Origin of the sequence: Candidatus Sysuiplasma jiujiangense (assembly GCA_019721075.1) — an archaeon.
Classification (GTDB): Archaea; Thermoplasmatota; Thermoplasmata; order Sysuiplasmatales; family Sysuiplasmataceae; genus Sysuiplasma; species Sysuiplasma jiujiangense.
Genome location: JAHEAD010000001.1, coordinates 1 through 57,671, shown reverse-complemented (window position 1 = coordinate 57,671; position 57,671 = coordinate 1). Strand labels below are relative to the sequence as shown.

At 48.5% G+C, this 57,671-nt stretch carries 45 protein-coding genes, 3 tRNA genes and 1 CRISPR repeat array (1 of these 49 running past the window's edge); of the genes, 29 read left to right on the top strand and 19 right to left on the bottom strand.

The window, feature by feature from the left end:
• Together KIS29_00240 and KIS29_00235 are read left to right on the top strand one after the other, a co-directional pair.
• Positions 1-5,634, top strand: partial view of a carboxypeptidase regulatory-like domain-containing protein gene (locus KIS29_00240; protein ID MBX8638754.1) — the 3' portion only. Its footprint begins 1,014 nt before the window's first position; only the last 5,634 of its 6,648 coding nucleotides appear in the window; its start codon lies off the left edge, out of view; the stop codon is at positions 5,632-5,634.
• Positions 5,631-6,416 carry a hypothetical protein gene (locus KIS29_00235; GenBank protein MBX8638753.1) on the top strand — a complete coding sequence of 262 codons (786 nt, stop codon included), beginning with the start codon at positions 5,631-5,633 and terminating at the stop codon, positions 6,414-6,416. The genes KIS29_00240 and KIS29_00235 overlap by 4 nt, the downstream gene beginning before the upstream one ends.
• 29 nt (positions 6,417-6,445) lie before the next feature.
• Here the strand turns inward: KIS29_00235 and KIS29_00230 are convergent.
• Positions 6,446-6,516, bottom strand: a tRNA-His gene (locus KIS29_00230).
• A 321-nt stretch (positions 6,517-6,837) separates the two neighbouring features.
• Between KIS29_00230 and KIS29_00225 the strand changes: the two genes are divergently transcribed.
• Together KIS29_00225 and KIS29_00220 are read left to right on the top strand one after the other, a co-directional pair.
• Entirely contained in the window at positions 6,838-7,482 is a 645-nt protein-coding gene (locus KIS29_00225) for an orotate phosphoribosyltransferase-like protein (protein MBX8638752.1), read from the top strand.
• Between the two features lie 132 nt (positions 7,483-7,614).
• The gene (locus tag KIS29_00220) at positions 7,615-8,367 is read left to right on the top strand and encodes a hypothetical protein (protein ID MBX8638751.1); all 753 of its coding nucleotides are present in this window, start codon (positions 7,615-7,617) and stop codon (positions 8,365-8,367) included.
• Here KIS29_00220 and mvaD read toward each other — a convergent pair.
• Both mvaD and KIS29_00210 read right to left on the bottom strand, forming a co-directional pair.
• Positions 8,359-9,327, bottom strand: coding sequence for a diphosphomevalonate decarboxylase (gene mvaD, locus KIS29_00215; GenBank protein ID MBX8638750.1), 969 nt, complete (start codon positions 9,325-9,327; stop codon positions 8,359-8,361). The genes KIS29_00220 and mvaD overlap by 9 nt on opposite strands.
• A gap of 9 nt (positions 9,328-9,336) precedes the next feature.
• A complete protein-coding gene (locus tag KIS29_00210; protein ID MBX8638749.1) occupies positions 9,337-9,741 on the bottom strand; it encodes an archease in 405 nt (134 codons plus the stop codon).
• A gap of 85 nt (positions 9,742-9,826) precedes the next feature.
• On the opposite strand from KIS29_00210, the gene KIS29_00205 reads away from it, so the two are divergent.
• Together KIS29_00205 and KIS29_00200 are read left to right on the top strand one after the other, a co-directional pair.
• Positions 9,827-10,912: an aminopeptidase P family protein gene (locus KIS29_00205; protein ID MBX8638748.1), complete on the top strand. Its 1,086-nt coding sequence runs from the start codon at positions 9,827-9,829 to the stop codon at positions 10,910-10,912.
• A 73-nt stretch (positions 10,913-10,985) separates the two neighbouring features.
• Positions 10,986-11,669 (top strand): ZPR1 zinc finger domain-containing protein, encoded by a 684-nt coding sequence (locus KIS29_00200; protein MBX8638747.1) that lies wholly within the window; start codon positions 10,986-10,988, stop codon positions 11,667-11,669.
• 101 nt (positions 11,670-11,770) lie between these two features.
• Here KIS29_00200 and KIS29_00195 read toward each other — a convergent pair whose 3' ends face one another.
• Positions 11,771-14,230: a GAF domain-containing sensor histidine kinase gene (locus KIS29_00195; protein MBX8638746.1), complete on the bottom strand. Its 2,460-nt coding sequence runs from the start codon at positions 14,228-14,230 to the stop codon at positions 11,771-11,773.
• A 299-nt stretch (positions 14,231-14,529) separates the two neighbouring features.
• On the opposite strand from KIS29_00195, the gene KIS29_00190 reads away from it, so the two are divergent.
• From KIS29_00190 to nth, 4 genes are all read left to right on the top strand, one after another.
• Positions 14,530-14,615, top strand: a tRNA-Thr gene (locus KIS29_00190).
• Positions 14,616-14,722: 107 nt separating this feature from the next.
• Positions 14,723-17,518: an aconitate hydratase AcnA gene (gene acnA / locus KIS29_00185; protein ID MBX8638745.1), complete on the top strand. Its 2,796-nt coding sequence runs from the start codon at positions 14,723-14,725 to the stop codon at positions 17,516-17,518.
• Between the two features lie 44 nt (positions 17,519-17,562).
• Entirely contained in the window at positions 17,563-18,012 is a 450-nt protein-coding gene (locus tag KIS29_00180) for a PaaI family thioesterase (protein ID MBX8638744.1), read from the top strand.
• Positions 17,990-18,721 carry an endonuclease III gene (gene nth, locus KIS29_00175; GenBank protein MBX8638743.1) on the top strand — a complete coding sequence of 244 codons (732 nt, stop codon included), beginning with the start codon at positions 17,990-17,992 and terminating at the stop codon, positions 18,719-18,721. The genes KIS29_00180 and nth overlap by 23 nt, the downstream gene beginning before the upstream one ends.
• Positions 18,722-18,750: 29 nt before the next feature.
• On the opposite strand, the gene KIS29_00170 is transcribed toward nth, so the two are convergent.
• Positions 18,751-19,575, bottom strand: a complete 825-nt coding sequence (locus KIS29_00170; protein ID MBX8638742.1) for an ABC transporter permease — start codon at positions 19,573-19,575, stop codon at positions 18,751-18,753.
• A complete protein-coding gene (locus KIS29_00165; protein MBX8638741.1) occupies positions 19,576-20,538 on the bottom strand; it encodes an ABC transporter ATP-binding protein in 963 nt (320 codons plus the stop codon). It lies immediately after the preceding gene.
• 250 nt (positions 20,539-20,788) lie between these two features.
• On the opposite strand from KIS29_00165, the gene KIS29_00160 reads away from it, so the two are divergent.
• From KIS29_00160 to KIS29_00150, 3 genes are all read left to right on the top strand, one after another.
• A complete protein-coding gene (locus tag KIS29_00160; protein MBX8638740.1) occupies positions 20,789-21,472 on the top strand; it encodes a uracil-DNA glycosylase in 684 nt (227 codons plus the stop codon).
• Between the two features lie 5 nt (positions 21,473-21,477).
• Positions 21,478-22,647 (top strand): o-succinylbenzoate synthase, encoded by a 1,170-nt coding sequence (gene menC, locus KIS29_00155; GenBank protein ID MBX8638739.1) that lies wholly within the window; start codon positions 21,478-21,480, stop codon positions 22,645-22,647.
• Between the two features lie 294 nt (positions 22,648-22,941).
• Positions 22,942-23,724 carry a response regulator gene (locus KIS29_00150; GenBank protein MBX8638738.1) on the top strand — a complete coding sequence of 261 codons (783 nt, stop codon included), beginning with the start codon at positions 22,942-22,944 and terminating at the stop codon, positions 23,722-23,724.
• Positions 23,725-23,834: 110 nt separating this feature from the next.
• Here the strand turns inward: KIS29_00150 and KIS29_00145 are convergent.
• The 4 genes from KIS29_00145 to KIS29_00130 all read right to left on the bottom strand — a co-directional run bounded on the left by KIS29_00145 (position 23,835) and on the right by KIS29_00130 (position 27,095).
• Positions 23,835-23,923: transfer RNA gene (locus KIS29_00145), tRNA-Cys, on the bottom strand.
• Positions 23,924-23,982: 59 nt separating this feature from the next.
• Positions 23,983-24,975, bottom strand: a complete 993-nt coding sequence (gene meaB, locus KIS29_00140) for a methylmalonyl Co-A mutase-associated GTPase MeaB (GenBank protein ID MBX8638737.1) — start codon at positions 24,973-24,975, stop codon at positions 23,983-23,985.
• Positions 24,976-24,991: 16 nt separating this feature from the next.
• The gene (locus KIS29_00135) at positions 24,992-25,390 is read right to left on the bottom strand and encodes a cobalamin B12-binding domain-containing protein (protein ID MBX8638736.1); all 399 of its coding nucleotides are present in this window, start codon (positions 25,388-25,390) and stop codon (positions 24,992-24,994) included.
• Between the two features lie 10 nt (positions 25,391-25,400).
• Positions 25,401-27,095: a methylmalonyl-CoA mutase family protein gene (locus tag KIS29_00130; protein ID MBX8638735.1), complete on the bottom strand. Its 1,695-nt coding sequence runs from the start codon at positions 27,093-27,095 to the stop codon at positions 25,401-25,403.
• A 430-nt stretch (positions 27,096-27,525) separates the two neighbouring features.
• On the opposite strand from KIS29_00130, the gene KIS29_00125 reads away from it, so the two are divergent.
• The 7 genes from KIS29_00125 to KIS29_00095 all read left to right on the top strand — a co-directional run bounded on the left by KIS29_00125 (position 27,526) and on the right by KIS29_00095 (position 34,858).
• Entirely contained in the window at positions 27,526-28,104 is a 579-nt protein-coding gene (locus tag KIS29_00125) for a DDE-type integrase/transposase/recombinase (protein MBX8638734.1), read from the top strand.
• On the top strand, positions 28,105-28,269 hold the full coding sequence (locus tag KIS29_00120; protein MBX8638733.1) for a hypothetical protein: 165 nt from the start codon (positions 28,105-28,107) through the stop codon (positions 28,267-28,269).
• Positions 28,270-28,340: 71 nt separating this feature from the next.
• On the top strand, positions 28,341-30,740 hold the full coding sequence (locus tag KIS29_00115; GenBank protein MBX8638732.1) for a hypothetical protein: 2,400 nt from the start codon (positions 28,341-28,343) through the stop codon (positions 30,738-30,740).
• Between the two features lie 733 nt (positions 30,741-31,473).
• The gene (locus KIS29_00110) at positions 31,474-32,391 is read left to right on the top strand and encodes an ABC transporter ATP-binding protein (GenBank protein ID MBX8638731.1); all 918 of its coding nucleotides are present in this window, start codon (positions 31,474-31,476) and stop codon (positions 32,389-32,391) included.
• Entirely contained in the window at positions 32,388-33,998 is a 1,611-nt protein-coding gene (locus KIS29_00105; GenBank protein MBX8638730.1) for an ABC transporter permease, read from the top strand. Before KIS29_00110 ends, KIS29_00105 begins: the two co-directional genes overlap by 4 nt.
• 265 nt (positions 33,999-34,263) lie before the next feature.
• A complete protein-coding gene (locus tag KIS29_00100) occupies positions 34,264-34,470 on the top strand; it encodes a hypothetical protein (protein ID MBX8638729.1) in 207 nt (68 codons plus the stop codon).
• Positions 34,454-34,858 (top strand): PIN domain-containing protein, encoded by a 405-nt coding sequence (locus KIS29_00095; protein MBX8638728.1) that lies wholly within the window; start codon positions 34,454-34,456, stop codon positions 34,856-34,858. The genes KIS29_00100 and KIS29_00095 overlap by 17 nt, the downstream gene beginning before the upstream one ends.
• A 226-nt stretch (positions 34,859-35,084) precedes the next feature.
• Here the strand turns inward: KIS29_00095 and KIS29_00090 are convergent, their stop codons facing one another.
• From KIS29_00090 to KIS29_00080, 3 genes are all read right to left on the bottom strand, one after another.
• Positions 35,085-35,534 (bottom strand): type II toxin-antitoxin system VapC family toxin, encoded by a 450-nt coding sequence (locus KIS29_00090; GenBank protein ID MBX8638727.1) that lies wholly within the window; start codon positions 35,532-35,534, stop codon positions 35,085-35,087.
• Between the two features lie 539 nt (positions 35,535-36,073).
• Complete coding sequence (locus KIS29_00085; GenBank protein MBX8638726.1) at positions 36,074-36,994, bottom strand: ABC transporter ATP-binding protein; 921 nt, start codon at positions 36,992-36,994, stop codon at positions 36,074-36,076.
• A gap of 16 nt (positions 36,995-37,010) precedes the next feature.
• Positions 37,011-37,892: an ABC transporter permease gene (locus KIS29_00080; GenBank protein ID MBX8638725.1), complete on the bottom strand. Its 882-nt coding sequence runs from the start codon at positions 37,890-37,892 to the stop codon at positions 37,011-37,013.
• A 7-nt stretch (positions 37,893-37,899) separates the two neighbouring features.
• On the opposite strand from KIS29_00080, the gene KIS29_00075 reads away from it, so the two are divergent.
• The 6 genes from KIS29_00075 (at position 37,900) to cas5u6u (ending at position 45,607) form a co-directional block, all read left to right on the top strand.
• Positions 37,900-38,721: a hypothetical protein gene (locus tag KIS29_00075; protein ID MBX8638724.1), complete on the top strand. Its 822-nt coding sequence runs from the start codon at positions 37,900-37,902 to the stop codon at positions 38,719-38,721.
• Entirely contained in the window at positions 38,708-39,118 is a 411-nt protein-coding gene (locus KIS29_00070) for a transcriptional regulator (protein MBX8638723.1), read from the top strand. Before KIS29_00075 ends, KIS29_00070 begins: the two co-directional genes overlap by 14 nt.
• Before the next feature lie 231 nt (positions 39,119-39,349).
• On the top strand, positions 39,350-42,076 hold the full coding sequence (gene cas3u, locus KIS29_00065; protein MBX8638722.1) for a type I-U CRISPR-associated helicase/endonuclease Cas3: 2,727 nt from the start codon (positions 39,350-39,352) through the stop codon (positions 42,074-42,076).
• Positions 42,073-42,993 carry a type I-U CRISPR-associated protein Cas8c gene (gene cas8c, locus KIS29_00060; protein ID MBX8638721.1) on the top strand — a complete coding sequence of 307 codons (921 nt, stop codon included), beginning with the start codon at positions 42,073-42,075 and terminating at the stop codon, positions 42,991-42,993. Before cas3u ends, cas8c begins: the two co-directional genes overlap by 4 nt.
• A gap of 71 nt (positions 42,994-43,064) precedes the next feature.
• Positions 43,065-44,168 carry a type I-U CRISPR-associated protein Cas7 gene (cas7u, locus tag KIS29_00055; protein ID MBX8638720.1) on the top strand — a complete coding sequence of 368 codons (1,104 nt, stop codon included), beginning with the start codon at positions 43,065-43,067 and terminating at the stop codon, positions 44,166-44,168.
• A 2-nt stretch (positions 44,169-44,170) separates the two neighbouring features.
• Entirely contained in the window at positions 44,171-45,607 is a 1,437-nt protein-coding gene (gene cas5u6u / locus KIS29_00050; protein MBX8638719.1) for a type I-U CRISPR-associated protein Cas5/Cas6, read from the top strand.
• 32 nt (positions 45,608-45,639) lie between these two features.
• Positions 45,640-46,780: a CRISPR direct-repeat array (repeat unit 36 nt; unit sequence GCTTCAATGGGGCCACAACTTTTCAGTTGTGGAGAT).
• A 250-nt stretch (positions 46,781-47,030) separates the two neighbouring features.
• On the opposite strand, the gene cas2 is transcribed toward cas5u6u, so the two are convergent.
• Both cas2 and cas1 read right to left on the bottom strand, forming a co-directional pair.
• A complete protein-coding gene (gene cas2 / locus KIS29_00045; GenBank protein MBX8638718.1) occupies positions 47,031-47,321 on the bottom strand; it encodes a CRISPR-associated endonuclease Cas2 in 291 nt (96 codons plus the stop codon).
• Positions 47,322-47,329: 8 nt separating this feature from the next.
• Positions 47,330-48,970 (bottom strand): CRISPR-associated endonuclease Cas1, encoded by a 1,641-nt coding sequence (gene cas1, locus KIS29_00040; protein MBX8638717.1) that lies wholly within the window; start codon positions 48,968-48,970, stop codon positions 47,330-47,332.
• Positions 48,971-49,830: 860 nt separating this feature from the next.
• Between cas1 and KIS29_00035 the strand changes: the two genes are divergently transcribed.
• Positions 49,831-50,232, top strand: a complete 402-nt coding sequence (locus KIS29_00035) for a VOC family protein (GenBank protein MBX8638716.1) — start codon at positions 49,831-49,833, stop codon at positions 50,230-50,232.
• 408 nt (positions 50,233-50,640) lie between these two features.
• Here KIS29_00035 and KIS29_00030 read toward each other — a convergent pair whose 3' ends face one another.
• Genes KIS29_00030 through KIS29_00020 form a run of 3 tightly spaced genes read right to left on the bottom strand, consistent with a single transcriptional unit; the run spans position 50,641 to position 54,473 of the window.
• Complete coding sequence (locus tag KIS29_00030; GenBank protein ID MBX8638715.1) at positions 50,641-51,438, bottom strand: PIG-L family deacetylase; 798 nt, start codon at positions 51,436-51,438, stop codon at positions 50,641-50,643.
• Between the two features lie 6 nt (positions 51,439-51,444).
• Positions 51,445-52,977: an aminotransferase class V-fold PLP-dependent enzyme gene (locus KIS29_00025; GenBank protein MBX8638714.1), complete on the bottom strand. Its 1,533-nt coding sequence runs from the start codon at positions 52,975-52,977 to the stop codon at positions 51,445-51,447.
• Positions 52,978-53,015: 38 nt separating this feature from the next.
• The gene (locus KIS29_00020; protein ID MBX8638713.1) at positions 53,016-54,473 is read right to left on the bottom strand and encodes an APC family permease; all 1,458 of its coding nucleotides are present in this window, start codon (positions 54,471-54,473) and stop codon (positions 53,016-53,018) included.
• Positions 54,474-54,985: 512 nt separating this feature from the next.
• Between KIS29_00020 and KIS29_00015 the strand changes: the two genes are divergently transcribed.
• Positions 54,986-55,963: a DUF4392 domain-containing protein gene (locus KIS29_00015; protein MBX8638712.1), complete on the top strand. Its 978-nt coding sequence runs from the start codon at positions 54,986-54,988 to the stop codon at positions 55,961-55,963.
• 10 nt (positions 55,964-55,973) lie between these two features.
• Here KIS29_00015 and KIS29_00010 read toward each other — a convergent pair whose 3' ends face one another.
• Positions 55,974-56,675: a helix-turn-helix domain-containing protein gene (locus tag KIS29_00010; GenBank protein MBX8638711.1), complete on the bottom strand. Its 702-nt coding sequence runs from the start codon at positions 56,673-56,675 to the stop codon at positions 55,974-55,976.
• A gap of 188 nt (positions 56,676-56,863) precedes the next feature.
• On the opposite strand from KIS29_00010, the gene KIS29_00005 reads away from it, so the two are divergent.
• Positions 56,864-57,671, top strand: an 808-nt coding sequence (locus KIS29_00005) for a hypothetical protein (protein ID MBX8638710.1), incomplete at its 3' end; no start/stop codon positions are given.

Here is a 57,671-nt window from a genome sequence, read left to right as displayed (position 1 = left end):
GTTGCTGTCGCATTCTTCTTCGGAACTCTTGTTTTTGGTGCTATTTACACGGTTGCGAGAGACGTGCCATGGCTGTCACTACTCACGGGTCTTGTCATATCCGTCCTGGTTGTTGTCGCGGCTGCGGAACTTCTGGACAAGCCTCTGATACACACCCTCGTAGGGGACATACTTCTCGCACAGAGCTATTTCATAAAAACGACCGTCTACACAACAATTGCTGAAGCGCTCGCTCCGCCTTTCAGCCTTCTTGCGCTTTCCCTTGGCGGTTCAATTTTCTTCATTGCTTTTGCCGAACTGGCGTATATATTCTACCTTTCAAGGAGAAAAATCTCAGATTCAATGACGCTGTTTGTGGTGTGGTCGATAATCGCTGTCTTCATGGCTGTTTCCACGGTACGTTTCGTACTCGATGCTACAACAGTATTCGTTGTTCTGGGCGGCAGGGGACTTGTTTCCCTGATCAGATGGGCCGATTTCGGAGAGGTGAAGAAAGGATACCAGACCTACGGCTTTTCGGTCAGCGGCACGAGAAAAAGTGTCAAAATGAAGCATGTCATTGTTTTGTTCCTGGTGGTAAGTATTGTCATACTTCCACTCATCTGGTCCGGCATCGATGCAGGGACACCGGAGACAATGAAGCAACAGCTGAACACGGAAGTTTACAATATAGTCCCAGGCTTCCTGAGACCATCGGGTTACACAAACAACGGCAGTTCAGTCTACTACTTCGGTGCATTCGGCTACAGCCTTTCCACACTCAATGATTACTTCCCTGCCGCATGGGAATGGCTCTATCAGCATAATGAAAATATCACTCCAGCGTCCCAGCGCCCTGCATATCTGAGCTGGTGGGATTATGGAAGCGCATCTATTACCAAAGCTGGCCTGCCGGCTGTTGCAGACGACTTCCAGCAGGGATATCATTTTGCGTCCGCAGTCCTGTTCAGCCAGAATGAAACCCAGCTTATTGCTCTGCTTTCCGCAAGGGTGGCGTACGGCTACTACGTGAAATACGGCTATCTTCCGCAGAATATCACCACTGTGCTGAGCAGCTACGGATTGAACAGCAGCTTCATTCTCTCAGTTTACAGGAATCCCGGCCAGTTCACAAGTACGGTCCTGGCGAATCCCACTGTATACGGCCCCTTCGCATCCAATGCCGCCCCGCAGAATATAATGTGGGCGGTTCTGATGGCGACAATTTCAAAGATCGGTCTGAACAATACCGTTACCCTTTACCAGCAGCTTTCAAGTATAACCCATTATTACATTGGCTATTTCTCTGTCGACACCAGGCTCTTCCCCTTCAGCGCAACCGACACGGGTGTTTTCTATGCACCTGCACTTCTCGGTGGAAGGCCGATGGCAGGACCGACCGTTTACAATATACCTTACAACTACTACACTTTGAATGCAACTTCGACCACAGGTGTAAACTACCCGCTGCAGAGCATTCCGCCGAATACACAGATTGTCAATTATTCAATCAATTATCAGCCGATGTTCTATAACATGACACTGTACAGGTTTTTCATGGGATACAGTGCGTACGATCTGACGCATCAGAATCTTCAGGGAATCCCCGCTCTGTCAGGCAGTTTCCTGTCTGTTCCGTCTCTCCAGAATCTGCAGCCGCTTCCCGGATGGATGATGTCGCATTTCTTCATGGCGTACAGGACGGCGTATTACAACCCGTATCCGATACAGTATGTCAAGGACCATCCAAATGCCTGGCAGGCAATCGACGTTGCCACCGCACTCAAGCTTTTCAAGCAGGATCCGAACAACCAGAACTATACTGTTGACCTGAGTCCCCAGAGCGACTACGGCAACGGTATAGTTATAATGCAATATTACCCAGGCGCTTTCATAAACGGCACCGTGCTGTTTAGAGACGGCCAGCCGGCATCAGGTGTCCGCGCCACGGTGCTGGACCAGTGGGGAATACCACACGATATAGCTTACACCAATAAGAGAGGCCAGTATTCCCTCATTGCACCCCCGGGGAACGATACTGTGGTCTTTTCAACCGGTCCGCTGAGTTCCCCGCAATCGGTTGTTGCAGGCATCGGGCAGGTCATCGGGGAGCAGACATACAACGTCAGCAACTCAGAAGCCATGCGCTATAATGTCATCAATGCCACAACAGGCCTCCCTGCATTCAACATACAAGCCAGTCCAATGCAGCTGAATGCCACTTCAGTAAGCGGCTACGTGTTCTTCGACAGCAGCAGGTCAGGAACTTATGTCCCCGGCCAGAGCTCTCTTCTCGGCAACGTAACAGTCAGGATTGTAAATACTACGACCGGCCAGTCGTATAACACAAGTGCTGCAGATGGCCACTACGAGTTCAATTCAATCCTTCCCGGCGAATATCAGTTCTACCTGGTGAAGGGAAACTCCGTTATTCAAACACAGAATGTCACCACAATTTCTTATTCCACGAATACCACACAGAACATTCCAGTTTACCCTGGAACAGTTTCCGGTCAGGTGATGTTCCCTGACGGCTCTCCGCTGACGGGTGCTTATGTGACGCTGGCAGGCGTCCACAACGGCATTTCCTCCGTGGTCGAATCCGCATCGAATGGCAGTTTCTCATTTGAGCGGGTTCTCCCCGGGAATTACACTCTGACGCTTTCCGGCGGAAGCACATCCGCCGTATACGGTGCATTCGTGCGTTCCTTCAATACAACATCTGTAAACATAATTGCCCAGACGCCTTCCAGCATTTACGGTAGGGCTTTTGCAGCCGGCTCGTCCGCCTCCTTTGCAACGATATACTTTTACAGCAACGAACAGGGCATAAGGCCTTACATCATCAGAACGGGTGCAGGCGGATATTACAACTCAACCATCGGGTCAGGCAACTATACAGTCTACTCTATTTATTATCTGAATTCTGTAAAGTACGTTCTCATGGAATCGCTGCAAGTGCTGCCCGGTGTGCATTCACTGCTCAATTTCACTTTCTCCCGGGCGATTCCCCTGTCCGGGACTGTCTATATGGCCAGTGGGGTTCCAGCCTCGTTTGCCAGAATTTACCTGCAGAACGGTAATGCATCGCTGTCTGTCTATTCAGACAGCAAAGGAAATTACTCTGCTCTTCTTCCGGCCGGTACCTATTCGGTATGGATTTCAGCGAAGATCGGGTCGGCGCTCGGCCAGGTGACAATTTCCGGTAGCGGAATGGCTATGGATTTTACCCTTCAAAATTCGAGACTTTACCAGGGCGATGTCAATTTCAACAGCGGCGGCTCAGCTCATTACATTGCCGGCTCGCACATGGTTATCGACTACAACGGCCTCAAGTATTCATACTACTCGGGGATTCTCGGTAACTATTCATTCTACCTTCCTGATGGTTTCTCATTCGGACTCAACCTTTCAGCATTTGGAATGCATCAGGTCAATTACACGCTTCTTCCCTCAACTCCGCTTACCAGCGATATTTCGATGATACCCGTTGCAGTTACAGTTACAGGCAGTGTACATGCATCGCAGGCGCTTCCGGCGGGTTCCGAAATAACCTTTGCTTCGGTGTCCAATTCCTCAATCAATCAGAGTTTTCCTGTTTCGCAGGGGCGCTACACGGCAACGTTGAATCCCGGCGTATACGATGCGACTATTACCAATTACAGCAGCAGCACGGTGGAATTTACAGTGGGCGGTGCATCAACGCTGAACGTGGGCATCGGCAGCGGTCTGACGACCTTTAACATTTCAGTAAATACCTTATATAATCTTACGGTCAGTTTTGCGTACCCGTCAGGCTCCGGAATCAGCAGCAGTCAGGCTCTGACCAGACTCGATTTGTTCAGTTCGTCGCTGCCTCAGCCTATTGCAATCGACGGTTACAGTTCTGGGAGGGCAGTGTATGTGCCGTCAGGTGTCTATACCATATACGCTTATTCTGCAGTTTCAGGCAGCATTTTTGCCTATCTTTCCAGATTCAATGTCTCATCGCCTGTAGCTCTTTCTTTCCAGCTGTCTTATGCATACAACCTCAGTGGAAAGGCAACCTATGGCGGCAGCACACTTTCATCCTCTGAATCGGTCACAGTAACGATGCTCAACACAGGAGCATCTGTTACTGCGGCCGTACAGTCGAACGGCACGTTCAGTGTTTCGCTCCCGCCGTCAACCTACTCTGTAAATGTCACTTTTCCGACAACGATGCAGCTCAACGGCACTACGGTATACGTGGTGTACTACGGTAACAAAACCATTTCACTTGCCTCTTCCGTCTTTACTTCAATAAACACGCTCAGATTTGACGACAACGCCTCCGTAAGCGGCACAGTTTCATGGTATTATGGAAGCGCCGCGAAAGCGTCTGTGACATTCACGGCCATAAACGGTATGGGTCGGAATCAAACAGCTGTGACGACGTCGCAGGGCAGCTATTTTGTGTCTCTGCAGCCTGGAAAGTATCTTGTTTCAGCTGTATCAGGCAGTCCTCTTGGCTCAAACTATACAACAATCTCGGTTACGGTGGGCCAGTCTGCTAACCTGAATCTGACTCTTGCAGAATCTTACAATATTACGGGCCCTGTGACAGTCGCGGGTGCGCGGAGCGTTAATCCTGTAATCGTTTTCAGCAGAGGGGGAACGAGCATCAGCGTGCCGTCTTTTAGCGGCTCCTATTCGGTGGTACTCCCTGCAGGAAACTATTCTGTTACATCGAATTACAGTTTCAGTTCCCAGGGCACTGTATACCGCTATGCGTATGAGGGCAATATGACCGTTTCATCTTCCCTGTACAACCCTGTAACACTCAACATCCAGCCATACCACTCGCTTAAGCTGAAGCTGCTGTCGGTCAGCAGGACGCCTGACACGACAGGTTTTTCTCAGGTAACTCTGCAGCTGAAAAATGACGGTGATGTTCCGTCATCATTTGCGATGAGGATTGCCTCCAACGGCTGGGCAGGAACTTTCAGCCCGCTCGCGGGAACGCTTGGCACAGGCAATAATTCCACAGCGATAGTTACCGCTTCTCTTTATCCCACGAGCGGGGTCGGAGGGGGAAACTCAACCGTATACCTGCAGGCATATTCCACCGCAACGGATACGATATCGACGGCTTCAGTGCAGATATCGGTACCCTCTGTCTACACATTCTACAGCAAATTCGATTTTTACCAGTATGAACAGCAGGGAAGGGTTTTTGCAGTCAACCTTCTGGTCTTCAACACTGGAAATGCAGCCGCCAACTTCACGGCGAGCATCAGCAACTTTGCCGAACTCAGTCAGGAAGGCTGGACAGGAGGCATATCAACCGCCGAATCCGGGCCGTTTAATTCCGGCTCCGTCACATTCTCCGTTCCGGCCGGGCAGAACCAGTCCATTACCATCTCGCTTACCGCCAGCAGCTCAACGACCCCCGATATGGTCCCTATATCATTCACCGTAACAAATTCGAACACGAATAAGTCAGCTTCCATGGCGGTCCCGATAAGCCTGCCAAGCCCTGTGGTGACGCTAAGCGGGATTAAGGTCAGCGGGCATGGCGCCTCCCCGACACCTCTGCCTCTGTTCACTGAAAGGAGAGGTGTAATAATCTTCCTGTTTGCAGCGTTCGTCATCTTTGACGTTTATCTTGCAAAGAAAAAGAGGCTGATCAGGTGAGCGGCCGTATATTTTCCATCTCGTTAATTGTCCTTATTGTGCTGTCGGCATTCATCGCCCCGATGGGCCGGAGTCCATCGGCCGTGGCCTCTGCATCCTATGCACCGCTTGATGTATATTTCTCAGGGCCGGACATCGTTGCCAACGGCTCCACGAATTCTTACTACCTCAATATAACCGGAGGGCCGGCAGTTTCGGCAGGCTCCAATTACAGCTATTCCGCGAGCATCCAGGCAAGGAACACCACCGGCTCAAGCATACAGCCCTCGACGGGCAAGAGCCCTTCAGGATCATTTCAGGTCAACATCACTTCAATGTCGCCTTCCGGCATAATGACTGTCGTTATTAACGCTTCATTTACTTCGTCAGGGATCACAGTCAACAAGACGGAGTCATTTCTCATCAATGTCGTCCATCCTGTTGTAATAACAATACCAATTTACAACGAAGGCGCTTCAGGCATACGCAACGCGCCGGTATCCCTGTATGTGGACGGACACTTTATCCAGACCCAGACAGTTTCAGTCGGTGCCCACCAGACCGTGAACGTCACATTCGACTGGATCTCTTATTCTTATGCACCTGGCTCGCATACATTGACTGTGGTCATTGATGCAAACAACACGCTCCTTTTCTCAAACGGTGCAAGGACGACAAGCATTACAATATACCTGCCCGGAAATACGTTCACTGAAATCGATGATGTGCTGATATCCGGCATAATCGTGGCAGCAGCGTTCTCCGTTCTGATATTTTTCAGAAGACCGAAACCCAGAAAATGAGAAGCACGGCAACACACCGCTTCCGAATGGGCCGGGACCGGGAGTTGAACCCGGGTCTAGGGATCCACAGTCCCACAGGATGCCGCTACCCCACCCCGGCCATCATCTGGTGATGAATGGGGCGTATTATTTAAAACCATGATGAATCAACATGGTAATCCGGATTTCCGTTCTGTTCTCTGATATGCCCTGTGTTTGTCGAAGTTTGTAAACGGGATCTTGCCGGGTGGCGGAAACGGTCTGTGATCGGGCGCGAAGGACAACAGGTATGACTGTCACGACGGTTCGGGGCAGGCTGAAAGGCTGGAGTATCCGGAAGCGCACTCAAATCAGTTTATGCTTCCAATCAGCGGCAGCCTGAGGTTGAATGATCGCGCTACAGTTAAATATAGTAACCAGGAATATTCAGTCGGCGTTATCCATGGTGGACGTAAAGGAACTTGCCTCAAGAGCAATTGAGCTGCACAGGAAGGGGCTCAAGCCGGTGGAAATCGGAGACGAACTGCATCTCAGCCCCGATACCGTCAGTTACCTTCTTGAAGAGGGGATGGAAGGTACCCTGCCTCCTTCGGATGTAAAGATAGGATGGCGATCCATCGGCATAAATCCCAGGCGGATAAGGCTTGTTTCCGAGGTTCTGGCAGATATAACGACCGAAGAATTGAGGAATCACGATACAAGTGCCGATGGAATAGTCGGAATTGCGATAAACGGCGTGCTCTTTGCATACTCCGTCGCTGAAATACTGGGAAAGGAGCTGATTGTATACAGACCGCCCTCGGAGAGGGGCAATTCTGCGGTTGGTGCGTTCAGTTCGAACTATGCGGGAATAAAGGGTAAGAATCTAGTCATAGTTGACGATGTTCTGTCAACGGGCCATGCGATGGAATGTTCAATAAGAGATATAAAAGACGCAGGCGGCAAACCCGTAGCCGCGGCTGTTATGGTGAATAAGAGCAGCCTCAACGAAATCGCCGGTGTCCCTCTGAGGGGCATGATCAGGGCAAGATCAATTGGAGGAACAATCCTGGGCGGAGGGGCGCTCAGGTCATATGCATATAAATAGTGAAATAGTGTGATATTCATTCATCAAAAAGAGGAGCGTGGTTCATCCCTGCCCTGAAATCCTGAATTTGAGAATTCGCTCATTCCGCTGTACTTTTCTGTTCTTTCTCCGGATCGGCGGGGTGGCCGCCAGATGATATACATTGTTTCAGACGATTTCAAATTCTCCTATGACGTTTCAAAAATTTTTCGCTCGCTGAATGTACGTTATTCCCAGCCGCTGAGCGAGAGGGAGGTTCCCCAGGGGAATACAATAGTGGTGAAAAAGGGACAGCCGAGGGTCATACTTCAGGGAAGCAGGTTCACGATTTACGGGAATGCGGAGGAGACGGCAAGAAAGGCATGGCTCATTCAGAACGGTCTTGTAGACTGGAAATCGGTTGCATATGTCGGTGTAGATCCTGGTGAAAGACCTGGAATAGCTATATACTCGGCCGGAAGGCGGATTATGGTGACGAGTGCATCCTCTCCCGAGGCTGTTTCAAAATTCACGCAGGTGTTATCTTCAATAATCGGAAAGGAGAACGTAATCGTAAGAGTCGGACACGGCGATCCAACAAACAGGGATAGAATCGTACGTTCTGTCTGGTCTTCAAGCAGTTACGTCGAAATAGTGGATGAGAGGAAAACCAGCAGGATCGCAAGATCAGACAGCGAGGCGGCAGCCATCATCTGCGTCACGCCGGGTGTGAGGATGAAGGAGAAGCCTGTCGTCAGACCATCTGACGGAGAGCTAAAGGATATACAGAGGAGGAGCAGATTGAAAAGCGGTGGTGATACAACGATTTCCAGAAGGCTGGCACAGTCTGTGGCTACCGGGAAGCGGACTATGGAAGAGGCGATACTCGCTCAACGATCTGCAGAGAAGAATGAAAATTCAGAATAAATGTTTCTTCACAATGCGGCTCGCGCCGCCAACACTGCATCTCAGCGTTTCGATTCCGAGTGAGCCTATTCTGTTTTCAACTTCCCTTATTTCATCATCCGGGCAGTTTATGTAAACTGTTGCACCCGTATCTATGGAGAAATAGGAATGCAAACCTTCTTTCCTCATCTGCCGAACTGCCTCAATAATCAGGAGTGTATCGGGCTTCCACAGAATCATGCCGCTGTTCCCTGTCATCGTTATGGCATGCAGCATCAGGGTGTCCTTCTCTGCCAGTTCGCCGATCTTCGGCACATCCCCGGACTTTATGGCCAGGGTCATGTCAGCAAGTGCCGTATGGAGATAGGACAGTCTTCCCTGGAAAAGCGGTGATGTGAGAACCTCTCTGTGAGCATCCTCCGTTTGCTTTACCGTTTTGACGATGCCGACAATGATGCCCATCTGCAGTTCTTCGGGTCCGGCAATGGAATAGGCGACGCTGTCATGGTCTCCCGCTCCGGCCTGCCATCTGGCAAAGCCGCCCACCACGGATCGTGTTGCTGAACCGGCTCCCAGTCTTGCTATTGCAGAAAGCTCCTGAACGCCGATTTTAAGGCCTGCAGCTTCACATGCAGCAGTCGCAAGCGCTGCAAAACCCGATGCCGAGGCTCCGAGCCCGATACCCGAGGTAAAATCGCTCCTGGAGACTATTCTGTATTTTCCACTGACGGACGCAATCGACATGACCCTTTCCATGACGTTTTCGACCCTTTCAAGAGGCCTGCCGGAAACCTTCCTGCCGTCGATGCTGACATCGTTTGCAGCAAAATCACCGAATTCGACAGTCGTTGTTGTCGTAAGCGGAGCCGTTGCAACTGAAATCGAATCATGATAGGGAAGGCGCAGCCTTTCATCCCTCAGACCGTGGTATTTTATCAGACCCTGCATCGGGTGTGCTACGGCTGTTGCTTTTGACGACAATTGTGCACCTCAAACATCAATTATGAATTTTGCATAACCTTTTTCAATATTTAATTCAAGCATGTGGTATGTGACAGCTTTGACGTCATCCTTAAGCAGGTGTCGTTTCCTGTCAATCTTTTCTCCCCTGACCGAGGATCTGAGGCGTGTCCCACTGACGTTTACCGAAAACGATGAGAAGAGGATTCCCATCGCACTCTCAATGAAGATGAGCTCATTCAGGTAATCAACAAGCAGGCTGTCGGCCGAACGTGCCTCGATCTCGATCTTTTCCTCACCCTTTGGCACCACGGTACTCAGATCAACAATCTGGTCAAACAGTGCATATGCCGAGTTTTCGAATATTTCGTTAAGGTCTGTACCGAATGCCTGAATTCTTATATCAGCCGTGTGGTCCAGAAGCTTGTATTTCACATTGCCGGTTATCCGCACTTTAAAGATTAAGCTATCCTATGGTTTCTTTGCAACAATTTATTACCATTAGCATATTCAACAGTATATGCAGCAGAGATACGAAAGACTTTTTAAAATACTGAACGGCTCGACAGATGCAGTTGTCATTGCCAACGGAAGCGACAACCATGTAGATCATAATTTCAGGTATTTTGTGAGGCCGAACTCGGGGATTTTTGAAGGATCTGTTGCGATAATAACAAAGCGCGGTATTCATGTCATCACTTCTCCGCTTGAGGCTCCTGCACTTGACGGCCTTGACGTTCAATTCGATGTCATCAGGACGAAGAACGACATGGGTAATCTTCTGAGGAAGAGTCTACACGGATTCAGCACAATAGGAATGAATTTTCCGGCAGTAACGCATGAATCATTCAGGAGCATAAGGAAGGCTTTCAAGGGCAAAATAGTGGACTGTTCCGGCCAGTTGGCAGACTGTAGGGCAGTAAAGGATGAAGGGGAAATATCGGACATAGCCAGATCATGCAGGATTGCATCCAGGGTTGCCGACATGATACCCGGTTTTCTGAAGGAAGGCATGACCGAAAGGAAGCTTTCCTCCCTGATATCGAAGGCTCTTTATGAGCAGGGAAGCGAATCCCCTTCCTTCGCTCCCATCGTTTCGTTCGGCAGGACAAGCGCCATACCACACTACTCTCCTGGTGATTTGAAGCTGAAAAGAGGCAATCTTGTTCTTGCAGACTTTGGCGGAACATACAAAAGGTATTGCTCGGATATCACCAGAACTTTTGTCTTCGGAAAGGCAAGCAGCAGGCAGAAGAATCTCTATGAAACGGTCCTCAGGGCCCAGTCTGCCGCCATGTCGGAGATAAGCCCTGGCGCAACGGGGAAGGACGTCGATGCGGCGGCCCGAAATGTCATCGACAGCAGTGAATTCAAGGGAACTTTCATTCACAGTCTGGGGCATGGCCTAGGCCTTCAGGTGCATGACGGGCTGCCGTCGCTTTCCCCTTCGTCAAAGGGAAAACTCGAAAGTGGAATGGTCGTGACGGTTGAGCCCGGTGCATATCTGCAGGGTTTCGGCGGTGTGCGTATAGAAGACGACGTGGTTGTGACTTCATCCTCTCCGAGGATACTCACAGATGCAGACAGGCAGCTCATCGAGTGCTGAGGGCATAATTTTTCGTGCCAGCCACTCTCAGGTTTAAGTAGTTGTTTCAGATTTGAATTCATACGGACTGTGTATGGATAAGGATAAAGAAACAGCGTCGCCGGCCTCCAACGGTGAAAGCCAGGACATCGTCGACGGTGAACCTGTAAAAGTCTTTGTCGATCTGCCGTGCATTGCGTGCACGGAAAAGAAAGTGGTTAACACTCTAATTTCACTTTCACTGCCGTTTATCGGAAAGGCGATGCAGACCACGTTCGTATGCACTTCCTGTGGTTTCAAGCACTCAGATATAATTATACTAGAAAACAGGGGACCCAGAAGATTCGAACTGCTCGTGGATTCCATCGGGGCGCTGAACTCCAGGGTCGTGCGTTCAAATTCAGGCACGATCCGTATTCCTGAAATCGGTGTGTGTGTTGAACCTGGAACGGCCTCGGAAAGTTTTGTATCAAATGTTGAGGGAGTGCTTGACCGCGTTTTGGAGGTCGTCACGATTGTGAAAAGGGACGCTGAACTTGATATATTCGAGAAATGCGAATCACTTCTTGAGAGGATGGCGCGGATGAAGGACGGTAATGAGCCGTTCCATCTTGTTGTGGAGGACCCCTACGGCAACAGCGCCATAATAGGCGACGGCGTCTCTGTAACAGAGCTGGATGAGAATCAAGCCCGCTTCCTGCAGACCGGTGAAACAACCTTTGACATCAGTTCCGGCGGTCCTGACGATTTTATGAACACCAGCCCGGAAAAACGATAAACTAATGGGCAATTTTCAACTCCCAGCTCCTCTTTCAGTACTGTCTGGCAGGCGCTGTATGCGGACTGCTCCTCTGTCACTGTGCAACATCCCTGCCTGTTTCACGTGAATGGCATGAAATACAGTATGAACGAAGTTCCGCCGTTGATATCGCCAGGGACATTCTCCACCAGTTCTATTTCCGCACTGATGCTGTCCATGATTTTCTTTACCAGCGAGAGACCAAGACCCGCTCCCCCTGTGGCAGTATGAAATCTGTTAAATACTGATGCAAAACGATTGCGTGGTATGCCTCTGCCATTGTCTGTGACCCTGACGCTTACTGTTTCTCTTCCTTTGCGACTGCATTTTTGCGCTGTGACTTCCACAATTACCTGTGCCTTGTCGCAATATTTTGCGGAGTTGGAGAACAGGTTTGAAAACACTTCACCGATCAGACTGTTTCCGACCAGAATCGTCGGGCTGGTATCAATGCTGAACATGAATCGTATGTCTCTGGAGGGAAAGTTGAGCTTTACTATTGAAGCAGATTTCTCCAGAACCTCCCGAAGGTCGAAGGATGTCAGTTCCAGCGTTCCGCTCTCTGTCTTGAAGATCTTCAGCACATTTCCAAGAAATTCAAGGGAAGCGTCTATCGAACTGTCGATATTCGCGATGTAATCCAGATCTTTGGCCGGAACACTCCTGTTGGCTGACAGATCCGAGCGAAGCAATTGAAGAAAAACGCGCATGGCTTGAAACATATTCCGCAGGTCATGCGAAACAAGTCCGGCACGCACCTCGGCAAGCTTTTTGCCCTCGTTCAGGTCAGATCTAAGGCGGTAAAAGTCAAATCCCGCTGCAATCAACATTGCAATTGTGTCTATCACTTCGGTATCCATTGAGTCAAACGAATTTTTCTGATTTGATTGGACATCGAGGACGGCAATAACCCTGTCATCCTGCATTACAGGCACTGCATATTCGCTCCGGGTGTCGGAACCGATCGGATTCACATACACCGGTTCAGCAGTTACATCATTCGCGAGCAGCGGTTTGCCGGTGCCGGCAACGGTCCCTATAATACCAACGCCGAATCGCAGAATATCGTTTGAATTCAGTTCTCTCTCTTTCCGTCCTCTCCAAACGAAATTGCGTGGCACAAGGATGTCATTTTCTTCGGCGCTCCAAAGCGAGACATTATCGAATCCCAGATCATCCGAAATAAGCCTGATTACGTTCGAGCGGAGTTCCTCCGGATCGGATGCCGAGAATATCCTCTCCACCGCGTGTGTGATTGACAGGAGCTGCATTATCATTTTTGCGCGCTTTGCCGACGTTTCACGCTGATAGGCTGCGAGTCCCAGTGCAAGGACAATCGATTTGAGCATTATGATTTCATATCTTTCCCACCACTGCCGTCCTGCTTCTCTGATACCTAAAAAATGGAATCTGCCGTTTGGCGCTCTGAAGACGGCCCCGCCACACGGAACTACCGATACTTCCTTCAATCTTCTGCCTGTCTCCGTGATGTCAGAAGAACTGATGAAAACGTCTGGCTCATCCAGCATCAGTTCCCTTGTTCTGAAATTGAGTCTCGGAGGCATGGATCCGGCCTCTGTGCCGGACGGCACAACCTCATCTTCAAGCTCCCAGTCATTTCCATCCGTTGATGTGTAGCTGAAACTTCCTGCGCCCTTGAGTTCAGAGGAAATGGTATTGACAATGCCTGTCGAGAGTCTCGCAGGCGTCTCTCTCCTCAAACTGTTCTGCGCCTGATTCATCAGCTGATAAGTGTGTTTTTCGTCTTCTGTAAACCACGTGTAATCCCTGAAATTACCCCACAACACGAACAGCAGCGATTGCCAGACAAGTAGGCTGGAAATCCACCATGCGAGATCGAGTTTTCTGGTCGACAGGAAGTGAATCACGGTAGAAGCAATGAGCAGAAACGAAAATGCGATGATGCCATGGAAACTGTAACGAAACGGTTTGAACGCGCGATGCCGGAGATTGAGGATGAGAATGAGCGCTATTGTGATAACTAGCACATTGACAAGTGTATCATTCAGATTGTTGGACAGAAACTCGAAAACGTCCACGGACACGTTCTTAAGAGAATAAAGAAAAGCAAACGTCATTACAGTGGGCACCAACATCCATAAAGACATTAGACTCGGCGGCCACTTTTCCCTCGTGGTACTCCACGGGATGCCGGCTGCCAGAACAATGATGGTTGCCAGGCCGGTCATCGGCAAAGCGATGTCCAATGTTGTCATGGGGAAATAAACAGATATGACAATACAGATGAGAAGAAACTGAAAAAATGCCGCTGCCGAGATTAAGTCATACCTGAGTTCAAGCTCTTTGTACCTGAGCAGATAAGCCGTGCATATTGCGGACGTCATTATGATCAGATACACGACAGAACCAAGGTCAATACCCATGTCCATCGAACTGGAACCGAGGGAAAGTCCCAGTACAGCCATAATTATGGTAATGCCTATCGGCACAGCAGCGGCAATTACGGGCGGATACCAGAATTTAAAGTAACTGATTATTTTTTCACGAGCGCCTGCCAATGATGGTTCACTCCCTTTCACGCAAACGGGCGGTTGAGTGACCGAACATGTTCCGGTCCGCCGTTCAATAGATTCCCTTTTGTATGGTATTTAATGAATTCGCCAACAATTCTGAATCCGGTCGCTCTGACAGATGAAGACCTTACGGGGATGACCGAGAACGCCGATCGTTATTTTTTCCAGTGTCCGGGTGAGAGGAAATGGATGGCCAGAGAACATGCGTGATATGTCCTGAAACTTCGGTTGCGATTCATCCGGAGCATCGTTTTTATATGACTCAGGTGAATTGGGCCGTCAATGCCACCATAGCTCAGGCGGTAGAGCGGCTGACTTGTATTGATTACTGGAAATCAGCAGGTCGGGAGTTCAAATCTCCCTGGTGGCTTTTACTGGCCGTTCCTGTCACCGGTTGAAAGGCGAAAGCACGACGCATGAATTGTTTATGGCAGTGTTTCGAAAAGCATTAATTGGGATTGTTCCTTATTTGGACGCATGGCAGCAAAAAGCGGCGTTTCCCGCCTTCACAGCAGCTGGAATACGCTTGACGCATTCAAACTGGATGACGATGAGCAGATTCATTATTATTCCCTTCCCGCGCTCGAAAGAGAAGGCATAGGCAAAATACACACACTTCCTCTTTCAATCAGGATTGTTCTGGAGTCACTTCTCAGGAATATTGACGGTGTTTCGGTTAGGGAGAATGATGTAGTTTCACTCGCAAACTGGAATGCTTCACACCCCGCCGATGTGGAGGTTCCTTTCAAAGTTGCAAGGGTGCTGATGCAGGATTTTACAGGTGTGCCTGCTGTTGTGGACCTTGCTGCAATGAGGGAGGCCGTAAAGAAGTGCGGCTCGAATCCTGACATCGTTCAGCCTCAGGTTCCTGTTGATCTTGTAATAGACCATTCTGTTCAGGTGGACTCGTTTGGCTCATCCGACTCGTTTATGATAAACAGGGAGAAAGAGTTTGAAAGAAACGCGGAACGCTACTCGTTTCTGAAATGGGCGTCCGGCGCATTCAGGAATTTCAGGGTAATGCCGCCATCACTTGGAATCGTCCATCAGGTAAACTTGGAGTATCTTGCCACCTGCGTCACTGTGAATGAGATTGAAGGCAGAAAACTCGCTTATCCAGACACACTCGTTGGCACGGACTCCCATACTACCATGGTCAATGGAATCGGTGTTCTCGGTTTTGGGGTCGGCGGAATCGAAGCTGAGGCAGCCATGCTGGATCAGCCTGTGACTTTTGCGCAACCGGAGGTCGTCGGAGTGAACATCAGAAACAGGCTCCCGGAAGGTGTCACGGCGACTGATCTGACGCTCACTCTGACGCAAATGCTCAGAAAGGAAAATGTCGTTGGCAAATTCGTCGAATTTTTCGGGGACGGGATAAAGAGCCTTAGCATTCCTGACAGGGCAACAATGTCAAACATGTGTCCTGAGTACGGTGCGACAATTGCCCTGTTTCCTATTGACGAAGAAACACTGTCTTACCTTAAGGCGACGGCAAGAAGTTCTAAGCATCTTGAAGTCATAAGACGATATTACAAAGCTCAGGAATTTTCTGGCATCGACTATTCCCTGGTGAAGTTCAGCAAAACGGTCGACCTTGATCTGTCAGGAATTGAGCCCAGCGTCGCAGGGCCAAAACTTCCGCAGTCAAGGGTTTCGCTTTCAGGCATCAGGAATAATTTTGTTTCACATTTTTTTGACAGCTCTCCCCCGGCGGCCAATCATGGTGGCGCGGCCAATCAGCTTTATGAGGGCGGAAATGCAACAACCGGTCTCCAGACAGAGGTTCATAGGAATCCGGAACGGAAAACCGTGGCTGTCGAATATCCTCCGGGTAACAAGACAGAACTTTCGGACGGGGACGTAGTCATTGCGGCGATCACGAGCTGCACGAATACAAGCAATCCTGCCGTCATGATAGCAGCCGGCCTCCTGGCAAAAAAGGCGGTTGAGAAAGGACTGTCAGTCCAGAGGAAGGTAAAAACGAGCCTGGCACCAGGCTCACGGGTTGTGACAGACTATCTCAGAAAGGCGGGGCTTTCGAAACCGCTAGAGCAGCTTGGATTCTACCTTGTCGGTTACGGATGCACCACTTGCATCGGAAACAGCGGCCCGCTGCCGGAGCCCATTTCAAAGGCCATTGCAGCCAATAACCTTTCAGCATGCAGCGTTCTTTCCGGCAACAGGAATTTTGAGGCGAGAATACACAATGATGTCAGGGCGAATTATCTAATGTCACCTCCGCTCGTTGTTGCCTTCGCACTTGCAGGCACCGTGCTCATCGACATGACAACGCAACCGCTCTCCATGACAAAGGACGGCAGGGAAGTCTACCTGAGGGACATCTGGCCTTCTTCTGCCGAGATACAGAACGTCATGAACAATGCAATTACTCCCGAAATGTACAGGGAGCGGTATTCCAATTTCCAGAACGCCAATGAGGAATGGAACAGACTTGAATCGCCGTCGGGCCTGCTATACAGATGGGATGAAAACAGCACCTACATCCAGCTTCCACCGTTTTTCAGCGGTTTTGACCCCTCGGAGTCCGGTGCGGTAAAATCGATCAAGGATGCAAGGGTGCTCTGCGTGTTCGGAGATTCGGTGACGACGGATCACATCTCTCCTGCAGGTGCATTCTCACCTGATACGCCTGCGGGAAAATATCTCATTGAAAAAGGAGTCCAGCCTTCCGAATTCAATACTTACGGCTCAAGACGCGGAAATGACAGAATAATGACCAGAGGGACATTTGCGAACAAGAGGATCAAAAACCTGCTGCTGCCGGGGACCGAGGGCGGATTCACACTCCACTTCCCTGACAGGAGGAAGATGACAATTTTCGATGCAGCAGTGGAATACGGCAAGGAAAGTGTGCCGCTTGTTGTCATAGCCGGCAGCGAATATGGTTCAGGCAGCTCCAGGGACTGGGCAGCGAAGGGACCCATGCTCCTGGGCGTAAAGGCGGTAATTGCGAAGAGCTTTGAACGAATACACAGGAGCAACCTGATCGGCATGGGAGTGCTGCCTCTTCAGTTTGAGGAAGGCAAGGACCCGGAGACTCTTTCCATTGACTTTTCCGGGACTCTTTCAATTATCCTGGATCAGAACATAGGTCCAAGAGACCATGCCATGTTGTCATATACGAATCGCTCAGGTTCTCCTTCGGAAGCAAAGCTCATTGTAAGGCTTGATACCGAAGTGGAAGTGGAGTACTTCAAAACTGGCGGCATCCTGCCCTTTGTTCTCAAGCGGCTCCTAAGAGCAGCATGAGCGAATCAAGCAATTATTTAACCAATGGCAGGTTTTCACACAGTATGTCTGATGATTCAGGCGATTTCAAAGGTGATTTCAAAATACTTGCACAACTTTCCTCCATCATAAAGGGTGATCCGTTTCTTGGTCACCTTGGTGTCGAGGTTGTGGAGATTGACTTCGGTTATGCCAAATTGAAAATGCCAGAGAGCGGTATTGTCCTCAGGCATGGCGGAATAGTGAACGGGGGTGCAATCAGCGCACTGATTGATGCTGCAGGCGGAACAGCAACAGCTACCGTAAACAGGGGAAAGAATCAGGTAACAATTGAACTCAAGATAAATTTTCTCGAGCCGGTCAGGATGGGCGAGATGACATGCGTTGCAAAAGTCGTCCGGGGCGGGCGCAATATAGTTGTCAGTGATATGGAACTTTTTGACTGCAATGGCAAACTGTGCGCGAAAGGCATAGGCACCTGGATGATACTTTATGAAGAGAAATTCAAGGTCTGAATTTCAAAAGCCTGCCTTCCCCACCGCAAAGGCGGCCAGAAGTGTTTCCGAACTGAGAAATCCGGAAAATGTGCTGAGATCGCGTGTACGCAGTATCTTATCGGTGCTGAAGCGAAAATATCCTGATGCACGTTGCGCTTTGAATTTTTCCACACCGGAAGAGCTTCTTGTTGCGACTATACTCTCTGCACAGTGCACTGATAATGCTGTCAACAGGGTGACAGCGAACCTCTTCTCCTCGTATTCGGTACCCGCCGGCCTGGCAGGCGCAGAACTTTCCGATATAAGGAAGATCGTGAAACCCTGCGGGTATTACAGGCAGAAATCCAGATACATCAGGGAAGCGTGCCGTTTGATTGTCAGAAATTACAACGGCGGCGTTCCACGGACAATGGAGGGCCTGCTTGAATTACCCGGTGTAGCGAGAAAAACAGCAAACGTTGTCCTTTCTGTCGCCTTCGGCATCAACGAAGGCATAGCGGTTGATACACACGTGCTCCGCCTTTCCGTCAGACTTGGCCTTGTAACGGTTAAAAACGCAACCGCTGCTGAAAGGCAACTTATGGAGATTGTAGACACAAAGCACTGGGGGGATTTCACCACGCTGCTGATTGCACATGGAAGAACGATCTGCAGGGCAAGGAAACCGCTCTGCGCATCCTGCGCTCTCAACAAACTGTGTCCATCCGCATTCAATTTCAACGATTGATCGCCCCTGGCATCTGATGCGCTGCTCTGTCAGTAACCAGAAAGCGTTCCCTCATTTCGAACAAAGTTGAAGGCCCTCCTGAACAGGTACAGACCAAGCGGTATGGTAACAACGCATGCTGCTCCAAGATACTCTATCAGCGGCATAATCGACTGAATTGTGGCACCGTCAAGCATTGTATAGCGCAGCGCTTCAAGTCCGTAGGTCAGAGGAAGAGCGTAGGCAATAACCCTGATGGATGGAGGAAGTATTGTTACCGGGAAGACAACGCCGGAGATGAATATGCTGAATGTGCTGAAAAACAGCGATATTGGATTTCCCTGTTTTGCGAAGAGCGTATAGGCTGCAGCCATCATCCCTATTCCGCCGTTGCTTGCAAGTATCAGCAGTATGGCCAGTGCAGTCGCAAACGCGTTCACATGCAGGTGTACTCCGAGGAGATAGACTCCTATTGACAGGACCATTGCCGCCTCCATCGAATTGAGCAGGATCGGCCACAGAAGCGTGTAAAGCAATATGGCGCCCGGTCTTGTGGGTGATAGCATCAGATGTTCCAGCGTCCCCATTTCTTCCTCAGTCCTTATCCTCTGGGAAAGAGATGCCACCATTGCGCTGACATATCCCTGGAATGCAAGCCCTATTACAAAGAATGCAATATACGAGCCGCCGAACGCAGAGATGGAAGACGATATCTGGCTTGTCAGATAGGAGGCAACAAAGAAGTACAGGAAAACGGGCAGTATCCATTGAAGTACCGTGAATACTGCCTGTGACTTGTAGGTAGTCCAGATTCTCAGTCCCCGAATGAATGTGAACAGATAGGCTTTCCTGAGTATTGTCTCGAAGCTGCCCATTCACTTCCCCCTTGTTTTAGTGACGAAAAGTTCCTGCAGCGACTGCTGGACAATCCTTGCCGACGTCAATGGAACGCCGGCAGATCTCAGTTTATCCACGGCGCCGTTAAGCTCTGAAACGGCGTCGTCGCACTGCTTCACATAGTGTATGCCGTCTGCATCCGCGGATATGACTGCTCCCGGAAGTATTTTTGACATGTCAGCATATACTGCATCCTGCAGGACAATTTCCACAACGCCCTTGAGTGCTGACTTCGAAGGGACTCTTCCGGAAAATACAAGGTTTCCGCCGGAAAGGATCAGTACCCTGTCTGCCAGTTTTTCAGCATCCTCAAGGTTGTTCGTGCTCAGGAGGATAGTCTTTCTGTTCTCCTTCCTGATGCCCCTGATTATTGATGAAACTTCTTCGGATGATGCTGGATCCATATTGCTTGTCGGTTCGTCAAGCAGCATCACCTGCCTGTCAAGAGCGACCGTCCTCAGGAAAGCCAGTTTCCTCCGCATGCCGGTACTCATATACATGTAACTGATGTTCATCGCCTTCCTCATCGACAGCGCATCCAGATAGGGCTCGATATTGCTTTTTACCTCTTCCATCTTCATTCCGTAGAGTCCGCAGAAAAATCTGAGATTCGCCCAGCCGTCCAGCCTGTAATAGAACGATCTCTCGCTGTTTGTCGTAAAAGTTATGCAGGACCTTACCTTGTTGTCTTCCCTCACTGCGTCGAAACCCATTACACTGACATGTCCGGATGTCGGTGTAATGAGCGTAGCTATGATCTTGAGCAGCGTCGTCTTTCCTGCGCCATTCTCTCCGAGGAGTGCCACCACTTCACCACGTCTCGCATTGAACGATATGTCGTTGAGCGCGCTGCCACCCCTTCCTCTTCTGCGCAGTCCGAGTGATCTTGGAAAAACCTTTTTGAGATTTTCAACTTCAACAAATATATTTTCATCAGGCAATTATATCAAACCGGTTCGAGTTTACAGGAATTAATTTGTTTATCATATATTAGTTTAGTCTAAAACCATTCGATGTGCCATTTTTGCATGTCCTGTCCCTTATGCAACGGTTTCAGTAAACTGCAAAGAGCGGGATCCCGCCTTTGTTACATTTTTGATTTGGCGGGCATCGGTTATTTCATTAACATGCAATAAATAATTTAGTATTGCATTCAATCCGGACTTTACCGGTGATTGAACGAAGAGCAGGATAAACGGTAAAGACAGCTTCGATCTCTTGAGACACGATATTATCTCATGCTCGAAGTGCCCCAGGCTGGTCAAATTCAGGGAGGAGGTTGGCCGGAAAAAGACGAAAAGGTATTCCGACTGGACTTACTGGTCCAGGCCTGTGCCTGGTTTTGGCGATTTTTCGGCAGAGCTCATAATAGTCGGTCTTGCGCCTGCGGCCCACGGCGGAAACAGGACCGGAAGAGTATTCACGGGAGATCTTTCGGCGAAATTTCTCGTAAGCTGCCTTCATCAGGCAGGTTTCACAAATCGGCCAAATTCTGAATGTGCGGAAGATGGACTGAAGATGATCAATTCATACATGCTTGCAGCTGTAAGGTGTGTGCCGCCCAACAACATACCCACAAGGAAGGAGGCAGCAAATTGTTTTCCCTTCCTCAGAAGGGAATTGAACCTGCTGAAAAATGCACGCGCGATACTTGTTCTTGGAAAATTTGCATTCGATTCCTACCTTAGATTCCTGGAAGAAACTACTGATATCGATGTCCGGCAAATGAAGTTCAGTCACGGAGCAGTGTACCCGGTCAGTGGAAGCCCGAATATTTATGTTTCGTATCATCCAAGTCCCAGAAACACAAACACAGGAACATTAACCAGGTCTATGTTTATTGAACTGCTGGAAAGAATAAAATCAGAGTGGTGATTTAAGTGGATGAAAATCAGATTTCTGCACCGAGAAAGGAGAAAAACATTGAACTTGAACCGCTGACCATTGAAAAGGTGGAACTCCTGCTGGTCAGATTGCCGCTGCTTAGTCCGTTCGAAACCAGTTTTGGCCGCAGCAGCAGTAAAGAAGCGATAATAGTCAAACTCCATTCAGAGGGGGATGTGGCTTATGGCGAATGCACTTCAGAACCAGAGCCCTTTTATTCATATGAATTCAATGCAATGTCATGGAAGGTGCTATCCGAATTCATCATACCCTCGCTGAAGGGAGTTGAACTGGGATCACCCCGCGATTTTTCAAAGGCTGCTGGAAGAATTCGCGGCCACAGCATGTCGAAGGGATGCGTGGAAATGGCGATATGGGATTTGTTTGCCAGAAGGGCCCGCATCCCACTTAGCCAGATGATAGGCGGTGCCAGAAAGCGGATTGAATGTGGCATCAGCATCGGCATACAGAAATCTGTTTCAGACCTGTTAAATGTCATAGACGATAGCATAAAGAAGGGCTACAGAAGGATCAAGGTGAAGGTCAAACCCGGTTGGGACGTGGATGTTCTGCGCGCGATACGCAGAATGTATCCGGAACTTCCGCTTCAGGTAGATGCGAATGCAGCCTACGAGCTCAAGTCAATGGATCATTTGAAGAAATTTGACCGTTTCAATCTTACAATGCTCGAACAGCCTCTCGATTACGACGATCTTTTTGAACATTCTATTCTCCAGGCCGGATTGGAAACACCCATCTGCCTTGATGAGAGCATAAAGGGTCCGGAGAGCGTAAACGTAATGAGCAGGCTTGAATCGGGCAGAATTGTCAATATAAAAGCAGGGCGCGTTGGCGGAATAGGCGCTTCGCTTGCTGTTCACGACACGGCAATGAAAAATGGGATTCCGGTCTGGATCGGTGGTATGCTCGAAACTGGAGTTGGCAGATCCTTCAATGTTGCGCTCAACACACTGCCCAACGTCCGTTTTCCTGGCGACACTTCCCCAAGTTCGCGTTATTTTTCCAGGGATATAATTACGGAACCCTTTGAGATGGATGCTTCAGGGCGAATGAATGTACCCTCAGGTTACGGGAGTGGTATCGAAATTGATGAAAAGCAGATCAGGCGGAGAACAGTGAGGAGTAAAGTAGTGAAACTCAACTGATCTCTCCACATTTTCCCTGCGGACGGGAGCATGCATTCATCTAACAGCAGGCAAAACCGGCGGCGTGATCTGACTGTGGATGTCAGAAACTGTTACGGACTCTATCTGCCCCTATCTGTTTCGTGATTTTCCGGCGCTTAAACCAAAGCTTCACCAAACTGGCATCCGGAAGAACAGGCACAATTATTTTTTCGATATGCATGTTATCATTTCTGAAAACCGCCGCTGAGCGTTTATTAAGCTTAAATGTTTTTTTATCTTGAAAATTACCTGAAATATCCTGGATGATTTGCAATGACCGGTTCCGAAGCGGACAGCGGAAAACTCGAAATACTGTATGTCGATGATGAGAGTTATCTGCACGAACCATTCAAACTCTATGTCGAGATGCTCGGCAACGCGAGCGTGGATACTGCCGCATCCGCAACAGAGGCAATATCGAAACTGTCAGAGCGGGAATACAGCGCAGTTGTATCAGATTACCAGATGCCGTCGATGGACGGCATAGAACTGCTGAAACATATCCGTTCGGAAGGCAACGATATTCCGTTCGTCATCTTCACCGGAAGAAGCAGGGAGGAAGTGGCCATTGAAGCGATAAACAGCGGCGCGGACTACTACCTTATGAAGGGACAGGATCCAAAGTCGCTCTTTACCGACATGCTCCATGTTATAACTTCTGCAGTCACTGAAAGAATGGAAAAGGAGAAGCTGAGGGTTACAAACCAGAGACTGGAGGCAGTGCTCAATAACACCCATGATGCTGTTGTTCTCCTGGATCTAAATTACAATGTGCTTTATGCCAACCCGTCATTCGAGAAGACATTCGGTTGGACGCTTGATGAAATCAGGGGCATGAGGATACCATGGGTACCTCCGGAACTGCTGAACTGGACAGAGGAAAAGATAAACGAGATGGTCTCAAATAAGAAGCCTGTCAACTATCAATCGAGACGGATAACAAAGGATGGCAGGTCGCTGAAATGCCATATTTCTATCGCGCCGATAACAGATCCTGATGGCAGGGTAAATACAGTATCATCCATAATGACGCCCGATAAGTTCGATGAAAAATGAGTTTGCCTGGCAGATTTCCGCTTTGCTGCCCGGCATGCGTGCTTCATTTGTGCTGCTATTGTTGATTCAGTCATTTCAAGCAGCGGCTGTTCCCGGTTTCTCAGTAAGTGTGGAGCCGGGAAGGAGATTTGAACTCCTGTCTGCAGATTACGGCAGCTCAGTTCTGCAGTCTGCCACATGGCCACTCTGTCATCCCGGCAGCTTCACTGTTCGATGTGCTTCCCATTTATAACATTTTATTGTCCTGTCCGGGGAAGGTCAGCCCGACTGCCGCTGTTTCCTGTCATGATGCTTTTTTGCAAGTTTTCCGGCAGTGAATGCCTTTATTATACTGTCCGCCTCTGAATAGAGATTTTCCTTTCTTTCTGAAATCATTTTCAGCATGTCTTCAATTTCTCTGCCGTCCATCGATTCAAATATTCTTCTCGAAAGTTCTCTGGTGACAAGCTCCTGTATTTCCCTGAGGTACTGTTCCTTTTTCCTCCTCGAGAGATGCTCGGACTCGAGTGCAAATCTGTTGTGTTCCTCTATCTTCCTGACCAGTTCATCCATTCCCCTTCCCTCCCTGGCATTTGCCTGTATGACAGGTGGTTTCCAGCCATGCCATTCGTCCACCAGATCAAGCATGGACTGAATATCGCTCACTGTTCTCATTCCGCCTGCGAGGTCAATCTTGTTCACCACATATATGTCGGCAATTTCCAGCAGTCCGGCCTTTATAGACTGTACCTCATCTCCTGAGCCTGGCATTGTAACAACCACTATCGTGTCCGCCATTCCCATTATGTCGACCTGCGTCTGTCCCGCTCCAACTGTTTCCACAATTATTTCATCACACCCCATCGCGTCGAGTATCCTAACGACGCTTCCCGTCTGGGACGAAAGCCCTCCGCTTCCTCCCCGGCTTCCCATGCTTCTTATGAAAACACCTGGATCCGCAAACAGTTCAGTCATTCTGATCCTGTCGCCCAGGATCGCTCCTCCGGTAACGGGACTTGTGGGATCGACAGCAACGATGCCTATCTTCCTGCCTTGAGCCCTGAGCATCTTCGTTATTTCCAGCGCTATCGTGCTTTTCCCGACGCCCGGTGCGCCGGTTATACCAAGCACAGGAACACCCCTGGTATTCCCATACAGCCTTTCAAGCGCTTCCCTGTAACCGTTCTCCTCATCTTCTACAAGTGAGATCAGCCTTGCGGCAGCTTTTCTGTCCCCGTTGATCACTCCTGTTATGAGTGTGGAATAGTCCAAAAGAATTCACTCCATTTCACTTTCTCTTCTTTAGGTGCTCTTTGTGGAACTTTACGATTTCCTCAATTGGCGTTCCTGGTCCGAACACCGCCGCAATACCGTATTTTTTCAGCATCGGAATATCCTCCTCAGGTATGATACCGCCTGCAGTGACAATAACGTCCATTCCGTTTTCCTTCACAAGTTCCATCACCCTTGGAAAAAGTACGTCGTGCGCACCTGACAGGCAGCTCAGCCCAATGGCGTCCACATCCTCCTGCAACGCGGTCTGAACTATCTGCTCGGGCGTCTGATGAAGGCCCGTATATATCACCTCCATTCCGGCATCCCTGAGTGCCCTTGCAACTACCTTTGCCCCGCGGTCATGGCCGTCCAGGCCAGGTTTGGCAATAAGCACGCGTATTTTCCTCGGCATTCCATAACCCTCAAATTATGTGCTGTTCCCTGTATTCGCCGAATACCTCTCTCAGAAGGCCGGCTATTTCCCCAAGCGTTGCTTTTGCCTTTACAGCTCCGATTATTGCCGGCATTGTGTTTCCATCCCCTTCCGCAATCTTTCTCAGGTAATCCATCGCGTCCCTGTATTTCTGCTGGTTTCTGTTTTTCCTGAGTTTTCTCAATCCTGCAATCTGTTTTTCCTCTCCGGCAGGATCCAGCTTGAGTGTGGGGACGGTCAGAGGTTCGTCGATGACGTATTCATTGACTCCGACCACGATTCTCTCCTTTCTCTCAATTTCCTTCTGGTATCTGTATGATGACTCTGTTATAGCCTTCTGGAAATAGCCCATCTCGATGGCCGGGACGACACCGCCATAACTGTCAATTTCATCAAAAATATGGTATGCTTCCTCCTCGAGTCTGTCTGTTAGCCATTCAACATAGTACGCTCCCCCCAGCGGGTCAACAACATTCGGAATGCCGCTTTCATAGGCTATTATCTGCTGTGTTCTGAGTGCGATCCTTACAGCCTTCTCTGTCGGCAGGGCAAGAGCCTCATCGAGCGAATTGGTATGCAGCGATTGTGTTCCCCCGAAGACTGCAGCCATTGCCTGGATTGCAACTCGCACCACATTGTTCTGTGGCTGTTCGGCGGTGAGCGAGCAACCTGCAGTCTGTGTGTGGAAACGCAATTTCTGCGCTTTTTCATTCAATATGCCGAATCGTTCCTTCATCTCTCTGGCCCATATGCGCCGGGCTGCTCTGTATTTTGCTATTTCTTCGAAGAAATCGTTGTGCGCGTTAAAGAAAAATGACAGGCGAGGGACAAACAGATCTGGATCCAACCCCCTGTCTATGCCTCTCCTGACATATTCGAAACCGTCTGCAAGTGTAAATGCCAGCTCCTGGACTGCTGTTGAACCTGCCTCCCTTATGTGGTAGCCGCTTATGCTTATCGTATTCCAGAGAGGAACTTCCTTCATGCCATATTCGAATGTGTCGACAACCAATCTCATTGACGGCTCAGGCGGGAATATGAAACTCTTCTGCGCAATGTATTCCTTGAGTACGTCATTCTGTATCGTCCCGCGAAGCTTCTTCTTCGGCACGCCCTGTGCCTCTGCGGCAGCAATGTACATTGCCCAGATTATTGAAGCCGGACCGTTGATTGTCATAGAGGTGCTTACCCTGTCAAGCGGTATGCCCCGGAACAGCATCTTCATGTTCTCGAGTGACGAAACCGCGACGCCGCACTTTCCGTATTCACCCTCCGCATGAACATCATCTGTGTCATACCCGTACAGTGTCGGATAGTCGAAAGCAACACTCAAGCCTGTTTCGCCGTGGGACAGCAGGTATTTGAATCTCCTGTTTGTTTCAAAAGCGCTGCCAAAACCCGCAAACTGCCTCATCGTCCAGAGTTTGCCAAGGTACATGTTTCCGTGTATCCCCCTTGTGTAAGGATACTTTCCCGGATCTCCCAGCTTTTCATCATAGTTAAAATCAGGATCAGGTGTATAAAGCGGGTCAATTTCAATCCATGAAAGGTTGTAAAACCTCTTCCTTCTCTCATTCTTTTCCTGAACGGCTCTGTCGTACAGTTCTCTTTTCCATTGATCCAGAGAAGCAGTGATTTCAATCTTTTCTGACTGAGCCTTTGCCTCAGAAAGAATCGACGCCATATATATTCAAAAGGTGGTCAGTAAATAAATCCTTTGCTAATGACTGTGGCGGCGTCGATCACACCAATTATTCGCCACTCCAATGACGATTCTCGGTCAAACTCAATGAAACACAAATCCGTTTCATCTGCAATCATATCGTTCACAGGAAAGACTGGTCTGTCTCACCTGACACCATACAGTATGGCGTTACCACAAGGAGGGTGAGGCAGCCGGTTGCACAGTACAGGAGTACAGGCATCTGTCCTGTGCTGAAACAGCCTGGCAGGAAGGCATCGGCACCCCACACAGCAGAGGAGAGGAATGCAACAGACACTGTCTGGAACGAAATACGGCTGGGCGCACGCCTCCTGTTCAGGGAGCTGAGGAGGCGCGGATACCGCATACCGCATCATAAGCTCAACGAATACCTTATCGACACGGCAGGACGGTGCCCAATCCGGGGAAGCAGAGGAAGCGCTCACGCTGCCGTTATGAACGTGAGCACTCGCTCTCACTCGTGCATGGCGACTGGCACAGGACAGGCGAAAACCATCCATATGCAATAGTATGGATGGACGATACATCCGGGATAATCCTTTCAGCAGGTGAATTCACGGAGGCTACAACCGAACATTCGATAGAGACGCTCCGTGAGGCGATGCCCGCTGCTTCCTGCTACAACTCGGCGATAAAGGAAGTGAACATAGACAGGGGCTCGCAGTTCTACAGCAACCATCCAGACAGTGTATCGGTGTTCCAGCAGTTCCTGCCGGACAGAGGCATAAGGCACATACCGTCAAGGCGGAACAATCAGCAGACAGACGGAAAGGTAGAACGATTCTGGCATGAATACGACAGGCACAGACGGCGCTTCCTGTCAATGCATGAATTCATTGTGTGGTATAACAACAGGATTCACGGCGCACTGTGGACGGCCATCGCCGAGAGGCCGTCGGATGCAATCGTCAGGAAGCTGCAGCCGGAATCAATTCTCGGCATGTTCATGGAAGTGGCTGAATGCCGGTGAGTGCTGAACAGAGAAATGGAAGGGCTTATGGCGGAAATGATTCCCGTACTCTACATGACCAAAGAACCTGAAATAATTATAAATAAGATTAAAAAATCAGAAAAGCGGGGAGGAAACTGGGAAAATTCTCCGGCTTCGTTTTTGGAACAACTTCGGCAGTGCTGATCGGCTATTATGTTCTTTCGGATTCTTATTCACCTCTCATAAACTGGCTCTCTCCTTATCTGGGGGGCAATATGACTCTCATTCTCGGCCTATTTTTCATGCTTCTCGGCAATCCACTGGACTATCCTGTCCTGATCGCAGCCTGGATAGTTGTTGGCGTGATAATCGGTCTTTCGGCGAGAAGGGTACTTGGTTCCATTGTCTCTTCCATATTTGTCCATCTGGCATGTGTCGTAATATTGCTGATTGGAATTGCAGGATATGTGCTCTCCGTCTTCATCCCCGGAAGCGGTTTTCTTTACGGAAGTACGACCGCAGGAATTGGTGCGTTTTCATCCCTGTCGTCGATACCAGTTCCTCCATATGGTACCAATATTCTCACACTTCTGACAGAACCTGTTATTTATCAGATATACCTCTCTGCGCTGAATTTACTATTGAGTGGACCAGCCTTCTCGGGTTCCTCACCTTCATCCTCGCTTCTAGCACTGTTCGCCAGATTTGCCGGACCACTGATTATTTCTGCAGTTCTCCTGTTCATCATAAATGTCGTAACCGCTTCTCTTGTAGCACATTATGTTCGAAAGTTCTTATCGGGAACCGAGAGCAGGGGGAGGGGCGGGAACTATAGGCCGATGGCGCAGGTCCAATTGATAGTTGTGATATCCATTGCAATGATGCTCGTCATGTGGGGTGCGATACCCAGCATACCGCCGGTTTCCGTGAGCAATGCGAATCAAAAGGAGATGATAGCCCACATAAGCAATTCCGGTACCCGCAAACTTGAAAACGGAGTTCTCGGATTACTGTATAATTTAACCGGCACCTCGTCCAACCTCTCAAACCTGGTGCCCGGAAGCAGGCACGATATTTCAGGCGCAACCGGGTTGACTCCTCACCTGGCATCGAACGGCTATGATGAAGGTGCGCTGGGTCTCATCTCACCTGACGGGAACATGTATTCCTTTTATTCGTTTGTTTCAAACTATTCATTCCCTCAGAATTCAGTTCCTGACAATGGACAGGTGTCCCTTTCCATTCTTGTATTGGTTCAGAATCTTATCGATCTTCATGCAAGCGGCACGATATTCGGCGGGTCACACCCATCCGGTCCATTCTCTCTGACGAATTCATCGGCGTCCTCCTTTCTGGAGCTTCTACCTCCGGAACTCCTGATCATTGGTGTCATTCCCGGCTCCATCCCGCCTCAGAATGTCGCATCAGGCCAGGTCTCTTATTATTCCAAGCTAACAGGTGAGAGTTTCACGCTTCTGGCCTCTCTTCCCAACCAGTCTTTATCAGGCATCTCTTTTATTACCAGCACATCCACTTCCTCACTGAACGACGTCTTCGTTTACGGAGGGAATCAGCCCGCCAGATACGCCGCTGCAAACATCGCATCCACATATCTCTACTCCCTCCATCCTGATGGCATTATCCGCGGTTTTGCAGACCTGCTGGCCGCGCATTCATTATTCACGCCAACCCTGTATGGCTCGGATTCCGCACTCATGGTAATTGGATACTCCAGCCACTCTATCCTGCCAAGCTTCTGGAACAGCACCAATATATCTGCACTTACTCCTTTCCCCGGGGGAGCCATTTCCTTTTGTCTCGGTTTCTTCTACAGAACAGAGGTTGCCTTCGGTTCAGGTATCCACATGCTTCAACTGTCATCTCTCATAGGTAACAAGACAATTTCTTTCAGTCCTACAGCTACATCATCCATTATCGGTCTTTTCACCCCCAGAATCAGCAGCGCATTCTCGCTTACCTCCATTTCCAGCGAATACAATGCAACCATTTACTCAACAAGTAATCCTCCAAACGGCACAGTATCCAATGGATCCGGATGGGTATTCATAAATGAAACAAGAGGGAGCATGGTCAATCCATCCTCCTATATCACATTCTCATCCCCTCTTTCTCCGGAAGTCACTCTTCTGACCTCTGATGCGGTCGGTCAGGGTGTTATCACGGTAAAGGCGGCTGTCAAAAATTTGGGCAATACAACGCTGAATGACGTATCCGTATTTTTCCCCGGAATTGAAAAATCAAGCGGCCTTGCATTAGCAACTGCGGGTAGTGCGTTTGCGAACACTAGTCTGCTCCAGGCCTGGCAGACCTTCCACGCTACATTCAATCTGAATGTTTCAAATCCGGGTGTATATGTTGTGCCGCGGATCACATATTCGTACTATTCTGGCGGCCTCTTTTTCTCCCAGCAGTCGGCTGTGAGCCAGGTGACAATAAGCAAAACGTCGCTCTTCACTCAGTTCCCTGTTTATCTGGCCGGGACCGGTTACGGCCTGGAAAGTCACTTTTCGGATCGAACCGGTTATGGGGAAATCCTTCTTGTGACCTATACACTTTTGACGCTCTTTATGGGACTCGCAGTTTATTCTGAATATGTTTCCTTCAGGAATTGGAAAAGGATGAGAAAAGAAATGCAGACAACCGGAAAGACATAGGGACCGGCGTCTCATGAACTACAAACTTCTTCCCCTCCTTCTGTTCTATCCCCTGAGACCGAACAGGAGATTCGCGACGGAAAAAACTGGCTGGGCATTACCAGAATTCTGCTTGAACCATCACTGCCGGCCACGAGAAGACAGACGGTCTTGTTTCAACTCATCTGCCGGCAAAGAATATTGTGACAGAAGGTCTCGTCTATGCTGAGTTGACAGATCGGTGCGAATATAGACCGGGTGTTCTATGACCAACCTTGAAAGATGCGGCTATTTTGGCAGGTTTTATACCGCCGATATGCTAAGTCGGTTTCGTACAGTCAACGGGCCACAATCCATATTGCATGAAACTGTTTCCGCCCGGAATCCGGAGCAATGGCCTGAGCAAATGCATGACGCGTGATTGCAAGCTGCCAGCTCTCGCTGAATGCCGTGCGTTGAAAGAGCCCGATTATGACTGTTTAAGCTAATGCAGGTTCTTGACTTTCGTTGTGTAAGCTATCTACGGAAATATTCGCAGGTCTGTTGAATGACTTTGATACGATCCTGAAACAGTCACCAGTCATTTCTGAGGGTTACACCAAATTACCCGGATCTTACGCTTTCCGCAGAATTCTTAAGATGGAAGTAAGGTGCTGGCATGGCTGTTCCAATATTATCCAGATATTTGCGAAATATGTGTCGCACCTCTCCCCATGGAAAACTCTTTTACGCTCGAGGCCGTTAAGCGTCACCGTTGATAGAAGTAGAAGGATTTTCCAAACTGTATGGGAGACGCAGTCAGCCGGCGGTCAGCGAAATAAGCTTCAGGGTGAACGACGGCGAGATAGTCGGGCTTGCCGGTCTCAATGGTGCCGGCAAGACGACAACAATAAACGCTATTACAGGTATCGTTCTGCCATCAGCCGGCAGGATTCTAGTGGACGGTTTTGACATAGTTAGAGAGAAGGCGCGCGCATCCAGAACTGTGGGCTGGGTCTCAGAGTATCCAAGTTTCGAGCAGAACGCCAAACCTGTGTTGCTCATGCAGTATTTCGCCGGTTTCTACGATATGCCCTCCGGGGAAGCGGGTCAGAGGATAACCGAAGTGCTGAAGGCTGTCGGCCTGGAACGTGCGCTTGATATGAAAATCAGAACATATTCCCAGGGAATGAAGAAACGTTTTGGGCTGGCCTCTGCAATGCTTTCCGATCCTGGAAATTATCTGCTGGATGAGATGCTTAACGGGCTGGACCCGGAAGGAATAAGCTATGTCAGGAATCTGCTCATTCGATTCAGGAATGAGGGAAAGGCAATACTGCTTTCAACACACATACTTAGCGTCCTCCAGGATCTGGCTGACAGGGTGATCATACTTCACAGAGGTAAAGTGCTCCGGACACTGACCAGGGATTCGATGAAGAAACTTGGCAGGCCATTGCTGAGGTTAAAGGTAGATAAAGTTGATGCCAATCTTTTGGGACTGCTGTCAAAATTCGGAGCTCCTGTTGTTGTTGGTGGCGAAGTCGTAGTTTCAGGTATCGATGATTCGCAGGCGGCAACCGAAGAGGTTAGCGCTGCATTGATCGCGGGCGGTTACAGGCTGTCTCATTTCGGTATAGAGAGGGAGAGCCTTGAAGAGTATTTCCTTCAGCTCACGAGGGAGGCATCGTGAAACCGATAATCTATGAGATCAGGAGGGTGCTCACAAGCAAATCCGCACTTATCGTGCTATCTCTGATGATTGTCATACCTGCACTCATCGCTGTGTCTGCCGCAAGCGGAAACTCCAACGTGAGTGTGTTTGTAAGCAGCGAGGCTTACGGCTGGGGGAGCAACGGGACATATAATGTAACCGTACTCCTCTACAACAACTACGGTTTCCCTGTTTCAGGATCCAAAGTTACATACTTTATCGGAAACAACAATACTAGTGTCGAAACCAACAGCCTCGGATTTGCCAACACCACCTTCAGCCGGGTTACAGACCAGGAACTGGGCATCACGTCGCCAAACCAAACGGAAGGCGGTATAACTTACAGCTATAGCGGCCAGAATTCGCCAGGATATGGTGGCGGTTACTTTAAGATCCAGGTTTACCAGAACCAGACCGACCCTTACTTCACAAACACCAGCCTCAAGGAGTATGGTCCTTCCGGCTCCACAAATCTTACATTCTCCTATTCCAGATATTCATTCAGCACTTTCAGTGTCCAGAATTCGCCACAACTCAACGGTCTTCTCCTGTTTTACAATGCTGCTGATGTGAAAAATGCTCCTCCTGTTTACCTTTATTACAGGGCGATGCCTAATTCAACTTCCCAGTTCACGGGTACCGGTACGGTTATATACACAAACGGGCAGCAGAAAACCGGACCGGGATTTCCTGCAAACTACAATGAAAGCCAGATGAAACTTTATTCGGTTTATACGAGTTCCCCACTTATTGATATAGTGCCCTACAATCTCACAAAACACACAAACACGACATCCTATGTGTTCGAACTCTTCGACTCAAACGGCACGGAACTTGCTTGGGTGGAAACTCAACTGCTTAACACTTATTCCGTTGCAGGTGTGAATCAGATATTCTTCCTTTCAGATCTGCCGATTCTCAGCTTCTTTGTTCCTCTGATAGCAACTGTATCCGCATATCAGACTTTTGGAAAAGACAGGGCGACAGGTGCTCTTGCTTCCGTGATTGTAAGACCGATATCGCGCAGGGCACTGATGACATCGAGATTTGTCTCCAATATAGTTTCTGTTACGATTGCATCCGCACTTGCGCTTGGCGTCACTTCCCTGATATACGAACATTATCTTGGAATTTATATTCCTTCAAGCACTCTTATCCTTGCGCTCTGGTCTCTCCTCGTGATGACCGGAGCATTCGTCGGGATTGTGTATCTTGCATCAATGTTTCTGAAGTCTTCTGGCCAGATAATCGGAGTAGCTATAGGACTGTTCGTAGTCCTCGTGCTGTTATGGGTATTCCCTCTTCCGCTGATACCGCTTATAATATCATCTGTCATCATCAGACAACCGGTTGGAACTCTCGCGTATGCTTCTTCGATAATAAAACTCGATTACATATCGCCTGCGGGCTTCAGTTCCCTGACAGATTATCTTTCGGGTTCTACCGTAAGCGGGCTGTTCTTCATTGGCGGCACATATACGGCAGCACAGCTGGGCATCACTCTATTTTCTGTCGTCGCTGTTGGACTGGCATGGATTGTCATTCCCTTTCTCCTGGCGCTTGTCAGGTTCACAAGAGGCGACTGAAGGAAAGTCATATTATAGCATTCCTCGAAAGTAATGCGGCTATTTGAGCAGTCCGTATATGACCGAGATACGGATAAACTGTGGGATGAGGCGCAGGCTGCGAGGCAGGCGCAGGCGGCACAGCACGGCTGACGATGCTCCCGTCAAACGGAATGTCGGTCATGTTTCAGAAATAGACGTATCCGCGGCACCCATTGCCTAACCCTTTATGGCCACAATATCGTACATCAATAATGTGATATATTTGTATATTGTATACCTAACTATGGACAGCACTACGATCAAGGTTTCGAAAAACACCCTGAAGAGCCTTGGCCAGTTGCAGCGCATTCTTGGAAAACGTACGCTGGATGACACAGTCAGGGAACTTATCAAACAACGCAGAAAGGCACTTTTGGCAGAGGCATTCAGCCTGGACAAGGGAAAAATAAAGCAATTCGCCGAGACTGATCGCGGTGAAGATCGTTATTGACTCGTACGCGTGGATTGAAATCTTTTCGGGCACTCAAAAGGGAAGAAGAGCGCTGGCGGCAATCGAAGAGGCAGATGAAGTCCTTACACCAGATATAGTGCTATCCGAAGTGGCCAGGAAATATATGAGAGAAGGAGCCGATGAGAATAAAGCCATGGAAAGGCTCGAGACCATTTCCGAAACGTCAGAGATCTTGGGGATTGATTCAGCAACTGCGGTTGAATCTGCCAAGATGTATTTGTTGCTTGAAAAGAACGCAAAAGAGAAATCACTTACAAAACCCGGTCTTTTCGACGGTATAGTCCTGGCATTTGCCCGTGTAAATCAGGCCAGGGTCCTGACGGGCGATCAACATTTCAAGGATCTGGAAGATACGCTGTGGCTATGACTGGCCTGCAGGCACCTGAAAATGGCGTTCAAACCGCTTGAGCACAAAGCTCTCAAGCTTTCTTTCGTTTACATATTCAGTGGAGTGCATCCCATTGCCTCCAAACAGCGGATTGCACTCTCACATCAAAAAACAGCGCCAGTGCAGTAATTTCCCTATGCGGGACTACTGGGTCATCCATATTCCGTGTCATACGGATTGTCTCTTCCATTGCTCTGGCACAGGTTCAGACTTCCGTTGATGCCCGAACTTTCACATGTTTTCCTGCCGCCTCAAAGAGCCTCCTGTCGTCTGTGACAGGAACCAGTTCTCTTTCAATTGCCGCAGAAAGATAGGAGGCATCGCAGAAGCTCAGCCTTTCCTCCCTGGCTAAGCCCAGGCTGGACAGATGGTCGATCGCGGCTGAAGGGACGAGTTTCATTCTGTCTGCTGCGATGCTGAGCAAACTCTCAAGCAGTATGTCTGCTTCAGATGATGATATTTTCCGGTGAATCTTATTCATCTTCCATATTTCATTACCCACTTCATAGACAGTCAGATCCAGAATCCAGTTTCCTGTCAGCAGGTCTATAATGCGATTACCGCGAGAAATCAGGAGATTGATAATCGCCGATGCATCGAACAGGCTGCCGTCCGCAGTTGGGCCCTTCCGTGATGGCCGGGCATCACGTGTCAATACTCATCCCTTGTCTCGCGCACAACTCCGACTACGTCCTTCACGGATAGCCGCTTCCTGCATTAAGGTCAGGTATTACTATTTGTATACTTGAGTGATACCATTGTTATGCTTAAATATGCCAACCAGGTGCCATTTGCAGAACCGGATAATCGTTCAATAGACGTTATGGTCTGAAGCTGTCGATTACATAGGAGCCTCAGGCAAAATGCATGAACTGCTGAAAGAAGATATTATATCCGGCTGGCCGGGGACAGCAAGAGCGCCGGCAAAGCAGTCTGGCCTCTCGGGATTGCCGCTCTTCCCGTTTGTGGAGAGGCTGTGAATAATCAGGATTTTTCGCGTTAAAATTCCAACTCTGACCCTTTGCCCTTCCAGGCACTAAAACATGGAGTGAAGAGTACCCGATGCGGTAAATGAGCGGACAGCATCGCCTGCATTGCGTGACAGGCATGTATGGCAATTCAGTAAAGGGGCCAGTGAAAATGTGGCGCTGTAGTATCTCTGCAGTATTTTTGCATGTAATCCGGCGACCCATGTCAACCAATCAGGGAGAGGAACATCTCCTCTAGCGATGTATATGATGTGGTGCATGAAAGCATAACGCTTCCGTGCTTGAATGCCAGCCTTGCCAATTCTTCCCTTAACTCCATTTCACCTGAAAGAGTAATTTTGACCAGGTTGCGCTTTCCATCGACTGTATTGCATTCCTTCACTCCATCCAGTTTCCTTATTTCAATGAGCAGATCAAAAGGGAGATCCTTGAATTCGGCGATGTAGCAGAAGTTCTTCCCCAATCTCCTTGATAAGTCCTGAACAGATCCTTCCAGTATTGTCTTCCCCCTGTCGATTATGGTGACATTATCACACAAAGCCTGGACTTCGCCCAGCTGATGCGAAGAGAACAGGATACTCTTCCCTCTCTTCTTCAGTTCGGAAAGAAGTTTCCTAATGTTCGCGGAGGCCAATGGATCCATTCCCGAGGTCGGTTCATCAAGAATGAGCAAATCAGGATCCCCCAGCAGTGAAACTCCAATGCCTAGTTTTGCCATCATGCCCCTGCTGTAACTTCCCACCTGCTTGTTGACTTCCTCATGAAGGCCGACTAGTTTCAGGAACTCCTGCGCGTCCATCCTGCTCTGCTCCTTTGAGATTCCCCTGATTCTTCCGTATACCGACATCAGCTCGAATCCTGTCAGGTAGGGAAGGTAAAATGGCAAATCTGAAGAGAAACCGATATGCGATCTATCGGCAACATTCATTGGATCGAACAGTTTTCCCTCATACTCTATTGTTCCACCATCTTTCTTCAGCAGGCCCATGACACACTTCATGGTGGTCGTTTTGCCCGAACCGTTGAGTCCAAGGAAGCCGTGAATTGTCCCATCTAAGAGGTTCATGTTCACATCGGTAATGCCGGAACCGGAGGTATACATCTTGCAAAGGTTGGAGATTTTCATTATTTCCGCCAAGCAGTCACCCCTTTATCTCCAACCTTGAAAATACAAGAAAACCAGACAACAGAAGGGCCAAAACAGTAAGCAGTGTAGCCGCAACAGAATATGCCAGGAGCGGGGCCACCGGCAAATAAGCTCCTCCTGTCATGGATCCTATGTTGACGGAAAGATAAACGTTTTCGGTTGGTGAAAGTGAAAAATGCTGCATGGCCGGAATTATCATATTGGAGGATGTCAAAGGAAGCAGGCTCATCCAGAGGCGAACTCCCTCCTTGATTTCCAGGAATAGATCGGATATCAGGGCTACAAAATAAACTCCTGCTACCATGATCATCATGAAACCTGATTGCCTGACGAGTGCACCGAGCAGGAAGGCGAGCGCAACAAAGAGCATGAGTTCGAGCAGAAATCCAAATGCAACAGGCACAACCCACAACAGGTGCCCCTGGCTTCCCGCAACAAACTCCGATATGACGACGGACAGAACGACAAGAAGAATTGATATTGCAGTGAGTAAGAGGAATTTTTCAAAAAACTTCCCGAAATAAACTTCACTCCTTGTGACGGGTTGCGATAGCAGAGGCTGAATGGTATTCCTGTCAAATTCCCATGCTATGGAGTCAACCGAAACGGCGCCCGCGATAATCATCGGAAAGATGCCTGATACGAACCCGTTTGTTATGAACAGGATGATATTGTCCCATAGATAGCCGGGTTCTGACACGATCTCGGAGTTGAAAACGTACTTGAAAAATATGCCTGCAAGTATTGCAGCCACTGCAACAAATGAGACTGCAAAGAGTACCTTCTTCTTTTTGAAATCCCACTTCATTTCATAGCATGAGATGCTCCACATCCTGCGCAACGAGAAGCGCCTCCCGGTGTTTTCATTTGGTTTCATGTTATCCGTGAGGGACAGTATTGGGGGTGATATAAGATGGGAAAGCAGAGTTCATCTCACGAACATTGACAGCGGGATTAATAGGGGTCATACTGTACTTGAGGTACTGGCGAATGATAGACTCGAAACAGCAGGAAGGACAGGTCTGTTGACAGATGATGCAGTGTATCGGAAGCATGCGGAGAGAACCGAATTTGAAAGATACAGGCATGATGCCGGTGAAATGGCCATCAGAATCTTCAGATTCAGGGCCAGGAGGGGAATAGGAGTTTTTTACGGTTCCTTCTCAATTCTAGTGATGGCGTCATTTTTACTTGATTTATTGTTTAACTCACTTGTCCTGCTCGGAATAGTCTGGATTGCGGGCGGTTTTGCTGTATGGTACTTATCCAGGATTTCAGGTTTCGTCGCGTTCGGCAGAATGGAATACACTATGTCTCTACTCGAAGATAGGGAGACGGAAAGAGAACGGAAAGGGAGAGTTGCGATCATCAGAACGTACTCCAACAGGATATGGCCATGGCTGGTTTTCATCATCCTGCTTGGTTTTGGTTATGTAGATATCGCTGTCTGGTTCCCGCTGATTTGGGTCATTCTGATTCTTGTAAAATGGCACCGCGGTTTCAGTAAGAAGGGAAGCATAATAGTTGAGTTCAAGACGGAGGACTGGGTTTTTTCAGCAAGCCTCGCGATCGCTGCATTTCTCGTCATTTTTCCCGGAATAGGTCTTGAGGGTTTTGTATTCGCTCTGCCATTTTTCACATTTGCGAGCTTAAAATCTCTCTACAGCGCTCCGGAGGAGTTCCTGTTTGAGTATGAAGGCGGATGAAGAGGACACAGGGAGAGAGCAGGGAATGAATCTTGTAGAAGAGCTTGCCAGTATGGGCCCGTTCACCAATCCGACCAGGGTGGGAATAATGGTCGTGCTGCTTGCCCTCAGACGTGCGACATTCACGGATCTTCTTATGGCGGTCAAAATATCGAAAAGTTCCCTCAATTCCAGTTTGAACATACTTGAAAGAAATGGTTACGTGAATATTGAACATGGATTCATCAGGATGGGCGGACCCAGAACCATCGTGAAAATCACTGAGAAAGGAGAAAATGAGATAACCAGGTATCTCAAGTTTATGAACAGATTCACAAATTCAATCATGGAACAAAAGCGTGACGTCTTGCCCGTCCAGGAAAGCGACAATGTGAAGGGGGGAACAGGCCCTTCATGAAATCGGTGGTAGGACGATTGTAAACTCACGAATTGCGGAATGGGTATGAGCATGAACATCTCACTCCGAGTTCATCGGCTTTTGTAACAGAGACCAGTTGCATTCAGTAATCTGGTACATAATTCAGTGTGAAGGACAATGTACCGGATCTGCTGTAATTTCCTCATTTACAGAAAAGCTGAGTAATAACAAAAAATAAGATACAATGAAGGCATGCATCACAAGAAAAACATGGCGCTGGATGAAGATTTCAAGGCTTTGACAGATTTTTCGCCATTCAGCTGGCAAAGACGACTTTACAATAATATGGTCAAGGGAGACATACCTGCGGTATGTGACATACCAACAGGATTGGGGAAGACGTCTGTTATTCCCATATGGTTGGTAGCTTTGGTACATCAAATTCATGAGCTTGGCGGAAAGAGGACGATTCCGGCACGCCTTGTCTACATAGTAGACAGAAGAACGGTGGTTGATCAGGCCACATCAGTCGCAGAACAGATGAGGGAAAGACTCTCCACACCGAATGATGCACGATGGCAGGTTCATAGTGTGGCTTTACAACTGCTCTCCACTGAATTGAAACGCATATCGGTGACCGAAGATCCTGTCATCGCCGTAAGCACACTTCGCGGTGAACTCGCAGATAATAAAGAATGGGAGGCAGATCCGACAAAACCAGCTATCATTATAGGCACAATCGACATGATTGGAAGCAAACTGCTCTTCAATGGCTATGGTGATAGGCGTTATGGGCGTTCACAACATGCGGGACTGATTGGTCAGGATTCTATTATTGTTCATGACGAAGCTCATCTTACTCCTGCATTCAGTGAGCTGCTTAGACAATTGACAAAAATACAGCAAAAGTCAGGCGAAACCAGACCCGTGAAGATATTGGAATTATCCGCTACGTTAAGAAGCGGATTTGATTCCGCTTTCACGCTATTGGCAAACGAGGAAAAAGAGGACCAGATTGTGGAGGAACGCATCTGCGCAATAAAACGTGTGCATCTGCACGTGCTTAACACGGGTCAGACGGAAAAAGACAGAGACATTATGAGAAAAGTCAGGGAAAAGATCGTTGATATCAGCCTCGGATACAGAGATGGCAAAGACAAAATCTTAATTTATGTACAATCGCCTGAAGATGCTCTCGATATATTCAATCAGCTTCGCAAGGCTGTCGGCGGTGAGCGCGTCGAGATTCTCACAGGCACAATGCGAGGTTATGAACGAGACAAACTAGTGCAAAAACCGCTGTTCCTAAAGTTCTTGAATTCAGGCTCTTCGGTTGAACGCACTGTATACCTTGTGAGTACGTCTGCTGGTGAGGTGGGAATCGATATCGATGCCGACCATATGGTCTGTGACCTCACCCCACTCGACTCGTTCATTCAGCGGCTTGGACGGGTCAACAGGCGCGGTGGGAGGGACAAAACAGCTCAAATAGATGTCGTTGCGCAGTCCGTGACTTCGAGATCGGAATTTCGCAGCTCCGAAATCAGGGAAGCAATGAATGCCACTTTCCGTGTTTTGAAAGAATGGGCAGACATGAATTCCGGCGAGATTGACGGCAGTCCGCGGCGTCTGCATGAATTGGTCGGAAGGATGAGCCCGGAACAGAGAGAAGGAGCGTTTGCTCCCAGGGCCCCTGCGCCTGAGCTGACAGATATTTTGCTGGACTCGTGGTCATTAACTTCTGTAAACACTGATTTACCGGGATGCCCCCCTGTTGCCTCGTATCTTCATGGCTCCGGTAGGGAGTTGCCTGAGACCTACGTTGTTTGGAGAAGTGAAGTTAAATTACTTGCCGATGCAAAGGTGGACAAAGCTGCTTTGAATGAGTGGTTTGAGGCATGTCCAATCTTGACGCAGGAGCGTCTCCACGATCGGACAGATCGTGTGAAAGATAAGCTCACTTCTCTGCTGAAAGAGCGTAGGAAACAAAACAATAATCAGATGTTGGATTTCCCTGTAATATTGCTGGATCCGAGGGGAGAAGCACGGCTCAAAGAGAAAAATGAAAACCAGTGGTATAATTTGTCTGAAATAGCCGGAAAAGATCTGAATCTCAACTATTCAATTGTTATATTGCCTTTCGAAGCAGGCGGTCTGGGGGATAGCGGGACATTAGATGCAAAGAGCACAACCACCGTAGACGTTGCGGATAAAATCACTGGAACAAGTAAGAGACGGCAGAGGCGAGTGATGACCGAGGATGAAAATGGCAAAGTCTATAGAAGCGCCGTCGAGTCGGACAATTCTGAAGTACTGATGAATGGTCTTCGTGAGGTTTGCCGGATAACGCTGAAAGAGCCAGAGGAAGAAAGCTCAGAAGGGGGACGTTATCTGATCCTTTTCGCTGAACGAGAAGAGCAGGCTGAGATGACCAGAATTCGTCAGTCTCTGGCATTTCATCTATCTGCCATAACTGGTGAAATGGGCCGCATCTGCGACAACCTTCAGCTGGATAAATCATTGAAAGAGGCCTTCATAATTGCAGCCGAGTGGCATGATCGTGGAAAGAACCGTCCCATCTGGCAGTGGTATGCAAACAACAAAGGCGAAGCTATTCCTCTAGCGAAATCTATCCGATACAGAGACGGAAGAGATCTTGGCGGGTACCGCCATGAGTTCGGTTCACTGCTTGAAGCAGAGAAAGAATACCGAATACGAACTCATCCCGAAGCAGATTTAATACTGCATCTCATAGCCTCTCACCATGGCAGGGCCAGACCGCACTTTGAAACAAGTGCCTGGGATGTCACCTACACCACTGATGAAAACGAAGCGGCATCAGCCAGGGTGATGCGACGTTTCGAAATATTGCAGCAACGCTTCGGCAGGTGGGGTCTTACATGGCTCGAATCTCTGATGCGCTGTGCCGACGCAATCTCATCCACTAAAATTGAAGAGAGGCCGGATATGGCAATGCCAGATGAGGTGCGGACTTGACCCCTGAGGCGCCAGATTTCAAGGTCAATGTCGATGTGACCAACCCAGGTCAGTTCTTCGCCTGTTGCGGATTGCTGGAACTGTCGCACTGCCTGTGGCCCGGTGCAGAGGGTTATTTCCAGGAAACGCAGTTCGCGGTTCATGCGTTAGGAAATACTGAGAGGGCAGATATCAGAAGTCTCTTCACAGAAATCCTCAAATGTAAAATCTCCGGATTATCGGCTTCCGATCGTGACACTTTGAAATCCCTTGAAAGCCGGAAGAAGACTGGGCATCTTTCGCCGGAGGAGGAAGAAAAACTGTCCAAACTAGGTAAAAAGGCACGTAAGGGAAGTCTCACTATTGGAAAACCTTTCGGACTTCTTCTGGATTGGTGGAACGCAGAAGACGACGAGGGAGATGATGTGGCCGTCCCCAAAACTTGGGCAGGAAGACAAGAAATCGAGAAAATGGCAGTTGCCCTTCAGAACGCCCTTTCCGGAATACAAGATAAAGATCTTCAAATGATGCTTGATTATAATTGCATAATACGGAAGCCGAAGGAGGATGGCATGAAGGCGCGCAGTGAAGGAAAGGTTGAAGCGTTTTATTTTGACGATAGGCGTTTTGCGCATCGGCTTGATGCCGGTTTTTCTCTTGATGCACTGAAATTGGAGTCTGTGTCCTACCCTGCCGTTGAGCTTTTGTGCCTGATTGGACTGCAGAGATTCCGTCCATCGCCAACAACAGGACAGACCAGAAGCTTCGATTATTGGGTATGGACAAGGCCGCTTGGGGTAACAGTCGGCAGAGCGGCGGCCTGCGGAGCGATACAGGCAGCAGGCTCAAGTCATTACAGATTTTCATTACGCTCTCGGGATGATCAGAAACGGTACAAGGCCTTCAGTAAGGCAATCCCCGTTATAGACAGAACATGATATTATCACAATAATTACATATCTGGAAATGGTTCACCCTTTCGAAGCTTAATCACGATTGGAGGATAGTTATGGGCGACCGACAGATTAGTCTGAATATTTATGATGAATGGCTGAGAGATGAAAGCGATGCAGCCGCGATAGTCATGAGGCAGTTGCTTGAGCCTGTAGGTGGAAAAGATTCCGTCATATTCCCGCCGACTTACGCTTCTCCTCCCGGGAAGAAGGATGAAGAATGGACAGGCTATAATATTGACCGGTTTAATGACGGACACAGTGTCTGTCAGATAGACAGTGTTGGCTCCCAGGCTAACCGCATGGAGCCTATTTTCAAGAAAGGGGAATGCAGCAAGTTGATCCCCCAGGTTATCATCAAGGCTGGCGATCGTGAAGTTAATCTGCTGGACGCGGGTCATCGTGCCGCCGACGCAATAGTGCGTTTCTCAACACTTTCCGACGAGTTGAAAGATGCTTTCAGCAAGTATCAAAACGGCGGAAATGCTGACGCGCTTGCGAAAATTGCACCAACCTCTATCGTGTTCGGTTCATGGGACTCACGCGGCACTCAGGCAAAATTGCCCAGAATTGTCGGTTCAGTGATCCGTGCTTACGATGTTGATGTGCTACATCGTTCTGCGCAATACTCGACCATCGCAGGGGAAATCATAGAAGGGGGTGAGGCAGAAGTTATAGAATCCGGACCCAAGGCAGAACTTGGGTTGGCGCACGTTCCGGCAGTTCGAAAACATGGCGGTATCAGGGTTAGAGGGGACATCAGGCGAGACGCCACTTTGAATCTTGCAGCGATCCGTGCTCTGAAGGGTTTGGACGGCGGAATGACCTTGAAGCTTCGCCGGTACATTCTAGGTTTGGCTCTTGTGGCAATTACCTGGCCACAGGAAACATTCCTGCGAGAAGGTTGCCAGCTCGTCCCGGATCAAAAGCATCCGGTTGAGTGGCAGGTGGTCCGAAACGACGGAAGCCGCGAAGCTTTCAGCCTGCAGCATTCGGAAGCCATAAATTTTGCTCAGATGGCCTCTGCAGAATTTGGTGTGGGGTCCAGCAGGACGGGGACTTTCGACTCTAAGGCGGCAAAGAAGGCGATAGACGATTCAAACTCAAAGAAAAGAAAGACCAGCCGTCAGATCCCGGAAGAACAAGCAAATGAAGGATAGAGATGACAAGGTATCTCTGCCTTTCGGTCACGTTTTTGAATCGTGTATTCCATGGCAAGAACGATGACGGCAAACCGGAGTGGCCACCCTCCCCAATGCGCTTGTATCAGGCTTTAATTGCCGGAACACGAGCAGGTAGCTATGCAGGCAGTTGGTCAGACGAAAAGGCAGATGCTTTTAATTGGCTGGAAAGCCGCCAGCCTCCGCTAATTTTTGCCCCGGATGTTGAGCAGTCAAATGGCCATCTTATCTTTGTCCCGGACAACGTTAGCGACAGAGAGTTCGAGCGTTCAGATCGTCTCGTGACCAAAGTGGTACATGCTAATTATCTTTTGAATGGAGATACGGTATACTTTCTTTGGCATCTCGGCGAGGAAAGTGATTTGAAGCATGCTGAGATTATTTGCCGAGAGGCTCGCCATATCCTTGCATTGGGTTGGGGAATCGATCAGGTAGTTGGCAACGGCATAATCCTAGATGATGCCGGAGCCATCGCTTTGTCCGGAAGGCGGTGGCGCCCGATGAAGAATGTATTTTTGCCTGGAGCCCATGCACTGCGCACTCCGAAAGACGGCTTGCTCAAAGATCTCGAAAGTGTGCATCATTCATTTGTCCACAGACTGGACTCATCGTTTTTCAGACCACCGCTCAAATCCAGTCGGTTTGATCGTGTAATCTACCTGCGTCAGGATTCCACACCCCCCCGTTATTTTGCCGCATTCGAGCTTCCAGACGGGATATCTTTTCGCCAGGAGGATGTTGTCAAAGTTGCCGCAATGACACGCTCTTTGGCCTGCAATCATGCCAAAGTGGATACACACACGTTCCCAGGTGGTGTTGAAACTTATGTTGCTGGCCATGCAGGAACACAGGACACCACTCCACCTCGTTTCTCTTACATGCCGCTGCCGTCAATTGGCGGTGAACATGCAGACGGAATGATCCGCCGAATTATCATAGCCGAACCCTTCGGAGGAGATGATACACATGCAGGGTGGGCGAGGCGCCGCCTTATCGGCACAGTACTGAAAGATCGTGATGGCAGGCAGTGTGGCAGGCTCCTAAATCCATGGCGCCAAACATCATCCTTTATGTTCAGGCGCTATACCGGCGAGTCTTATAGTTGGTCTACAGTCACTCCGGTCATACTGCCTGGACACGATGAGAGGTCAGCAGTGAAGGCAGAAAAATTATTCCTAACTGCAGTCCGTCAGGCGGGACTGTCGGTTGAAAGTGTATCGGATATTAGCATGCGCAAGGCCCCCTTTTTTCCTGGATCCTGTCATCCACGCTCGTACTTTCTGCCGGATTACATCAGAACAAAGGGATGGCCCGGCTGGCATGTGAACATCACTTTCCGTGAACCTTTTCATGGCCCACTTGCAATAGGCGCAGGACGTCACATAGGACTTGGCGTCTTTGCTGGAAGTGGAATTTAATGTCATTGTAGTATCAACAACAATGCCAATATGCTTCAATGGGGCCACAACTTTTCAGTTGTGGAGATTATTATAACACCCTTAGCTGTAATCCGAGTCTCCGTGCTTCAATGGGGCCACAACTTTTCAGTTGTGGAGATATGTAGGAACTTTTGTTGTGAGTTTGCGTTTGCCGGAAAGGCTTCAATGGGGCCACAACTTTTCAGTTGTGGAGATAGTTATCGCTACTGATAGCACGAGAGCTACAACCATGCTTCAATGGGGCCACAACTTTTCAGTTGTGGAGATAGGGAAGCGGACAACTTTATGGGAGGGAGAACTCATGCTTCAATGGGGCCACAACTTTTCAGTTGTAGAGATAGGTGAACTCTGATGCCAGTCAGGAAAGGCAGAAAATACGCTTCAATGGGGCCACAACTTTTCAGTTGTGGAGATCTTTAAATGGAGTGATTGAATGGAAGAATTAGTAGTTGCTTCAATGGGGCCACAACTTTTCAGTTGTGGAGATTTATCAGAAGCTGACAAAGCACTTTGGGAAAATGTCTTGCTTCAATGGGGCCACAACTTTTCAGTTGTGGAGATGTGGCCATCTGCGTTCTGAACACACTGCTCTAACTAGCTTCAATGGGGCCACAACTTTTCAGTTGTGGAGATTGGTTATTATATGCGAGAATATGAGGTCGATAAACCAGGCTTCAATGGGGCCACAACTTTTCAGTTGTGGAGATGCCTGCACTGCCCGTGATTGAACCGCTTCCGGTTGCCGCTTCAATGGGGCCACAACTTTTCAGTTGTGGAGATAAGTCTATGCATACGCATCCAGTCGTTACAGCATAGTGGCTTCAATGGGGCCACAACTTTTCAGTTGTGGAGATCGCTGAGCAGGCAGCTGCATAAGAGGAAGCTCCTGGGATAGCTTCAATGGGGCCACAACTTTTCAGTTGTGGAGATCATTTCATATCTGGTGGACGCAAAATCGTTCAACACGCTTCAATGGGGCCACAACTTTTCAGTTGTGGAGATGCACGGGCAGTGACGACTGTAGTCAATCCACGGTACAGGCTTCAATGGGGCCACAACTTTTCAGTTGTGGAGATCGTGGGGTACCACCAATATTTGTTCAAAATTCAACTACATGCTTCAATGGGGCCACAACTTTTCAGTTGTGGAGATGGCCTTAAATACTCTCACCAAGTAAATCTCGAGCGATTATTGCTTTCTATAGGTCATGTGGATCGATTTTCGTTCATTTTCAGGAATTATTTGTTTGTTTTGAGGGAAAGTATATGTTTGCGAGCGCCTCTTCGTAATCATTTCATCACACCTCCACTCGAAAGGTCTGGGCGACTATTGTCGATTCAGATGCTTTCCATCTCCGGGATGGAGAACGTTCACGCCCGTCTGTTGCTCTACACCTGAACCGTCAGACAATGACTGCTTGATGGTCTTCTATATCTGTTTTCTGACCTAAAAATTCTACCCTTTGCTCTAAACCAACGCTCTGTCCGCCAATATTCACGACAAGTACCCTATCAGTGAGGTGGTCTATGACCTTCTCAATATCACTGGTAAGCAGCACCTTTTCCCGTGATGATAGGTAACAGTAAAAGACAGAATACTGCAACTGTGTTCCGTACCCTTTTGCTATCCTAAAAACTTTTCGCCACCTCTTCTGATCTCTGATGTCGTAAGACACCAGGTACAAGTTTCTCATGTGATATGCTACCTCGTCAGGAACATTGGATATTCATTGATCTCTCCCGTAAGTGTTCTGCCAAGCAATCTAGCCTGCACTTCCAGCACTCGTCTATAACTTATTGAATAACCAAATACCGGATGGGTGATTTGAGTTTCAAGTCTGCGCTCGTATGAACGCATGACCTTCTTTCGGGCATCTGGCTTTAGCGCGACAGATCCGGCGCGTTCGACAAAGTCTTCTGCTGTGATCTCTCCATTATTGATAAGACTGATGACGGTTGAATCTGCAATTAAGGGCCTGAACTCCTCCATTAGGTCCAATGACAAAGATGGACGCCCGTATCTGGGCTGGTGAAAAAAACCTAGGTATGGATCGAAACCCACACTCATAAGTACTGTAGTTGTTGTGCTTACAAGTAGTGCGTATGTGAATGACAAAAGCGCGTTAACCGCGTCTCTTGGCGGTCTCCGGTTCCTGGCGTGAAAATCGAATTTGATTGTCTGTCCGTTGGCTTTGATCATTTCAGCGAAGTGGGAAAAATACACTCTTCCAGCTGCCCCTTCAATTCCAAACAGTTCACCGGCAGAATCTATCTGCAATGCACTTTCTGCCAGCCTGGCAAGTTCTTCCAGGGCTGCATCAGGAGAAGTTTCGCAATTTCTTCTCAACATGGTCCTGCAGTTTCGGATCTTACCACATATTATTCGCCTCGCTATGTGAAGCGACAACTGTTCTTCGGATGCGGTTTTGAACTGGCACTGTCGCAGCATAATGTTCTTGTGAGTCATCCCGTTTGTAATGCCGTAAAACCATCCGCCAAATGAGAAATAGCATAAGGAAATACCACGTATACACAGCTCGCGAATCGCTTGAGTGGTGACCTGAACATTACCAAATAACGCCAGGGTCGAAGTTTCGAATAGCTTTGCCGTTGCTATCACATCGCCTTTGCTTCTGATTTCCAGTTCTTCCCCCCTTTTAGCAACCATTGCCCCTTGTTCCTGGACGTAGAGGGGCAGAGCATCGTCTCTAGCTGGTAGAAGGCTTCTTACTTCTTCTTTGTCAATATTGTTCAATTTCACACGTGAAAGAGCAATAACCTCATCAGGAAGACAAATGCCAACAAGGGAGCAACGCGGGCATTTGGGGCTGTCAACAAGCGGAGGCGGAATGGCAGGGCAATCTGCAGTAACCTTTGCCTGTTCAACTAATTTCAGCGTTCTGCTTACCAATTCGTCTGTTATTGGTACAGGAATTCGAATCTTGGAACCTGCATAGTATATCGATGCTTCATTGCAGCGATATCCGTTTTCTCTCAGAATTATCGCTTGCGCACAAACCTGGATCCTCTCAGGCTCAAAACTTCTATATTCATTATTTGGGACTTCTCCCTTCTTGTAATCAACAGGGCACAATTCATCATTATTGCCTTCTATAATGTCAAGTTTGGCGACTATTCCTAGCTTGTCGCTGGATAATGAAACTGACCTTGCGTGTATATTCTCTGTCTCTTCAATCCCATCTGCCACCCCGATATTTCCGCTTTCTTTGTCAACTCTGTGATGAACAAATTCTCCTTCAAGAGTGTCGTCGTTGTGCGCAAACTCTCCCTGCACCCACTCAAGATAGAATAGACGAGGGCAGTAGGAGAATTCATTTAGCATCCTTACAGGAAGCAGTGGAGGTGATTTGTTGTTCATCATCTCGAACCACCCATGATTTTTATTCTTTCTCTTTCGTTCCTCTTACCTGATGAGCACTCATTTACAATGAATATATATTTGTCAGCCGTTATGAATCTCAATTATCGCACTTAAGAACGAACAGTAGCAGTAATCCCACCGTATGCGCATATGCCTTGACGGAGCAGAGTATTTCTCAGCAAATACTCTCATAGTGCGACTTAAGGAATAGTTGCAGATTAGAAGTATTCACTTTTGAGGTATTAGGTAAAGAGGATTGTGCACTGCAATTGTGACTTGAATTAGGAAAGGTGAAGACTCTCACGGCTCATTCTGTGGAATATGGAAAATTGAGTATTCACACAATGAAGAGACTATTCATTTCCTGCCTTTAGGATCGAAGCGTGGTCCGGACCCATTGAAAACAGAATCGTCTCGGGAGATTAATTACCAAAGAAAGAGGTAAAAGTGAAAGAGCGAACAGAGAAATGGATCGATTTGGAAACAGAAGGAGGATTCATCAATATACAGGGAATGAACTCCTGAACAGCAGGAGTACATAGAGTCGTTCCACAGCACGCTGAAGACTGAATACATATGGCCTGTGGAGTCCGGCAAGAGGTTATTCAACACCTATAGAGTTCTACATGAAATACAGGGAACAGCCTTTGCCTTAGGCGGTTACATCAAGTCCAAAGAGCGGAAGGTGATTCCAAAAACATGGGTCCGTTCCACTCCTGCGAACATCTTACTAACTCACCGCTGCTTATCAGCAGGAATGTAACAACGCCAGTAACCGGAAAACCTTATAGGCATAAAATGATCTGTTGATCTGTATCTCAATGCCTGTTACAGATCCGGATACTTGTATTCCGAGACTCTTCAGGGTCATACTTCCTGTAAGCGACATAGAAAAGGCTCAGAAATTTTACTCCTCATTGCTTAACATGGAGGGAAGTAGGGTCTCTCCCGGAAGGCATTATTTCCAGTGCGGCGGCACAATACTTGCATGTTTTGACCCAAGGAAAGATGGTGACAATTTCGATCTCCCCCCAAATCCAGATCACATATATTTCTCAGTCAGGAATCTCAATGCTGTCTTCAGAAGAGCGCAGGTATTGGGAGCTGTAATTTTAGATGAGATTGGGACAAGACCCTGGGGAGAAACATCATTCTACCTGAAGGACCCGTTTGGGAATAAAATTTGTTTCGTTCAGGAGGAAACCGTATTTACGGGACAGTAATAGCTAAAAAATCACTGATAGCATATCTAATAAAACCCATCACCAAGCAATCTTATTTGGCTTTTAAACCTGATAGGGAATGGAGGCTGACCGGTCTTTCATCCGGATCCCACACTCTATCGCTTCTAAAGCAGTTCACCGCATCCAGCCACTCTATTGGCGGCTCTGGAAGACGATTACATTGTGCCAGCATCTGCAGCTATGTCCACACTCAGAATCTCATAAACGTCGGACTCAGAATGCGAAGGAAGGTGAGATCAGCTCGCAGATTGGAAATTCAGACACTGAGGAGTTGTTGGGAGAAAAGGGAGTTTGCACGAGAAAAGAGATAATTCAAATGAACAAATCCTCTATTAAGCAGCTCCGGCTACAGGCAGGATGAAATACGAATCCACGTCCTGAAGAGGTTCAGACAGCCGGTTCCACGAGGTTGCTGGACAGCAGATAGCCGACGCGCTCTGTTATGAATGGCCTGATTATTCTGAACTTCTCGACGAGGCGGCCGCCGCTCAGCGACGGGTATACCCACAGGTTGAGTATCTTTTCCTTCTTCGAACCGCTCTCAAGAAACTTTGCCCGGTAGCCTGCAGAACGCAGTCTCTGTCTAACCTCCTCGATCATGGATTCCAGCTGGCTTGAATAAGCAGACATTGCTTCCACTTTCTTTGGGAGGTAATCGGTCACATCAAAACTTGCATTTGGCTCCGGTGAATTGTAGAACCAGACTTCATCAACTATGTGCGTATCAAGACCCTCCTTCTCTATCTGTTCGGGGCACTCGAGGTGGTAATGCGAAAAGGTGGCTGCATCATATGTTGCAAACGAGACGGTGCGGTGGTCGGGGTTTGGCTCGTACTTACCATAAGGATCGTAAGTCATCACTATATGCGGCTTGAATTTTCTGATGAGGCCCATGATCCTGTTTTTGAGTTCCAATTCCTTCTCAAACATTACGTCGTGATTGAGATAACCCAGGAATATTTGCTGTTCGACACCAAGTATTTCGGAAGCTCTGGCTGCCTCTGTCCTGGTGATCCTTCTGAGATCATCTGCCGATTTTATGCTTCTGTCCATCGTTCCTCTTTCACCGTCAGTGACGGTCACTATTATGACCCTGCTTCCTTCAGCTGTCAGCTTGGCGACTGTTCCTCCTGCCATTATCGCAGTGTCATCAGGATGTGGTTCTACAACAAGGACTGTTTTCATCGAATTTCAACCTTCTTTTGTATGGTGTGTTTTGATCGCAACAGCGTCAATCTCAACTTTCATAAAAGGCGCAACGAAATCGCAGACGATGGTCGTCCTAGAGGGCGGATTTGACGGAAACCTTTTTGCAAACACTTCGTTAAGCTCGCTGAAAAATTCCTTGCTCGAAAGATAGACTGTAAACTTCAACACGTCCTGGAGAGAGGAGCCAGCTTCCTGCAGGATTCTTTCAAGCTTCATCATTGTCGTGCTCAGTTGATCCGCAAATGTCGTTTCGGTCTGACTGTCCTGACCGCTGACACCGGATACGAACACAAGCCCACCCGCTGAGGTGAAGTGGCTGTATATTCCTCCTTTTCCCAGTCCTGGGACATCGCCGGTGCTCCTGTTGGATTTGACTCCCGAAACAGAAAGGAGGGCACTCTCCACGATTGCGACTTCGTCATCTCTCAGACACTGCGGATTGATGTAGATTCCGTCGTCGCGGCAAATAACATAGACAGGCGGTTCATACCTTTTCAGTCTTTCAGATATAATCTCCGGTTCTATTCCCGAAATGTTGAATTTTATCCTAGGTGCAACGACAGGTCTGATGCGCTCTCCCTTTCCGGGAATGACCTTCTCTATGCTGATCCTGTCGTCCGTTGCAGCTCTTACCGATTTTACAAGCCGATCACAGATGTCGTTCCATCTCCTGATTCTTTGAGCATGGTCCAAGCTCAGATATTTCTCAAATGCTGTGACAAACGCGACAATGTCCTCCTTGCTTGTCTTCATGGGTCTGCCGATAAAAGTTCTCATCTGTCCGCCAACGTTGAGATAGCTCAATGGTCCCAAAAGCCTGGCATGGTCGATGATGTCCTTCCTTCCCAGGATGACGCCAGTATCATTGGGTGCGGAAATGTCCTTTCCGCCGCTGAAGATCACGGCGTCGGCACCCGCCTCTAGAAATTCTGTCAGTGCTTCCGCAGGCGGAAGTTCGGCGGCAGCATCGACTATCACTTTAACTCCATGTGATCTTGCTATCCTGACCACATTTGTGAGAGGCAGTGAATCGTCCGGAGAGTATTCTGTATGGATTATTGCAGCTGTTCTGACTGAGATTTCCCTTTCCAGTTCGCTCTCAATGTCTGGCGCTTCGTTGCTGATCAATTTTATCTTAGCACCGGCTATCGTGGAAAGGACTGCATAAGGGTTATCCTTCCAGTGAGCCGATTGCATCAGTACCTCATTTTTCATACCATCAGTATTCGGAAGCGCGGCCATTTTGTCTGGATCACCTTCAGTCATACAGGATGCAACTGACAGAACGATCCCGGCAGCCGCTCCAGAAGTTATGAATGCGGCTTCGGCACCCACGAGTTTTGCAACGAATGAGCCTGCCTTTTCCATGAGCTCATTCATGTCTACGAAATCATAAGCGACCTCAAGCATGGCACCCATTGCTTCAGGCAAGACCCTTGATCCGCCGAGTCGCGTTAGGGTTCCGCTTGCGTTAATGACTTTCCTTACACCCAGCCGTTCAAGCAAACCGTCCACTTCCATCCAAGCAAGTCAGGGGGATCACACTATTCTCATCACTCTGTTTCACCTATCGCCTCCAGCGCAGGAATTCTGTCTCTTCGCAGCGCCAGAACAACGATGAGAACGATGCAAAACAATACAAACACTATCGGAGCGGCTTCAAATGGAAACGTAATTCCGAGTACGGCGTAGTAGATGGCAGCTACGGTCAGGATTATGGATGCGATGGGAATCAAAACAAGCAGCAAAATCCTCTTTGCATTGAGCTGACCAAACCTCTTTCTTAGACCTGACCATATTATAGAAAGGCTGGCCATTCCGTGGACGAGTAATGCGAGCAGTGTCGTGAGTATTCCAAGCACTATGTATGAATCTATTATGCCGTTGGGCACGCCGTACATTGCAACCAGGACAGCGGTCGAGACTGCAGCAAGAAGGATGGTTATACCCGTAATGACGGCTATACCTGCAACAGGTACTCCTCTTTTCGGATTCACCTTGGCAAGTGATGCGGGCAGCAGGCGATCCCTTCCCATCGCAAAGACCACCCTGCTCCCTGACGTAAGGAAGTTGTTGAGCAGTGTGTATATGACCAGGTCATAAAGCAGAGTCATTATGGCAGTTGCCCCGACACCGATATATCGGTTGGTGAGGATTGCTGCGGGAACCTCTGCTGTAACGAAAGACTTCATATTTCCAAGACCCCAGGCTACTGCAGTCGCGTAGGAGGCAATGACCCATGCAAATGCGCCTATCACAAGGATTGTAATGAGTGCCTTTCCAACGGTCTTGTTTGGAGCCTTCGTTTCTTCACCCAGAGAAACGATGGAGCCATATCCGCCGTAAGCAAGGTATCCTCCTGTTACAAAACCAAGGAATAATCCTGAAACTCCTGTATACGGTGTAAAGGGCTTGACGCTGTTGTCAGGTGCCTTCGCTATGAAGATGAGAGATATTACTGTCAGGACTATCATCTGGAGAACACCAAGCGCAATCATCGCCTTGATACTCGGCTTCAGACCAGACCACATACCATAGAAGACAACAGCAAGACCTGAGCCTGCAAATATTATGCCTGCCCACCACGGGAAATTTGTATGAAACACCAGATTAATTGAGCCGCTGAAACCCACAAGATAAAAGAGAATCAGTCCAGCTGCATTGCTTGCCGCGTATAGGACATAACTGTAGGCTGTAAATGTTGCCGCATGTCTTCCAAGGCCGTCTTTCACATAGCCATAGTAGCCTCGGGCGTTGGCAATTTTTCTCGAATACCAGAATAACGTGTTTGCGGACATCAACACACCCACGAATCCTACCAGAAAGACCAGCGCCATTGCGCCCTGCACGAATTCTGCTGTTCCGATCAGTGCAAAAAATATGCCGATCGGAGCAATGCCGCCGAGACCCTGGAAGACCAGTCCCCAGAATCCGACCTGATTCGGAACAAGGCCAGTTGCGCTCGCATGCTTAGCCACTCCCACCTTCTCATTAACCGTTCCCGACGACATTTCGAGTCCCCTTTCTTAACTTATGGAGCATCCGTGGTTGGTCTACAGTCTTTTTCAATGTTGGTAAGCAAAGTACTGAACGAACAGAGACCATCCTGCCGGCAACAACCACTAAATTCCCGGAAAGAGATAAACCTGGTATGCAACATGTTGCATCCAGCGCAAATCCGGAACCTTGAGTCCACATATGAGGTCCTGCAGCTCAAAAATTTTCCATCAATCATTGAATTAATCGGAAGGCCATGCCGGGCGCGACCCAACCTGACAGTTTGCTCATGGCTTCCTGCGAACAGGTCACCGTAGTAATTTCATCAGGCAATCTCCAAAAGCCCGGGCGATCTAAGCATATCATGCCTGTCGCATTGAGGGCATAATCTTATGCCAGGCTTTTGCGCTGAAATCTTGTGTCTGCATCAATCTCCAGCCGGAACCCTGTGAAGCTTACCAGCTCAAATGAAAATTGATTTAGGTGACTAAATATATGCAAATTGCCATCAATGTCCGATCGCTGAATGAATGGTTCCGCAGCAATGGAGATATCCGAACACATTGACAGACTTGTATCAACGGACTTTCATTCCAGGAAGTTCATAATTGACCTTTACGACGCTGCACGCAGACAGTCCGGAAATATTCCATTGACTTACAGGGCAGCTTCGTTGATAAATGAGAAGGTTAGGCCTGATTCATGCGTCTTGTTCATTACCGGTTTCCCGACTTACGGCGACTTCGTTGCCGAGCAGGATGGTCCGGTCGGAGCATCCATGCTGTCAAGGGTTCTTTCGGAGCTGCTGAGGGTGAGACCCGTGGTGCTTACAGATGCAAGCCAGGCATGGATGGTTGAGAAGTGCTTCATGGGCTGCGGTTTCAGTTTGGCTGGCAGATTGGGGGAGGAACACCAGGTCGTGGTCAGAGGATTCAAGGAAAATACAGAGATTGATTTTAGCTCCGTATTTGATGAGTTTTCTCCGTCAGCAATTGTAGCCATTGAAAGGCCATCAAAGAATTCCTCAGGCAGATATATGTCAATGAAGGGAATGGACATTTCTTCCAAAGTGGCGAGGCTAGATGACATTTTAAACGAAGCTCCAAAAAGAGGCATACCAACAGTTGGCGTGGGAGACGGAGGCAATGAGGCCGGATGCGGCCTCATCGAGAAAGAAGTCATTAAATTCCATCCTAATGGCAGAATCATTGCATCGGCTGTTGGAACAGACGCACTGGTCTTTTCCTCAGTTTCAAATTTCGGTGCTTACGGAATTGCAGGGGCACTGGCTGCAATTTCGGGAGACTTTTATGCGCTTCCGGACAAACAGACACTAATATCCGCCCTCAAAAGTGCGGCAACCGCCGGTCTTCACAATGGTCCCCCGAAATGGCTTGATCCCGGCTCAGATGGCATTCCCTTTGAACTGGAGGGACTCGTGTGGGAAGGTATACGGAGGATGATTTGGGAAAAAGTAAATCCGCACTATCCCCGGTTTTATTGATGCTTTCGCATTAATTGGCCTCATTCATGGAAGCGATAATGCAACTGAGGAGTTTACCGATCGCAGATTTCAGTGATCTGTCAACTGTTGATTTGTTTCTGGAAAGAAGAGCGGCCATGTCTGTTACGCTGAGGCTTCGCCTTTCGTTGAAGTAACCCAGTCTGCCTGCAGCCATGAGATATTCTATTTCCTTGTCAGTAAGGACCAGCTTGGAAAGTTTAGAGAGGAGCTGATTTGCCCACATGATTCTGGACATGTCAATTGAACTGACCGCCGACAAGGCGGGATTTACAGTAAAGTTTCCGATATCCATCAAACTGCGTATAAATCTGAATTGACTCCTCGGTTGTATCAAAACATTCCATTTCTGAACGCCCTCTTCCACACTTGAACTGTATGTTGTCAAGTTGTACTTCAGGAGATTTTCCCTGACCGTATTGTGAAATGGTCCAGTGAACGATACCATGTAAATATTGCGGAAAATACGCTCACAGTTGATTAGTTCATTGATCAGCCCGATTGTCTCCTGTCTCCTGAAGAATGAATCGATTGTTGTCCTTTTGTCATCCCATTTTGCCAGTATAATTTCATAGTTGAAGTCGGTGCCGTTCGGATGCCAGGAAAGGCTCTCCATACGGCAACGTAGCCTGTTTGTCAGCCTGGTCCAGTCTCTTCCGTGCCTGAATGAAAAGGAGAGCAACTGCTCTTCCATGGATTTAGTAGTCCCCCTGCCTTGGCCGGAATTATATGCTGTCAAGCTCTTCGCGTTACACCCGCGCCGACGTCTACTATAAGCGTGTTATTATTTGACTGTATCGCAGTTTTGAAGGCTTAGAGCAGTCGAATATGATTAATTGAAACAAAGCGCGGATTACTCTTCCCGCAGAAAAGTGAGATTCGATGAATTCCAGAGTCCTGGATTTCCCGTCACCCCTGTCAGCCCTCAGTGAGGCGTATCTGAAGCGCTTAAATCACCAGCATTCTATTACACCAGTGGTGGCATTGCAAGACAACGAATTGTCGGAGAACCTTGACAGACTCAGTGCCATTCTCGAAAGGGCAACAGAATTTGTTTTGAGTCAACTTGCAAATAAAGCCAATCAAGTTGCAATTAATGAAGAAATCACGGCAGTAGAGATTAACTATGAAGCCAGAACGTGGAAAATGAAGGAAATTCAAAGACTATCGCCCCTGATGTCGAGTGGTTTTGCAGAGGAGATCATTAAGATGGCTGAATTTCCACAAGTGAAAAAGTGTGTCGAATTCATGTCTTCTGCAGGTTTTGCTGAGCGCTTTGGCTGGATTGAGCTTCCACTGCCTGTGCAATTTCCTGAGGAGTCAAAGCGGGACATGAGCAAAGAGGCATTTCTTCTGCACAGGATCTTCCGCAATTTCGTCGCAGATTACATTATGAATTTTAAGTTCGAATTCAACCAAGGTAATTTTTCGAAAGTGTTTGAAGAGCTGAAGAGTCATGTCAGCAATCCTAATGGAAACAGAAGGAGCGCTGTTGTACTGAGAAATTTTGATATGGTTGGCATAGATTCGATTGAAATATTTGGCTGCAGATTGAGATATATAGAAACAGAGGAGCTTTTGGATCTGATTATAATAGGTGCATACGATCGGAATGTGGGGAACCCTTATGCTCTTCCACCATCCGGACTTTCAGGAATTCTTAACCCGGCGTTTTGTATCAGTTTGCCGC

Bases quoted from the DNA above. Each gene is read 5' to 3' on its own strand.
- KIS29_00225 (MBX8638752.1), top strand. From the start codon at position 6,838: ATGGTGGACGTAAAGGAACTTGCCTCAAGAGCAATTGAGCTGCACAGG.
- KIS29_00220 (MBX8638751.1), top strand. From the start codon at position 7,615: ATGATATACATTGTTTCAGACGATTTCAAATTCTCCTATGACGTTTCA.
- KIS29_00205 (MBX8638748.1), top strand. From the start codon at position 9,827: ATGCAGCAGAGATACGAAAGACTTTTTAAAATACTGAACGGCTCGACA.
- KIS29_00200 (MBX8638747.1), top strand. From the start codon at position 10,986: ATGGATAAGGATAAAGAAACAGCGTCGCCGGCCTCCAACGGTGAAAGC.
- acnA (MBX8638745.1), top strand. From the start codon at position 14,723: ATGGCAGCAAAAAGCGGCGTTTCCCGCCTTCACAGCAGCTGGAATACG.
- KIS29_00180 (MBX8638744.1), top strand. From the start codon at position 17,563: ATGTCTGATGATTCAGGCGATTTCAAAGGTGATTTCAAAATACTTGCA.
- nth (MBX8638743.1), top strand. From the start codon at position 17,990: ATGAAGAGAAATTCAAGGTCTGAATTTCAAAAGCCTGCCTTCCCCACC.
- KIS29_00170 (MBX8638742.1), bottom strand. From the start codon at position 19,575: ATGGGCAGCTTCGAGACAATACTCAGGAAAGCCTATCTGTTCACATTC.
- KIS29_00150 (MBX8638738.1), top strand. From the start codon at position 22,942: ATGACCGGTTCCGAAGCGGACAGCGGAAAACTCGAAATACTGTATGTC.
- KIS29_00135 (MBX8638736.1), bottom strand. From the start codon at position 25,390: ATGCCGAGGAAAATACGCGTGCTTATTGCCAAACCTGGCCTGGACGGC.
- KIS29_00130 (MBX8638735.1), bottom strand. From the start codon at position 27,095: ATGGCGTCGATTCTTTCTGAGGCAAAGGCTCAGTCAGAAAAGATTGAA.
- KIS29_00115 (MBX8638732.1), top strand. From the start codon at position 28,341: ATGACTCTCATTCTCGGCCTATTTTTCATGCTTCTCGGCAATCCACTG.
- KIS29_00100 (MBX8638729.1), top strand. From the start codon at position 34,264: ATGGACAGCACTACGATCAAGGTTTCGAAAAACACCCTGAAGAGCCTT.
- KIS29_00085 (MBX8638726.1), bottom strand. From the start codon at position 36,994: ATGAAAATCTCCAACCTTTGCAAGATGTATACCTCCGGTTCCGGCATT.
- KIS29_00080 (MBX8638725.1), bottom strand. From the start codon at position 37,892: ATGAAACCAAATGAAAACACCGGGAGGCGCTTCTCGTTGCGCAGGATG.
- KIS29_00070 (MBX8638723.1), top strand. From the start codon at position 38,708: ATGAAGGCGGATGAAGAGGACACAGGGAGAGAGCAGGGAATGAATCTT.
- cas3u (MBX8638722.1), top strand. From the start codon at position 39,350: ATGGCGCTGGATGAAGATTTCAAGGCTTTGACAGATTTTTCGCCATTC.
- cas7u (MBX8638720.1), top strand. From the start codon at position 43,065: ATGGGCGACCGACAGATTAGTCTGAATATTTATGATGAATGGCTGAGA.
- cas5u6u (MBX8638719.1), top strand. From the start codon at position 44,171: ATGACAAGGTATCTCTGCCTTTCGGTCACGTTTTTGAATCGTGTATTC.
- cas2 (MBX8638718.1), bottom strand. From the start codon at position 47,321: ATGAGAAACTTGTACCTGGTGTCTTACGACATCAGAGATCAGAAGAGG.
- cas1 (MBX8638717.1), bottom strand. From the start codon at position 48,970: ATGCTAAATGAATTCTCCTACTGCCCTCGTCTATTCTATCTTGAGTGG.
- KIS29_00035 (MBX8638716.1), top strand. From the start codon at position 49,831: ATGCCTGTTACAGATCCGGATACTTGTATTCCGAGACTCTTCAGGGTC.
- KIS29_00030 (MBX8638715.1), bottom strand. From the start codon at position 51,438: ATGAAAACAGTCCTTGTTGTAGAACCACATCCTGATGACACTGCGATA.
- KIS29_00020 (MBX8638713.1), bottom strand. From the start codon at position 54,473: ATGTCGTCGGGAACGGTTAATGAGAAGGTGGGAGTGGCTAAGCATGCG.
- KIS29_00015 (MBX8638712.1), top strand. From the start codon at position 54,986: ATGAATGGTTCCGCAGCAATGGAGATATCCGAACACATTGACAGACTT.
- KIS29_00010 (MBX8638711.1), bottom strand. From the start codon at position 56,675: ATGGAAGAGCAGTTGCTCTCCTTTTCATTCAGGCACGGAAGAGACTGG.